We start from the raw sequence: 54518 nt of genomic DNA, 5'->3' as shown, positions 1-54518 counted from the left end.
CTTTATGAATGAGATAAGCATTACTCTCTGGAATCTCTGAGACAGCCCATAAAGAACCGAGATCGGCCACCGTAAACAAGGCATCTGCTGGTTGCACAACCTGACCTTTATTAATCTTACGCTCAACAATTTCACCTGGAATGGTGGCGATTACATTATTGGTTGACTCAATCACACCGGACTTTGCCAAGCGATCAATGCTAGGTTGATCCATTCCCTGCACGCGCAATTGATCATTGGCCGCCCGATACTCCGCCTTTGAGCTGCTGGCCTCAGCCTCACGCCTTTGCAGCTCAGAAAGCGCAATCACATCTTCTTTATATAAAATTCTGGCGCGATTAGCAGCTTGATCTGCCAACTGGCTAGCACTCTTCGCCTTCAAGTAAGACAGCTGAGATTGCGTTAATTCTGTAGAAGTAATCTTCGCCAAAATGTCACCCTGCTTAACAAGCTGACCAGGAATTGCCAAGATATCAGATACGCGCCCCGTGACGTTTGCACCAATACGAGAAAGAAACAGTTCGTTGAAATCAATACGTCCAGATGCACGGAGCTCCTCAACAAAAGAACCCGTGTAGATACGCCCATCCGTAGTCATGCTACGTAGATCATCATTGACAATCACCACATTGGGGTCTTGAACGGACTTAATCGTTGGGCTGCGATCAAATACATTGAAGTAATTGAGGATGATCAGAAATAAGCAAAACCAAGGGAGATAAAAAAGCCCTTTCTGCGCCCATTGAGGACTATGGTCGTATTGTGTTGCCACACGAGGCAGGTGTGAGCTAAACCACTGATGAGTATGGGCATACAAATCATTTTGGGTTTTGATGACGGTGGCTATCCACTCCTGCGTATAGGCTTTTGCAACTGCCATATAGCGAGAGTAGAACTCCTTGAATTTACCAACTGCTGCCATGAACTCTTGCTTCATTGCTTTCCACTCTCAATTTTTGCAATCCACTCTGGAGTTGCCCTTAAACGTTGTATCTCAGTTACGACTGAAGCCAAATCAAAGCGAGCCTTAATCAAATCGTTACGAGCCACTCTAAATGTTCTTTGTGCATCCAAATATTCAAGCATTCCCCGCTCGCCATAGCGGTAAGAGACCTCTGCAATGCGCCGTGCACTGGATGCCAACTGCACAACATCTTGATCTAGAATTTTTACCTGATAACTTGTCATCTGGTAGAGCTTATACGCTGTCTCTAACTGCTGCTCTAGGCTTTGACTTTGAGCACTGAGTTGATTCTTAGCTCTAGATGCATTGGCCTCCGCCTCCGCTATCTGGCCACCCTTAAAGTCCCAAATAGGGATGCTCACCACTAGGCCATAAAGACGATCAGTAAAGTTGGGGTCGTTATATTGCTGAGCCTTGATAGAGAGTCGCGGTAAACGAGAATTCTGCTCAAAGCTCAATCTGGATTCGGTAGCCTCAACTTCTGCCTTTGCTTTTTGTAGCTCAGGACTTTGTGCATGCAACTCACTGAGCAAGGTCGGCAAAGGGGGCAATGGTTCTATCTTGAGGGGCTGAGATACCACCTCAAAGTCTGCAGGCAAGTTATGCCCAACCACTTGCCTTAGCTGGCCCTTGGCCTGATCGACTCTGAGCTTGCTCGATTCAGCATTGATTTGTGCATTCAAAAATTCAGTCTGCGCACGAATGAGTTCAAAACGCGCAGTTTCCCCAACGTCATAACGAATTTGCATGCGATCACGAATTTGCTTTGTCAGACCCAAATCTTCTTCGGCAGCTTTTAATTCCGCATCACGACGCATCAATTCATAAAAGCGTTGCTGCACTCTAGAAATCATCTCTATTTCAAAGGCGATACGAGTAGCTTCCGCAGCACGCACATTGGCTTCAGCAGCATTCACGCGCGGAAACCGGGTGTAAGGCATATCTAGCGGCTGAGTTACGGACCATGATGAGACGTTACCGGTCGTCAAAGGTCCAGTTGCTGATTTTTGCTGGCCAGTATTTAATTCAAACTCAGGATTTGGAATGGCACGAGCTGAAGATAGCTGCCCTTTAATTGCCTTAGATTGATCTCTTGCAGCCAAGACCTGAGGACTAGATTCAAGGGCAATTGCAATCAGCTCATTGACCGTCAGCGGTTTTTGCCCTTGTGCACTCACGCCGCCTGCCAACAGCATGCAAACGATGATGATTAAAGCGGGCATTAAGCGATTCATTACAGCAATTTTAGAGAATAAATAGGAATTCCCATTATCTCGCCATCTGGACATTGAGGGCCGAGAAATTCCCCAAATAAGGGATGCAAAAGCGGATTTTGGGAAGTATTTCGAGAGTTGGGGCAATAAATTCACTTATATAACCATTTATAAAAATTTAAATGGTCTTGCCTTGATATCAACTCACCCATACACCGGACCCGAAGGTCGAATTGACGGCATAAGAGACTCTGAAAACTGAGCAGGCTACTCCCCATATGTATGAAAGTAATTAGATCATACTTATGGGAAATAAATTGAATGAGAGGTGAATTTCTCATACGTAGACATGTTTTGAAAAACGCCCATATTGTTGACTTTTATGAAACGCCTTCTGAACCAGCTTATAGATTTTCTTAAGACACATTTCCAGAGCCATTCGCTTATCTCTCGCCGTCATACTCACCTCGATTTGGTGATGGTCAAATGTCTCCAAGCTAATCATACAATGTTGATTGCAATTCGTCGTCGACGATGTAACTGCAGTGTATTGAATCTTGATTTTTCGCACCATCCAAAAAAGCCGCTTCAAAGAAAACTTCACTCGATTCTCTGTGAAGACCTTTAATTCTGACTCGACCTCTTCCCTAGCATCTAAGATCACATTCATTGACATCTCTCCTCTGTTAAACATAGGCTCAGAATAGGGCATTCTTTAGTCCTAATAAAGCAGACTTTTATTGACTTTATTTCAGTATTTAACTGAATATATACAGTTAAAAAAAATGCCCTCAAGACGAGGGCATAAAAGAGAACAGCAGGATTAAAACTAATCGATCACTACAGCCATCAGCGCGGTTGCCGCACCAGCACCTAGAGCCGGAATGCCCCAACGCTCAAGTGCAGGCAAGGAGCTGCCGGTTACTACCTCTACCGGAATATCGCTAATTTCCAATAGCTTGGCAGTAGTGGAGTTCTCGAACAATCTGCTCAGAGAGTTTTTCTTTGAAGTGCCAATCACAATACGATTACATTCAAGTCGCATTGCTTCATCGCGAATAGCACTACCTTTATCGCCGCATACATAGGCAAAGGAAAAGTTCAAGCCATGCTTTTCGAGGTAAGCAGATGCTGAGGCTGCACCCTGAGCCGCACGCTCAGCATGCCATTCATTAATGTTTTGCTTACTCAAAAATTTGCCGATATGACGATATAAAGTAGGCTGCACATTGCACAGATAAAAATAGGCGTTTGGATCTTGCCCGTAAGTCCTTACAGCGTGCCTTACTGCCATATCGGAATTTTTTGAACAGTCTACTGGAATCAGAATTTTATTCATTTTGCTTTCTCCAAAATTAGGGGACTGCTCTAGTGAAACGAACTTTGCAGACTCCGGAACAACAACCGAAGAAGCAATCACATCTTCAAGTGCGCGCCTACTTCTAATAAAGCCACTTGTTAATACACCCAATACAACCACCACTTGAATCACGTACTCCAAAGCTGAGTTCTGAGATGCAAGCCACTCTTGAGAAATAGGCTCAGAGGTCATCATTTTTACAGCTGTCCATGCCAGCACGCCAGCACCCAAATAGGTCACAGAAGGGAAGCGCTCGACCAGTTTGAGTATTTGCGTAGAGCCCCAGATAACCACTGGAATGCTAATTAACAATCCAAGGACAACAAGCACGTAACTGCCGTGGGATGCACCCGCTACCGCAAGAACATTGTCTAGACCCATGATGGCATCTGCAACCACAATAGTTTTCATTGCCCCAAAAAAGGTAGTGGATGCTTGCCCATGCTCATTACCATCTTGCGTAGGGTTGAGTAGGCGGTAAGCAATCCAAACCAAAAGCAATCCACCTATCAGCATCAAACCAGGAATCTTCAGCAAATAGACAACCAATAAAGTCATAGCACTACGTACCGCGATCGCTCCAACAGCGCCCCATACAATCGCTTTTTTCTGCAAATGTGCCGGCAGGTTTCTGGCAGCCAGCGCAATAACAATAGCGTTATCACCTGCGAGCACCAAGTCAATCACAATAATTGCCAGCAAAGCCGAAAAAAATTCCGGGCTAAATAGTTCCAATGTCATCTCCTCATTTAATTACCCATGAATTCCATGGATTTACATAGGGTTAATTTAGGCTGATTTGCACTTATATAAAAGCAGAGATATATTGATAGTAATTTCGTAAAAACCTGACAATTAAAATGCTCTATAACTACCGTCACCTTTACTACTTCTGGGTAGTAGCCAAGGAAGCCAGCATGTCTAAGGCTGCTGAACGCCTCAATATCGCGATCCAGACGATTAGCGCCCAAGTGCATGAATTAGAGAAATCATTGGGGTATCTACTATTTAAACCGGCTGGTCGGGGTATTGCCCTAACCGAATCTGGGTTTGCTGCCCTCGAAATTGCCGACCAAATCTTTCTCTTAGGCGAGCGCCTGCCTGAAGCAGTAAGGGAGGCTGCAAGCTCTCCTAAAACCAAAATTACGGTTGGCGTATCGGATGGTTTGCCCAAGCTGGTAACTAAGCAATTACTGGAACCCATCCTAGAAAAAAATGATGTGCAACTGATTGCGCATGAAGGTGAATTTGAGGATCTCTTGGCAGATCTAGCCTTACATAGGTTAGATATTGTGCTTGCCGATAGACCTGCTCCAATCAACAAAAATCTTCATGTCTACAGCGAAGAATTAATCAAGTCATCAATTGCTTGGTTTGGCTCCAAGAAGCTACTCAAGCAGTCCAAGAAAGCCTTTCCTGCGTGCCTGAATGAGTTGCCTATTCTGCTGCCAACCTCTCACTCAAAGGTTCGTCACTTGATAGATCAATGGTTTGCTGAAAACGGTATCAACCCGAATATTGCCGGCGAGTTCGAGGATAGCGCCCTACTGAAAACCTTTGCAGCCAGCGGTCTTGGGGTTTTTCCAGCCGGGGAAAGCATCAAGAAAGATTTACAAGAAACGTATCACATCGAAATGATTGGCAAGTGTGAGAACATCTACGAATATTTTTACGCTATTCGCTCAGAGAAGAAAATTCAGCACCCACTAGTAGAAGCAATTATCAGGCGTTAGGTTATGGCAAATTTTTTAGATCCAGCAATCCTGTTTTTTATATTTGGCGCATTTGCTGGTGCCGTGAAGTCGAACCTGGAAATTCCGCAACCAATTGCTCGTTTTCTATCGCTCTACTTATTAATGGCGCTGGGCCTCAAGGGTGGATTTGCGCTACATAAATCAGGCTTTACAACAGAAATCGCCCTCTCACTTGGTCTCGCAATATTTTTAGCGGTTCTGATTCCCATCATTGGCTATCAAATTCTCAGAACCAAACTAAATGCATTTGATGCGGCGGCTGTTGCTGCTACCTATGGCTCTGTCAGTGCCGTGACATTCATCACGGCTACTCAATATTTGGATCAATTCAATATCAGCTATGGCGGCCATATGGCAGCGGCGATGGCGCTGATGGAGTCCCCAGCGATCATCTTGGCAATTGTTTTAGCAAACAAAGCAAGGGTTGCGCATGCGACCCAAATTCAAACCAGCATTCAGCAAACTGGTATCTCAAAAATTCTGCATGAGTCCTTCACCGACGGAGCACAACTCTTGCTGCTTGGGTCGATGGTGGTTGGCCTAGTAAGCGGAGATGCAGGTCAAAAACTGATGGCGCCGTTTTCTATTGATCTTTTCAAGGGAATGCTCGCATTTTTTCTATTGGACATGGGGCTAATGGCAGCCAGAAATATTAAAGGCCTACGTGGCAAGCCACCCATCACCCTGCTCTATGCAGTTGCCTCCCCGCTCTCACATGCTCTCATCGCATTGGCACTCTGCAAGCTGATTGGCCTGCCACTTGGCAATACTATTTTGCTGATGGTTCTTGCTTCAAGCGCCTCCTACATTGCCGTGCCAGCTGTTTTACGACATGCGTTGCCGGAGGTGAATCCAGCCCTATATATGGGTATGTCCCTGGGCATCACCTTCCCGTTCAATATTATTTTAGGCATTCCTCTATATGCCATGATTGCCAAGTTAGTAATATAAAAAACACTATTTCTTTTTTGGCTTTGGTGCAGTGGTATTGTTTTGTGCTGTGGAAAACTGACTCATGTTTTCCACACTCTTCTCAAAGTTTACAAATGAGTCTGCCATTGCCGCGCGAATCAATTCAAAATTCTGGAGCGCATTACTAAAGGAAGTTTTGAATACTGAGGTGTAGGGTTCTGTTCCAGCGGGCGCATTTTGAGTGGCTTCATTTACAAAATGAATCAAGTCATGTTGTGATTCTTTAATCATGGCCTCCGCAATCTTCGCTAGCTCTTTATTGCCACTGGCCAAAGCTTGAAAAAGCTGGGCCTGATAGTCGGCAACTTCTTTCGCCGCATCTTGCAGCACCTCAGCATGCACATAATCAAATGCCGCCTTTGGGTCTTGGGTTTTCATGAGCTGAGCAACTTTAGTTTGCAGGCGAGAAGCAAGCTCTTGTGCGGCCCGTTGATTTAACTGAGCAATCGCCTGAGCACTCGTCAATGCCACTTGGCCAACCGCCTTAGCCGCCTCGACTCCTTTGGTCTGATTTGCAACTGCACTTAAATCAAATGGATTCTTGCTCATTTTCGCCCCTTGTTCAATCAGTTATTGTTTAAATCTACTCCCGAATGAACAACATTCAGATAGAGAAAAACCGCTAGAGACTTACCTAGAATGCAAAAGAGCGCCCTTGGGCGCCCTTTTTAATAATTAGCGAATAGCTTAGCGCACGACAATATTGGCGCCCTGACGCAATTGTGACAAGAATTCAAATTGCTTTTTCTGTGTCAAGCCATTGCGAACAGCTGCCTTAGCCTGTTCAAAAGTAGGCGGTTTGCTAGATTTTTTATCTTCCAGCTTAATTAAATACCAGCCTTGTGGCATTTGAATAGGCGCCGGGGACACCTGACCCTTAGACAGTGTAATCAGGACGCTAGCAATCTGCGGTAAGGTCTGCCCTGCTTGAACCCAACCCACGGCCCCGCCCTGAACTTTATTTGGCGCCAATGAAACGCTCTTGGCCACCTTATCAAAAGACTCGCCCTTTTTAATTCTGGCTAAGGCAGCTTGCGCATCAGCTTCAGTGGCTACAGCAATATCACTTACTTTATATTCCACGATCATGCCCTGCGAACCTAAAGAGGCAATCTCACGATTGTATTCAGCTTGTACATCAGCATCAGTCACGGGATTTTTTGACATAAAAGTCGATAGCTCTAAATCTGCCAAATAGTTTTGACGAATCAAGGCTAACTGACGATTCGCTTTATCAGAATTCGCGAGCCCGTCTTTATCTGCTTGTTGCGACAAGAGGGAGATTTCAATCATCTTCCCTAAGACTGCTTTGCGAAGCTCTGGTGAATCTTTTTGACCTTGGGACAATGCCGCCTGAATGCCTTGCTCAACGGTGTCATTAGAGATAATCACACCGTTGACTGAGGCTGCTGCATTAATAGGTAATTCGTCTTGAGCATGGGCAACAGTCACCAAGGTTAAAGATAGGACTACCGTCACAAGACTGCGGATGAAGGATGATTTCATGAATAACTCTTTTCTAAAATGTATAAGTAATAGTAACAGTTGACCTTAAACTACGGCTTAAAAAGTAATGGTGGCAGGTATTGGCTCAAATGGTGCAGCAGACTCTGCACCCTGGGCTTCAGCCTGCTCCTCCCCATCTGGATTCTTAATATACCGAGAATCAAATGATGGCCTAGGCTGTTGCTGAGCTGGCGCAGGGCTTAAGTAAACGGGGCCCATTGGGGTCTCTGCCGGCGAAATCGGCTGCTGATTAAACTCTTGTATCTGGGCAGGTGTGTAGGGCGAATATGTTTGCCCACCCACGAGCATTGGAAATCCCAATCCCAAGGTAACTAACAGCACTGAAATCACACGAGGTTTAGTTTGATTTTGAATTTGCATTTGAGTACTCATCACACTTTCTAGACTTGGCTTAGGCAAGTAAGCCATCAGCAATTAATTTAATACTCGCCACCAATAAGAAGAATTGAACAATGATGTAGTACCACTTTGCTGAAATCTTCTTAGCCAAATAGAACCCGAGATAAACACCCACTGGCACCAAAGGCAGCAAAAGTATTGAAGTGGCTAGTTGATTAAAGTTCAGTAGATCAAGGTACGCATAAGGAGCAAGCTTGCCAAAATTAATCACGGTAAAAAATATACCTAAAGTTGAGGTGTACACCATGGGAGAGACTTTTTCTCTCAACATATAGATCGTAATTGGGGGGCCACCTATATGCGCAACAAAAGAAGTGAAGCCAGACACACAGCCCATTAATCTACCAAGCCATGGGAATGGTTTTGCATCCTTGAGATCCAGATGAGACATCACAAGACTCTGAATTAAAAATAACAAAGCAAAGAGGCCAATCGATAGGGATAGGATTTTTGGAGTAATTACAGAGAAGAAGAGATAGCCCAAAAGCATCCCGAATGCTGCAGGCAACAAAACCAGCTTGAGTATTCTCCAGTCGGCATTTCTAAGAAATCGCTTCAATCCAACCAAGTCAATCGCAATCAGAAGTGGCAATAAGATGGCTAAGGCCTCATTAATGCTTGACTGACTTGCCATGAGCGGCAGGGATAGCACCCCCAAACCGGCACCAAAGCCGCTTTTAGAAATGCCGACAATCAAGACGCTAACAGCCGCCATCACAAAGAAGGTGGTGGAGTGGTCGTTAAATGCCTGAACCAATGAAATCATGAAGGGCATGCTAAATACAGAATGAATGGGGATTCATATTTTAGGACCAAAGCCCCTTACCCATCTCACAATCACCACTCCCATCACTTGCGATTCAACATGAGCGGGATAAATCCAATCAAGAGACCGCCCAAACCCAGGAGATTGGTCAGTAAATCAAAAGTGGGGATGCTGTAGAGGGCAATAAACACCATGAAAAGCGCCGACATCAGCGGCCAAAGCACGCATCCCAAGGCGCTTCCTAATCCAGTACGCAACTTGTGACGATAGTGCCAAGCGCAAGCAAACCCCGCAAGACTCATATAGAAGCAAATCTGAAATCCGATCGCCAAAATAGAGCTCGACAAAATCACTTTCACCGAAGGCATATACGAAGAGGTGAAGAGCAACAACATCCCCATAGCCCAAATCACTACTGTTGCAGCCCAAGGAGTTTGCCATTGCGGATGTATCTTGGCATATCGAGAATGTAGCATCCCATCGCGCGCCATTGAAAAAAGACTGCGGCTAAATTGCAGAATCTGTGTCTCTATAGTTCCTACCGTACTTAAGATCGTGCAAAAGACTGCAAGATAGTTCCAGGGCTCCGGAAACAGTTTAGTAGCTACAGCAAATAAGACATTGGTATCGGCACTGGCAATTTCCGCATCAGTCAGCACAATCAAAATAACAACGATCATGATCGTAAAAAATAACATCATGTTTAATACCGACCAAAATGCCCCTGTACTCGCGGCCCCAGAAATTCGTTTCGCACTGGACTTACTTTCTTCGCTTAAGTTCATCGTGACATCCCAGCCCCAGAAAAAGAAAATGGCTGTTAATGCTCCGGTAGCAAACAGCTGAGGCGAGAATGAGAACGGCGAGAACCAAATGACCGAAGGTGGGTGTGCTGGAGAACCCCAGTAGCGAATAAACCCACCAATGATGAGAGCAAGCAAAATGGCTGTTTCAAAAACAGTAAAGGTGATTTGTACGTAACTCGAATGCTTGATGCCACGCGTGACAACAGCTGTAATTAGGGTCAGCCAAAGCGCTGCAATCCCAGCAACTGCTTCGGTGCTATCTATATAAGAAGGCGCTAGCAAAAGCAGAGTCGAGGTAGCCGCCGGAATAGTCGCGGAGACCATAAAAAATATTGAGGCAATTAAAAGCCCCCATCCTGCGAAATACCCCCAAATCGGGCCAAACACATGGCCCACCCATGCATAGGCAGCTCCCGCATTTGGCGTGATTTTGCTCAAGTGAATAAAGGCCAAGGTAATGCCAAACATGATGAAGCCGCAGTACAGTACGCTACCAACCGATAAAACGCCAACTGAAGATACGATGGTTGCCGTTGTAACCGCCACACTGAAGGCCGGTGCAGTGCCTGCAATACCCATCACAAAGGATTCAAATCCACCGAGCGTATTTTTTGCTAATTGAGGATTCTCAGACATAGGACGCCGGGCTTTATACAAGTAGGTAATAAAGGTATCCTAAACCATCGGGCTATATTGAGTGAGTACCCATGAATCCATCGGCGACACATCCAGAAAAATGACTACAGATAGAACAAACCAAATTGCTTCGCAAACCTCAGTCCTCATCTTGATTGATTTACAAGGGCGCCTCATGCCCGCAATTGATCACGGTGAAGAAGTGCTGAATCATTGCATCCGCACCGCTAAAATCGCCCACCTACTAGAGATTCCCATCATTGGCACCGAGCAAAGCCCTGGCAGCCTTGGTAGCAACCTGGAGTCCATTAAGACCTATTGCAGTAAGACGATTAGCAAAGAGCATTTCAATGCCTGCGCCGATGGCCTCATTGAGGCACTACCGCAAAAACGCAAGCAATGCATTCTGATGGGGTGTGAGACCCATGTCTGCTTAATGCAAACAGCGCTCAAGCTCATAGATGAGGGATACGATGTCTCTGTGGTGGTTGATGGCGTCGGCTCACGCCACGCACTCGATAAACACATTGCACTCGATCGACTCCAGAGTGCGGGGGCTCGACTCATTAGCAGTGAGATGCTTGCCTTTGAATGGCTAAAAACCGCCAAAAATCCAGTCTTTAAAGAAGTTCTTGCCCTTGTGAAGTAATGGGTCTGTGCTTGCGAGACATTATTTGCTATTCTGCAGTATCACTTAAAGGATTTATATGACGAACGACACTCAAACCCAAAACGACGAAGATTTTGACTACGGGTGCGAATGTGCCATGACGCTGTTGAATGAGCCCACAGAAGATTGCTTGAATGATCTGATTGATGAGCTTGATGAAGACGGCATGATCGCCACTGAAGTTGTTTATGGTCTCTTAGCAACCATCCTCATGAGCATTACCTCTGAAGATGAAGAGGATGAGGAAATTCAGTAAGGTATATTTACTGCCCCAAGACCCGAAGCGCAAATTGATCCATGGCGTATGCCATGGTGATATCTAGCTCAGTCAAGGCTTTCATTGAGTGAGTACTCAAGCGAACAGATACCGTATTCCAAGAGTTTGACCAATCAGGATGATGATCTAATTCTTCTGCATAGTTTGCACAAAGCGTCATGAATTGAAAGGCGCTTTTAAAGTCTTTAAATATAAATACCCGCGTCAACTCTGGGTTGCTCAAATTCACTTGCCAATCAGGTAGCGCTTTTGCAAAATCAAAATCCTTTGCCAGAAGATTTGGCTTAGACAATGGGTGCATCCACACTCTTAGATAACTTCTTAAGATCCCCTGGATAAAGCCAGCGCCACTCACCCTCAGCCAAATCAGTAGGCATCACGTATTGCCCAATATCGGTTCGGTGTAGCTTGGCAACATGATTCCCAACAGCAGCCATCATCCGCTTTACTTGATGGTAGCGCCCCTCAACAATCGTCATTGCCAAAGTATGCTCACCAAGCTGTTGGCAGGCTGTTGCAAAACAGGGTTTTGGATCATCATCTAGCACCACACCCTTGAGTAAATGATCCATCTGCTTTTGAGTGATTGGCTCCGGTGTCGTGATCTCATACACCTTACCAATATTTTTCTTTGGCGTAGTCATCTTATGGATAAATTGACCATCATCAGAAATTAAAATTAAGCCGGTCGTATCAAAGTCCAAACGACCCACACATTGCAGACCCCGCTCTACAAAAGGCTTGGGCAATAAACTATAAACACTGGGATGATGGGTGGTCTTATGGGAGCACTCATAGTTTGGTGGCTTGTTGAAGGCGATATAGGCTTTTTCATGAAATTCCCAATCCTGTCCTTCTACATTGAGCATCAAACCCTCAGTAGCAATTCGCTCTTCTGGGTCCACCGCCAAAACACCATTGACTTTGACTAGTTCAGCGTAGACCAAATCGCTGCAATAGCGCCTAGTACCAAAGCCTTGGCTAAATAATATTTTTTCGAGTGAGATCGGTTTGGCCATATATGCTGCCGAGAATACTACAAAGCCGCCATACTGAGCGACTCCGAAATGAAGCCGTTATTATTCATCTTTACACCTATTAGCTACTTATTTATCGCCATCATGCTTTCAAGCCCAGAATCCAGAAGCCCTCTACACACGCGTGAAATTACTTTTCAAGGTTATGCCCGTGAGGATGGCTTATGGGATATTGAAGCCCATTTACGAGACTTCAAATTCCAGCCTTTTACTACCGGTCAAAAAACTTGGGAACCGGGAGAAGCGTTTCACGATATGTGGGTTCGGATTACCGTCGATACTGAATTAGTCATTCAAGCGATCGAGGTGGCAATGGATAGCCACCCTCACCCAGAATGCCCACAAGTGATACCGCCGATGGATGCACTCATTGGGGCACGACTAGGAAAAGGTTGGCGCAAGACGATCAATGAGCACCTGGGAGGTATTAAGGGCTGCACGCACCTGCGAGAACTACTCAGCAATATTGCTACTGCGGCTTTTCAATCTATTCCTGGAGCGCTCTTCGATCCAGATGACAACAAACCACCACTCTACTTGGGAACCTGTAAATCTTGGGATTTTGACGGGCCTGTAGTGTTGCGCGTCTATCCCAAGTTTTACAAATGGAAACCGGCGATATAGGCCTCTTTAAAACTCACCACGGTGAACATTAAAACCATTAAAGGCCTGTTGCACAGGCATGAGCTCTACTACATTGATATTCATATGACTCGGTAAATTGGCGGACCAGTAAATGGCCTCCGCCACATCATCTGCACTCAAGGCCTTAACACCGCTGTAGACTTTGCCGGCCTTATCGTCATCACCCTTAAAGCGCACATTTGAAAACTCTGTACCCGAGCACATCCCTGGCTCAACGCAAGTGACACGCACGGGCGTGCCAATTAAATCTGCCCTGAGGTTCAAGCTAAATTGCTGCACGAATGCCTTAGTTCCGCCGTAGACGTTACCGCCTGGATAAGGGTAGTTTGCTGCTACAGAACCCAGATTAATCACGTGACCACACTTACGCTCAACCATTCCCGGCAAGAAAGCCCGCGTCATATGCACTAGGCCTTTGATATTGGTATCAATCATGCGATCCCAGTCCGTGAGATATGCTTGATATGCCGGCTCAAGACCCAAAGCTAAACCCGCGTTATTCACAAGCACAGTCACGCTAGAAAATTCCACAGGAAGAGTGGCGGCAAGACCATCTACCTTCGCGCTATCACATACATCAACAGCCAGAGTCAGTAATTTTTTCTGCTGCTCTGCGGGAAGAGATGCTTTCAAAGCTTCTAGGCGCTCCACCCTTCTTCCAAGGGCAATTACCTTGTGGCCATGCGCCAGAAAACGACGGGCAGTAGCCTCACCAAACCCAGCGGTTGCGCCGGTTACTAAAACGGTATGTTCCATATTCTCTCTGCTTATTTTTTCTAATTGACTCAGTCATTTATATTAATGCCTATATGACATTGCTGCGGATTATTCCTCACCTCCTGATTCCACTGGCCCTCCTGGGGTTCATGGGAAAGACCATGGCCGATGAAAGCAAATTCTCGGGGGGATTTTTAAACCTCGAGAAAGCAGCTGATCAGTATTCGAGTCAACGGGTTCTGGAATTTTGGGGCTATCACAATACCTTTGGAGAACAAACCCAAAGCGATACTCTGAAATTACGCTACTACCAACCCCTGCAGTTCGATCAATGGCGCGGCACTATGAGGTTGGACACCTCCTATGTATCAACTTATGGGCCCGCCCTCCCAGAACAATCGTCCGGCACATATAACGCCGGCAACACCATGCTCACCGTCTGGGGAAACCACCCTAGCATTCTCAAAAATTGGGAAGGTACATTGGGAGGTCGAATAGTCTTTCCATTTGGCAATTACGGGCAATGGGCAGCCGGGCCTCAGATAGGTACCGTGTATGTGCCCAATAAAGGAAGTGACTCACGGCTCTCCGACTTTTCACCGCTCTTGCGATACATGTATGGATTTGATACCAAGGGAAACTCGTTTGCCAATAACCCAAGTCAACCACCCTTAGTACGCAATCTCAATATTTTCCCAACACTGGGATTGAATATCCTGCCAGATACGCAAATTCGATTTTGGGATGAAAACGGTATCGTCTGGAATACAGGCGGTGGTGGAGGCTGGTTTGTTCCCCTTGATGCCATGGTGACCCATCGCCTCAATAAGCATTTCTTATTTGCGGTAGGTGCTAGCAAGCAAGTGGTACAAAGCTACCCCGTTTACGACTGGTCTTTTTACGGCAAGCTATCGTTCAATTTCTAATTGAACACTTTAATTAAGATTGATGAGTCGCCCTCGTTCAAGAGTCGCAGCCCTCGACTTCACCAATGCTTGTGGTAACCACTCCTGCAATTCCTCAATAGTCATATTGAGTTGCTTGCGAATATTTTCCAGTACCGGAGTTCTCGTAATCCATTCCTGCACAGCGTTCAAGTCCTGACTTCGCCATTCCAATAGCTTGTACTTGAGAAGCACTTTAGCACCATGACGCGCATTGCGATCAGCATCGCTTGAGAGGTAATCGAGGCGCGATTTTGCAATCTCAATCGACTTTTTTACATCCGTAAAAGGCTTTCCATGCCCCGGAATGACTAAGGCAACTGGAAGTCCTTCAATGAGTTCCAATGTCTGCGCCACCTCCTCGAACCCTCCCTCACCCCAGAGCTCGGGGAAGATCACACCAAAACCCTCTTCCCATAGCGCATCAGCCGAGATCAGGATTTGATGTTGCTCTTGGTACAGCATGATTGAATGGTTATCGTGGCCAGGTCCTGAAAGAATTTGCCAGCGATAGCGGCCCAACAGAATTTCTTCACCAGGTACAAGTAGGCCTTGATGACTAAAGCGTGGGCAGTCTTGCCCCAATTGCTCAAAGCTGAGTAAATTGTTATCCCAACCCTGCACCGCAATTGCCTCAGCTTCGGGTATCCAGATCTCACAATCCAATTTCTTTGATAAGGCCGCGTTGCCACCACAATGATCTGAATGCAAATGGGTATTCACTACTTTGCTAAGGCTTTTTAAGCCGTTCTGCTTGAGCGCATTTGACACCAAGTCAACGGTAAGCTCTTGATGCGAGCAATAACCAGAATCTACGAGCGAGACATCTGCATCACCATAGAGAAAAATATTATTCGCCGATAACCAACCACGTTCGAAAATGTCAATTCCGGGAGGCAGCAAATAGCTGCCAATCTGTTTAACCGTCATCCTAATTCTTTTGAGCAGTCAGCTCAAGTTTTTGAATATCGAATTGCTGCTGCTTTAGGCGCTGTAAGAGGTCTTCATAGGCTTTGGGGTCTAACTGTGGGGTTCTTGATAAGACCCAGAGATATTCTCTTTTAGGATCACTCACCGCTGCCACCTGGTACTGCGGATCTAAATCAATCACCCAATAGTCACCCCAGACCAAAGGTAGGAATGAAAGCCACTCCGGTGCAAAGCGGACTTCCAGTTTGGGCGAATCTTTACCCCCAATCTGGCGGGCCAAACCCTCTGCCTCAGAAATCTCTCCACTAGAAGTTTTGCAACTATTGAGCACTCGCAGATTACCATCAGCTTTGGCGGTATAAACCGCTTTGGTATTGCCAACACATTTTTTCTGAAACCAGTTTGGAAACTTAGCAATCTCATACCAAGTGCCTAGATAACGAGAAACATCTAAAGTGGCAATGGTCTTCACAGCCTGATCGCCTTGCTGCGCAATGGCTTGGGAAGACCCAAGACAAATCAGCAGCAAGCCCAATATGGAAATGAATAAAGTGCGAGGATATAAAAGCAGAGTCATAGGAATGGTGACATTAGAGTAGTGACATTACATAGTAGATCGCTTGCTCAAAAGCTTGCGAATATAGGGAATCCTACAAGATAACAATAACAGCAAAACGACTGCATAGATTGTCACAGTATCAAGATCATTCTTGCCTGCCTTGTGCCACCAATAGTGCAGGATCACAGTACAGGCGATGAGGTAAATAAGTCGATGCAATAAAGCCCAACGTCGACCCAGCTTTCTTTGTGCCCAATGGGTAGAGGTAAGGGCCAGTGGAATCAGCAATACAAAACTAATAAAGCCCATAGTAATAAATGGCCGCTTCACGACATCTTTGATCATTTCCATCAGATCAAAATCTTGATCTAGCCAAAGCCATATTCCAAAATGAATGCAGGCATAGAAAAAACTGAATAAGCCCAACATTCTGCGATACCGAATCCATGATGTTGAATTTGTCAGCAAACGTAATGGGGTCATTGCCAGCGTTAAGCACAAAAAGACCAGCGCCCATGTTCCTGTTGATCGTGTAATGAACTCAATCGGATTAGCACTTAAATCATCCGTCAGACCAAGCCAAATTAATCGATCCAGCGGTAAGAGCGCTAGAGAAAAAATAATTATTTTCATGAACGCTTTATTTCATCGCCCTCAATAGAGCTTCTTGAGATCCATTCCCGCATACATACTCGCTACTTGATCGCCATAGCCATTAAACATTTCTGTTTTGATCTTAGGAGCGAAAACCCCTTTAGAGTCACCAATTCGGCGCTCGCTAGCCTGACTCCAACGCGGATGATCTACCAAAGGATTTACGTTGGAATAAAAACCGTATTCACGAGGAGCAATCCTCCCCCAACTGGTTTTAGGCATCTCTTCTGTCAAACGAATTTTGATAATCGACTTAGCGCTCTTAAAACCATACTTCCAGGGAACCACAATGCGTACTGGGGCGCCATTTTGCTTTGGCAACATTTCGCCATACAGACCAAAGGTCAGCAGCGTCAGTGGGTTCATTGCCTCATCTAAACGCAGACCTTCACGGTAAGGCCAGTCAATAATATTATCCCCAAGTCCCGGCATCTGTTTTTTATCTGCCAAGGAAATAAATTCCACATACTTTGCTGAACCGAGTGGCTGAACATAATTTAAGAGCTTTGATAAAGAGTAGCCATCCCAAGGAATCACCATCGACCAACCCTCAACACAACGCATGCGGTAGATGCGCTCTTCCATCGGGGCTAACTTTAATAATGCGTCGATATCCAGGGTGACCGGCTTTTTTACCAAGCCTTCAATGCTCACCATCCAAGGCCGCGTTTGGAGAGTATGGGCATAAGCAGCTGGATCAGATTTATCGGTTCCAAATTCATAGAAGTTGTTATAGGTAGTCACGTACTTATAGCTAGTGAGCTCATCTTTTGTCATAAAAGCAGGGTTTGGAGTGGCGGGCAACTTCTGCGGATTTGCTGCCATAGCTTCACGAGCAAACCAAGGGGCTAAAGCACACCCAAATGCCCCCGCTGCTGCAGACTTAATTAATTCACGGCGATTCTCAAAAACGATTTTAGGGGTGATTTCTTGAGAAAGTCGCTTTGGGTCACTTGTAAACATTTCAATATCTCTTTGATGGACGTCAAACTACATAATGGATATGAGTCATTCTCCTACGCCTCAGGATTTATTGCTGAACTACGCTCCGGGCAATAGGGTTAAATCCGATACCCAAAGGCTACATTACGCAGTTAAATATTGCTTTTAGCCCCTTGAGAGATGAATATGGCTTGGATTTTCTTGGCATGCGCCATTTTCTTACTAGGCATCTTTAAAAGTCGGGACGGCGTCCTTTTACAACCCCGACTGCGGAATCTTTTTATTTCCTGCATCCTCCTATTGGCCATTGCTTGGAATATTCGTGCCCACATGCCCAATAGCAATCTCCAGAACTTTATTGATTTATCGTTCCACTTTTTTGGCGCCTCTCTTCTAGTGGCTCTTTTTGGATTCTGGAGTGCCATCACCCTGCTCTTTATCGTTGCTTTAGCGGGTATTTTTACTTTCAGCGGAGATTTGGTAGAGGCCACTAGTCACTACATCATGGTAAGTGTGATTCCAGCAATCTTTGCCTATCTAGTCATTCGAGCGGTAAATCGATTTTTACCAAGGCATTTATTCGTTCTTATTTTAGGTAACGGCTACCTTGCAGGATTTATCAGCACATTCGCAACCGGCATACTGATTTATGGATTACAGCAAATTTTTCAAATTAACTCATTCGGAACCAGCGATCCTTTGGGCTGGTTTTTGGGCTTGATCGTCCTCTCCTTTATGGAGGGCTCACTCTCAGGCATGTTGCTAGCGATTCTTTTGGTGTACAGACCGCAATGGGTCAGCACTTATCAGGAAGAGCGTTATATGAATGCTTAAGCATTTCAGTTATGTATAAGAAAAAAGGCAAACCGTTTGGTTTGCCTTTTTTGTGAATCTAACTCAACTTAAGCTATTGCTGATTTAAGCTACCGCTGTTTTCAAGATGTCATTGAGCGTAGTACTTGGACACATCACTGCCTTGAACTTTGCTTGATCAGGCATAAAGTAGCCGCCGATATCAGCCGGCTTACCTTGTACTGCTTTGAACTCAGCAACAATCTTTTGCTCGTTATCAGTCAAGGCTTTTGCAATCGGAGCAAAGTGAGCCTGCAATTCCTTATCTTCGGTTTGCGCAGCCAAAGCTTGAGCCCAATACATCGCCAAGTAGAACTGGCTTCCGCGGTTATCTAACTCGCCAGTACGTGGTGAAGGTGACTTATTGTTATCCAATAATGTACCAGTAGCTTCATCCAAAGTGCGAGCCAATATTTTTACTTTTGGATTATTGGTTTTATCACCGATGTCCTCCAAGGAAACGGCCAAGGCCAAGAACTCACCCAAGGAATCCCAACGCAAATGATTCTCTTCGACCAATTGCTGAACGTGCTTAGGAGCAGAGCCGCCTGCACCAGTTTCAAAGAGGCCGCCGCCTGCCATCAAAGGCACGATAGACAACATCTTTGCGCTGGTACCGAGTTCCATAATTGGGAACAAGTCCGTGAGGTAGTCACGCAAAATATTACCTGTCACAGAGATCGTGTCTTTGCCGCGGATGATGCGCTCTAATGTAAAGCGCATTGCACGAGTCTGAGACATGATTTGAATATCTACACCCGTTAAGTCGTAATCTTTCAAATAGGTTTGAACCTTCTTGATCAACTCAGCTTCATGTGGACGGTACTCATCTAACCAGAACACTGCTGGGGTGCCAGATAAACGGGCACGATTTACTGCCAATTTGACCCAGTCACGAATCGGCGCATCTTTAACCTGACACATACGCCAGATATCACCCTCTTCAACATTTTGCTCAAGCAAGACTGTGCCATCATCCGCAACAATGCGGGCTACACCAGCTTCTGGAATCTCAAAAGTCTTGTCATGTGAACCATACTCTTCAGCCTGCTGAGCCATCAAGCCCACGTTTGGCACAGTGCCCATCGTGGTTGGATCAAAGTTACCGTGAGTCTTGCAAAAGTTAATCATCTCTTGGTAAATACGAGCAAACGTACTTTCTGGAATTACTGCCTTAGTGTCATGCAAGCGGCCATCAGCACCCCACATCTTGCCGCCTACACGAATCATCGCTGGCATAGATGCATCCACAATCACATCGCTTGGTGAGTGAAGATTGGTAATACCTTTAGCAGAGTCAACCATCGCCAATGCTGGGCGATGCTCATGGCAAGCGTGTAAGTCTTGAATGATTTCTTCGCGCTTAGACTCTGGCAAAGTTTTGATCTTGTCGTACAAGCTGCTCATACCGTTGTTGGCATTTACGCCCAACTCTTCAAACAACTTGGCATGCTTTTCAAATGCGTCTTTGTAGAAAATCTTCACAGCATGGCCAAACACGATTGGGTGTGAGACCTTCATCATGGTAGCCTTCACATGCAAGGACAACATCATTCCAGACTTGTAAGCATCTTCGATTTCTTTTTCGTAAAATTCGCAGAGCGCTTTTTTGCTCATGTACATGCTGTCGATAATTTCACCGGCAAGTAAAGAGACTTTTGGCTTCAACACAATGGTCTTGCCACTCTTAGTCACTAGGTCCATCTTGACATCACATGCTTTGGTCAAAGTCATTGACTTCTCACCTGCATAGAAGTCGCCACCATGCATATGGGATACGTGTGTGCGGGAAGCCTGGCTCCACTCACCCATCGAGTGTGGGTTTTTGCGGGCGTAACGCTTCACTGCGTTTGGCGCGCGGCGATCAGAGTTACCTTCGCGCAAAACCGGGTTTACTGCACTACCCAAGCATTTGGAGTAACGCGTACGAATTGCTTTTTCAGCATCATTTTTCGGATCATCTGGAAAATCCGGAATCTGGTAACCCTTGGCTTGCAATTCTTTAATTGCAGCAAGTAACTGAGGTACTGAAGCGCTGATGTTTGGTAATTTAATGATGTTGGTGTCTGGCAACAAAGTCATACGACCAAGCTCAGCTAAATTATCGGGAACTTTCTGCTCTGCAGTCAGACAATCGGAGAACTCTGACAAGATACGTGCCGCAACAGAAATGTCGCTCTCTACAACCTGTACTCCAGCTGGTGCTGTAAAAGTACGGATAATTGGCAAAAATGCACAGGTGGCCAATAAAGGCGCTTCATCTGTGAGCGTGTAAATGATCTTTGATTTCTCTGAAGCCATTAATGTTTCCTCAATATTGATAAATTTTAGGTTCCGGCTAATACCGAAACGCTCTTGCATTCCGCTCGTCACACTGAAGGCGCTTTTGACTGCCTTTTGCGTACATTCTCACTTCGGACCAAGAAGACTATTTTAAATCATCGACCCTCAATAATTAAGGGGAATTAGGCTCAAAAACGGTTCTAGCCAGCCAATTTAAGGGAATCCACCAAGACAATCCCCGTTCCACTAACACCGTAAACTGCGATACATGACCAACAAGCACCCCCTGCTCAACAAGAACCTCGTACTGCTGATCCTTTGTCAGGGCCTATTTTTGACCAATAACGTGACTTTTATCGCAATTAACGGTCTGGTTGGTCTCAGCCTCAGCCCAGTTGCCTGGATGGCTACTTTGCCCGTTATGGGCTACGTCGTTGGTGCCGCCTTCTCCACTTCGATTGTGGCCAAAACCCAAAATTACTTTGGCCGAAAGATTTCTTTTCAGCTTGGCCTCTTAGTAGCAGTCTTTTCAGTCCTTCTCTGCGCCTATGCCGCCATTTCCAAAAACTTCTGGCTCCTAGTCCTGGGGACTTTCATAGCCGGCTATTACAGCGCGAATGGACAGCTCTATCGATTTGCTGCCGCCGAGCTGACTGGTGCCAGCCAAAGAGATAAAGCCGTTTCCTGGGTATTGGCAGGCGGAATCCTTGGGGCCGTCATTGGACCTAACCTCGCCTCTTGGACTAGGGATTTCTTTGATACCGCCTTTTTGGGGGCTTACCTCACCCTCTCGATCGCTGGCTTGCTTGGCATCATCGTGATGCAGTTCATCCACTTCCCTGAAGAATTCAAAACCCAGCATTCGCTTTCTGACGGCAGGGATCTCAAAACCATTCTTCGGCAGCCCGTCTTCATGGTTGCTGTGATCGGCGCCTCCCTGGGCTATGGCGTCATGAACCTGCTCATGGCTGCAACGCCGCTCGCTATGCAAATATGTGGCCTGCCATTTTCTGACACTGCACTGGTTCTAGAGTGGCATGTGATTGGCATGTTCGCGCCCGGATTTTTTACAGGCTCATTAATTCAGCGCTTTGGCGCCCTCAAGATCATGGGTGTCGGCGTTATTCTGAATCTCCTCTGCATTGCAATTGCACTGACCGGTGTCGACTTTCATCAATTCCTCATTGCGCTATTTTTATTAGGCGTTGGTTGGAATTTTTTATTTACCGGATCCACTTCATTGGCAATGACCGCGTATCGACCAGAAGAGCGTGATAAAGCACAAGCAGCAATTAACTTCTTTGTCTTTGGCACGATGGCCTTTACTTCCTTTGGGTCAGGTGCTCTCATCACCTCACAGGGATGGGGCATTCTGAATCTGGGATCCCTACTGCCGGTTGCAATTACAGCAGGCGCCCTGATTTGGCTCAGTACCAATCACAAGAAATCCAGTCCCGCTCGGTAGCTTAGGATGCTTTAGCCAGGGGTAAATTGAACAAGAGGTTTTGCGGCTTAAGTTTTAATTGCTTTTCTTCATTCATCGCAATCCCCATATAGACTGGCTTGCCAACTTGGGATTGAGTAACAGCGGCCTCATCAATAAAGTCTAGACGAAACAAGCAAATCACTTTTTCCAGCTCGTCAGCATCTACCGACTCCTGGTTGTAAAGCTTGTTCAAAATATCTGTAGCTACTGCATCAAGACCAACATGCCAAGACCATTTTGGATCGGTAATTTGCTGCATCGGAGTAATACGAACCTGCACACCTAAAAAATGCTGCACCCACTTTTCCAGCACACGACAAAAATGATTAATGAGGGGCTGTCCGAAATTAAGTTGGACTGCAAAATCATGATCCTCATCCTTGCCCCAATACAGATCGGCATTCTCTTCATGCAAAACATCTAAATCAATTGAGCGCATCGACATGGAGTTGCCTTTGAGCAGATCCATGATGTTGCCAGTCTCCCCTGCCTGCGCATTGCGAGTCACTACCTCATCATCCGCACCCATCACCACACTATCTTCTAACACGGTGATCTTCTGAACCCGAAAGAAGAGCTCGCCCATCCGCGCATCTAAAGGATGACAATCTTCACCCAAAATATGTCTGATGAAAATTTGTGCCAACTGCGAGATAAATAAAGGGGGCACGTCAACACCATCACCTTTAAACAAGCTCATGTAAAAGTTTTCTAAAGAGCTAGCAGCCAATAACTTGGCTCGATACCTCAGCCAAACTTGATAGTTCACCTGAATATCCGGATCTGCCATTGCGGCGATTTCTTCATCGGAGATAGCTGCGCGAGGGTTCTCGCTTAAGCGCTGATGCAAGGCACGTTCAACAGCGCAGGATTCGGGGACGAGGCTTAATTCAGGACGCAGTAAATAGGTGCGCAGAAATTCGTCGGTTACCAGTAGTTGATTATCTGAACCCACCGCAAGGGTTTTATAAGCAGAATGGGGCCAGAAGTTTGTCATATCGGTGTGCTCGAACAAAAAGATAAAGCTCAGAATATACTAGCCCTTCAATTTCAGCCAAAGAGGAAGATAAACGTGAGCGAACTCAAAAAAATAGATACCGTTGTTGGTGATGGCAAAGAAGCTGCTGCCGGCAATCATGTTGACGTGCATTACACGGGATGGCTGTTTGACGAGAATGCCCCCGAAAATAAGGGTCAGAAATTCGATAGCTCCCTAGATCGCGGACAGCTGTTTAGCTTTCCTTTGGGCGCCGGCCATGTCATCAAGGGCTGGGATCAAGGCGTGCAAGGCATGAAGATTGGCGGCAAACGCACTCTCATCATCCCATCTGAAATGGGCTACGGTGCGCGTGGTGCTGGTGGTGTAATCCCTCCAAATGCAACCCTCGTATTTGATGTGGAGTTGCACGGAGTCAATTAATTCCGTAGATAGCAATACCCTAAAGTACGAAGGCCACTCAATTGAGTGGCCTTTATTTTTCTGCAAACAAACTCAGAAAATTAAGAGCGCAAATCTTTGCCGTTTAAAGTGAGTTTGCTCGGAGTTGTCGGCTGACACAAACTAATCAAACGATTTCTTTCGGCCATGACCTTATCGGTATAACCGCCATCGTTCTCTGCATTGGCAGCACCAACATAGTATTTCAAACCATTGCGCAATGAACCGCTAGTCGCAATCAAATACTTCAAGATGTAAGCGCCAACCCGAATATTGACCTCAGGCTTAATCGCATCATTCGCGCCACCATACAGAGCATATTTATCTTGATGAATCGCGGTCATCACTTGCATGAGGCCTTCTGCACCAGCATGACTTTTCGTCAGCGGGTTAAAGTTGGACTCCACTGAAATCACAGCGAGCAATAACACCGGGTCAATATTGACTTCTTTTGCGATCAGCACAGTATTGGAAACGTACTCTTCAATCTTGGCACGATCCAGTTTGTACTTCTTCTCAAAGAAGTCAGCGACTGCACGTTGATTTTTAATTGACACCATCAAATTTGAATCAAGCGCCTGAGGATCGATTTTTGAGGTTGGGATGCGATCGGATAAGTGCGAAATCGGCTTTACCTGCGCCTGAGCAACTGAAGGCATCAAGAGAGCAACGGTTTGCTGTTTGGCACCCATCAAGCCACTAGCAGGGGTAGTAGAAGCTTTCCCGTAGATCACATTAGCAATCTCTTTATCTGCAAGCGCCTTCGGAGCCTCCTCTTGATACTGGTCCAGCATTCCAAAGCCGTTTTGCCAAACCATATGGCGAGCTTCATCCGGAACCAAGATGCGAGCCAAATCAAAAGCGCCTGCTTGTGTACCATTACCGGAGAGCCAGAGTCCCACGATCATGAACACAGTCACGATCAACAAACCATTCATCACCCGATACACAGGCGAAAGTGCGTGAGCTAACAACTCTTTAGCGCTAGCCATTGCTGGCTGTGCTAGTTGCATGTCACTCGAATTGGTAGAAAAACATTTAATCATTCTTGGTCTTGCATCACTCCAAAAACCAAACTGCTGATTTATGTTGCAACGCAATAAGTAAAAAACATGAGCCATCCTAAGAAGGTTCTTATATCAAGTCAAGAATAAAGAAAGCTATTTCCATAACTTATAGGTCTTGAAATAAGTAAGATCCCTAGGTTGGCATCTAATTTTTAGATTAAATCCTTTAATTTCAATAACTTAAAGAAGTTAGTAAGGACTTATTTCATATAATAAAAAAGGCCTAAAAATCGGACTTTTTTACTATATCCCAACTTCAAATAGGGCATTTGAACCATACATCTAGTGCTGAGAGGGCCTTCTGTTTCTACTGCTAGTGTTCGCAAGCTCATCTTACATATTTAATTTTTTTGAGCCCAAGAGTTCAATTCTTTAAAAAAACAAATTCTTAAAAGGCTCTAAAACCCTGATAAATACTAGCTCTAGAGCTAACTTGAGCCAACAAAAAAACTAAACCTTCAGCCTTTCACAGCGGCACTCATTACACTGATGTGCAATGCAATGGCTGGCCAAACTCCTACTATTTAGCGTCCTCTGTTTGCCGCTGAGCGCTTTTGCCCTCTTTGAGCAATGCAAAGACTTATTCCCTGCCCAGCAAATTCCCAGCACGGCTCAAGCTGGGCGTGACCTTTGCTTTGATGATTTCGCGATCTACTACTCGCCCATAGATAAAAAACCGATCTACGCGGTTGAGCGATTAAATGGGGAGCAACTGCAGGCACCCCATCCGCGTCGCACCAATCAGTTTTATGAGGAGGCTAGGCTCCCCTTTCAAGAGCGCGCCCTACTGGCAGACTATCGAGGTAGTGGTTATGACCGCGGTCATAACGTCCCTGCTGGCGATATGACGCATGAACGAGGCATGGCCCAGTCTTTCTCCTTAGCAAACATGATGCCGCAAGCCAGACAGAATAATCAGGGCATCTGGTCAAAACGGGTTGAAGAGCCAACCAGGATGTATATCAAGCGCGCACAAGCCGACGTTTATGTCTTTACTGGATCAGTTGGTCAAGCGGGCTCGATCGGCAAAGGTAAGGTCACCATTCCCACGCATATATATAAGCTAGTTTACGATCCCACTAAAAAGACAGCCTGGGGCTACTGGGTAGAAAATACAGATGAGACGCAAATGAGTCCGCCGATCTCTTATGCAGAACTCGTTCAAAAAACAGGTATCGACTTTCATCTACCTATCGACATTGGCGACAGGAATCCTAAAGAGCCTAGTACACCTAATTCACCGAATGCGCAGCCTAAAAAGCTTCCAACGGATTCAAAGCAGTTTGTAGGTGGCTGGTACCCCATCTTCTTTGACCAGTACTCGCCAGAGAAAGTAGCGGCGCTGATTTCTAATATCAAAGCGGGAAAGGTTGCCAGCGTACAAATTCAATATGACCGCAATCTGGAGCTAGCTCAACAGTTGGCGCAAGAGATTCAAACGCAAGGTCTGATGCAAGCCACTCTCTCGCAAAGCAGTCCACCAGATTCCCCTACTGTCAGCTATGAACGAAACCGCGTCACAGCAATAGTACGCTCAAAGTAGAGCTCTAATGCTCGCGAGTGCGAGCAGAAATTCCATGGGCGCGCTGAATGGGCGCCAACAATCCTCGTAAACCATTGTGATCTAGGGTATGCATCAACTCTAGTAGTTGACCAAGCTCGCCCTTTGGAAAGCCTTCGCGAGCAAACCACGCCAAATAATTTCCAGGCAAATCAGCAAGCGCACGGCCAGCATGCTTACCAAAGGGCATCTTCATTGTGACGAGCTTCTCAAGGGCCTGTGAATCCATAGGCATCCATCTTACAAGCTCAGTAGAAGGTCATAGCAAATCTCAACAACAAACGAAAAGTGGTTTTTTCTCAATTGATAATTATTCTCATTTACTGTATATTGCGAATGGTTCTCATTTAGAAAAAAGATTGTTTCCACCTCATTTCCCACTTTCACAACCACCCCTCTAATAACACTATGAAATTGACTATCAAAAGACTGATTGCATTTAGCATCGTATTAGCCACTGCACTACATTTCTCATTCGCCAATGCGGGTGAAGGTGCTTTTGGCTGGATCTACACCCTAGATCTCCAGCCCAAAGGAAAACTCGAGTTTGAACAGCGCTTACAGCTCAACAAACAACAAGCCGCTGGTACCTACGATGCATGGACTGCCAGAACAGAGCTTGAATATGGCCTGACAAATGATTTACAAATTGCCGGATACATCAACTCCTACTACACCAGCGCAAATCAGAATTACACCAATCCTGAGGCTTGTGGTGATAGCCCAACTTGCACCGGAGGCTATGGTGTGCCATCTAGTCATGACCCCGCTACCCCATACAGAAAGAGCGGTATTGAAGGTGGATCACTAGAAGCAATTTATCGACTCACCAACCCAGTTACATCACCTGTTGGCGTAGGACTCTATCTGGAGCCAACCATCGGAAGAAATAAGAATGAAATTGAAGCGCGTCTCTTATTGCAATCCAATTTCATTGATGATCGTTTAGTTCTAGCAGGGAACGTAGTTGTAGCAAATGAACGTTTGAAGTTTATTGAAAATGGCAACGTGCCTGAATCCATGCTCGACTTTCTCGTAGGTGCTAGCTATCGATTCGCGCCCAAATGGTCTGCTGGTGTAGAGGCGCGTTTTCATAATGATTACTCAGAGCTCAATTTACGCAACCAAGTACAACGTGCAACCTTTGTAGGGCCCAATATGCACTACGCGGCAAAAGACTGGTGGGTCACTGGCGCCTGGCGTTATCAATTGAAGGGTGGCAACTGCATGGGCGGAGGCGAAGCAGAGTGCTCTAATGCCCGAGTTTGGGATAGTCACTCTGTCAATGAATTCATTGTCAAAGTTGGATTCCCTTTGAACTAAAGATCCGAATATGAACTGGAAACCCAACGCCCTTCTCATCATCGGCCTAGCTGCAGCAGCACCAATAGTTGCGCATGCCAAGATTTATGTCTCAGTAGAGCAGGCGCAAAAAATACTTATGCCCAATCAGTCACTCACCAAGAATCCCATCATCATTACCGATGGGCTTCAAGACAAAATGCGCGCAGCCTCCAGCATTCGTCACCCCTTCCAAGGGGATCGCATTTGGAAGGCAGTTGATGGCAGTTGGTTCATCGTTGATGAGGTGGTTGGTAAGCATGAAATGATTACCTATGCAGTAGCACTCAGCCCATCCGGTGCAGTTACCGGGATTGAGATCTTAGACTATGTTGAATCTTATGGTTATGAAGTAGCTGAAGCCCAATGGCGCAAACAGTTCATTGGAAAAACAGCGACAGATCCCATTAAGCTTAATCAAGATATTCAGAATATCGGCGGCGCAACTCTCTCTTGCAAGCATCTCACTGATGGAGTGAAACGGGTCGCGGTCTTATACGACTTGGCACTCAAAAACCAAACCCAGGTACTCAACACAAAATGATGCGATGTAAGCCGCTCTTGGGCACTTTCGTTGAAATCAAGATTGAGGATGGGCCACAATTATCTCAAGCGCTAAAAGAGGCTTTTTTAGCCATTGAACAAGTTCAATCCTTAATGGGTTTTCACAATCCTGAAAGTGAGCTCTCCAAAATCAATGCGCACGTTCATCTAGAGCAGATCCGTATTCACCCATGGACCGCAGAGGTACTTGCCATCGCTCAGGAGATTTATCGCCATTCCAATGGCATCTTCAACTGCGGGGTTGGGCATCACCTAGTAGAAGCCGGTCTACTCCCAAAGCATTTCCAGCTCAACATGGATTCTGTTGGGGGCATTCAAGACATCCTATTCATTGAGCGAACCTTAGTTCAATCTCACCTACCGCTTTGCCTTGATCTGGGCGGCATTGCCAAAGGATATGCAGTAGATAAGGCCGTTGATATTCTGCAGGCCTACGACATCACATCAGGATCAGTCAATGCCGGTGGAGATATGCGGATCTTTGGAGATCAGGCTCAAGATATTCACATTAGAAATCCCGCTAATCCACATGAGCTCCTTCAGATTGGTAGTATGAAGACAGGTGCGATTGCGACGAGTAGTCTCTACTTTGCAAAACGTGATGCTAATGCCAAAAGCTATATGGTCAATCCTCTCAATCAAGAGCATATTGAGTTTTCAGAGTCTTACTCAGTAGTCGCTAGCGAATGTGTATATGCAGACGCACTAACAAAGGTAGTGAGCATTTCTGGAAACATCAACCATCCCTGCTTAGAGCGATTTTCCGCCCAAGCAATCAAAATTCCCAATACCCATACAGCATGAACAGCGCCAGCCGCCTAGGACAAATGCCCTCATGGCAAAGGCATTTCGTCCTCCTTGCTATGTTGAGCTGCTCCCTCACTGGCATAGCTTACCTACTAGGCCATGAATTTCAGATTGAACGCACTTTACTGGGTACCCACTCCGTATTGGCATGGCATGGGATCGCGGCAATACTAGCCACAATGGCATTAGGCTCGATCCTACCCTTTCATCTCAAGGCCGGGATCAAGTCGAAAAGAAAATTATTAAGCGGCCTAAGTCAGTTGGCATTTTTGGCTACGCTGATCATTTCTGGCGCATTGCTGTATTACGGACCGGAAGAGATTCGGGATGCAGTAATCACAACGCATTGGATTATTGGCATCGGGTTCTTTCTGATCTTTTTATTCCATGGGGTATTCATCAGAAAACATCTCGTTTCAAATGGAAAAAAGGTGCATTGAGCTTGGTTTTCTCAATACACCCTCACGCATTACTTACACTCCCTAAAAACTGTTACTTGCAGCAAGAATCCTTGTCACCAGATGTTCCGCAGGAATTAATTCCTAAGAGTGGATAAGCTGGGCAGAAACGGAAAATGCCAGTAGCCATCGGGATTAGCCCGAGCCAGCCCCACCAGCCTACGATGCCGTTAGCAGCAAGCACTACCAACACAATACCAACTGAGATTCTTAAAATACGATCGATACCACCGACGTTACATTTCATTTTGAACTCCCTTTAAAAACGATTAAATAATTTTCGACTATTACTTTTTGCAGTAATGCTTGTATAGCAAACTCATCACCGATACCGCGACTTGACTTGATAGGGAGTAATAAATTTGCTTTCCCTCTCTACGTGTTTTAACCAACTTCTCTTTACGTAACACCGTAAGTTGTTGCGAGAGAGTTGGCTGGTGGAGATCTAGCGCAGCCTCTAACTCACCAACACATTTTTCCGCCTGACCGATTTCACATAAGAGCATCATGCGATCTCGATTGGATAAGACTTTCATCAGCTTGCAGGCATCATCCGCTGAAGACTGCATCTTCTTTAGCTCCGCTTTAGAAATAGGCATATTCATGGTCGTCTTTGTTGTCACAGTGCATTTAACGGAATTTTTAAGTAGGCAATACCATTGGCATCCGGCTCAGGAAAGTGCCCAGCTCGAATATTCACCTGAATAGACGGCAAAATAAGTACGGGCATTTCCAAAGTCTGATCACGTGCAGTACGCATTGCTACAAACTGCTCTTCGCTGATGCCATCATGCACATGAATATTGCTTGTCTTCTCATCTGCAACCGTTGTCATGCATGCTGGGGGGCGATCGTTTGGCGGGTAATCGTGGCACATATACAACTTGGTCTGCGCCGGATACGATAAGATCTGTTGAATGGAGCGATAGAGAGTCTTGGCATCACCGCCTGGAAAGTCGCAACGCGCACTTCCTACATCTGGCATGAATAAAGTATCGCCCACAAAGATAGCGTCGCCGATTTCATAAGCCATGCACGCAGGGGTGTGCCCTGGCACAAAGAGCGCTTTTAATGAAAGGTTTCCGAAAGCGAGTGATTCCCCCTCTTTTAGCAAATGGTCAAATTGGGTGCCATCAGCCTGGAAACGATCATCTAGATTGAAGACACCTTTAAATACTTTCTGCACATTGGTAATGTGATCTCCAATCACTAGCTTGCCGCCCAAGTGGGTTTGCAAGTAGGGGGCTGCTGTCAAATGATCGGCATGGGCATGAGTCTCCAGAATCCAAGACACCTGTAGTTGGTGCGCCCGAACAAAAGCAATAAGTTCATCTGCAGATTTGGTGCTGGTTCTGCCAGATTTAGGGTCGTAGTTCAGCACTGAATCAATGATGACGCAAGGACTGCCATCTCCTTCATAGACAACGTAGGTATAGGTCCAAGTTTCTGGATCAAAAAAGTCTTTAATTAGCGCGTTTTGCTTTGGGCTCAAAATATTCTTTCAGTTGAACAAATATTATATATATTTATATACTATATTAATCTAAAATAAATTGCAATGGACTATTCAAATCTCATCACCCCAGCACTAGGCATTCTCGTGGGCTTGCTCATGGGCCTCACGGGCGCTGGGGGTGGCATTTTGTCCGTACCGCTTCTGGTCTTCTTCTTAGGGCTACCTATTGCAGAAGCAGCTCCGATTGCGCTTTGTGCGGTTGCCCTGGCCTCTAGCATTGGCGCCATCCTGGGTTTAAGAAATAAGATCTTGCGCTACAAAGCAGCTGGTTTCATGGCGATCTTTGGTTTAGCGCTATCGCCAATTGGACTTTGGCTTGCTCCCCAGATCCCAAATGCCCCACTGCAGGTTCTGTTTAGCCTGATATTGCTATACGTGGGCTTCCACCTGCTGAAACAAGCAAATAATCAGATCAAAGGTGTCCCAGATGAAAAGAGGCAGTCTCCACCCTGCCTCATAAATCCTTCCCTTGGAAAGCTGCAATGGACACTGCCTTGTGCTCGGGCACTGATGCTCGCCGGTGGCCTAGCAGGTTTTTTATCTGGCTTATTGGGCGTTGGTGGTGGTTTCATCATCGTGCCAGCACTAAAGCGCTACACCGACCTACCAGTGAAATCCATTGTCGCTACCTCGCTCGGAGTTCTTGCAATCATCACTGGTGGTGGCGCGATTTTCTCAGCAGCCACAGGAAGCTTAAATATCATTGTTGCCGCACCATTTGCAGTCGCTGCCTTAGGCGGCCTATTAATGGGCCTTCTCTTGGGAAAAAAATTGAGTGGGCCACATACTCAGCTGATTTTCTCCATCTTCACTCTGATCATTGCTATTAGCCTACTGATTAAAGGTGTGCTAATTTTGAATGCATGAAGCGCCCATTACCTTCCTTTCTTCTGATCATTTCCCTCACGCTATTGGGAGCCCTGCTCATGTCTCTTAAACCCAGTACTTTTTTAAGCAGTTCCGTCAGCACTATTTCTGGAACGGTCAGCAATCTCAATAATGAGCTCCTAGAATACGTAAACCCAGAAAAACCCACTCATGACCACGCTTCGGTTTACTACCAACGCTTCTTTATCTCTAAATTCAATTTAGATAATCGCGCTATCGAGGCAAAGTTTTCCACCCCCATGGTGGTTGGCAATGGGGATGTTGTAACAGTATCTGGCTACCCCAAAGGCAACAGCTTTCAGGTACTTGCCTATAGCAATAAGACTCAGCATGTGAGCAACCATGAAAATTGGATTGTCTTGGGCTTGGGAGCCCTATTCTTCTTGGCTGTTGCAGTTGGTCTTCTCAACTCAGAGCTCGTGGCAGAAGGCGCCCTAGCACCAAAGGTCTTTCTGATTGGTTTTGTGGGCGTCGCTATTTACATGGGCTACCGCACCCTACTCATTCGAGAGGCAATCGCCCTGCTGCAATAAAAAAGCCCTCGTCAGAGGGCTTTTTAACAAATACGACTTTAATGCGATGTTGATACAGATTAGTGACTGCTAGCGCCACCTAAGTAAGCAGCCTTCACGGCGGGATCGTGCATCAACTTATCTGCTGGGCCATGAGTCGCAATCTTGCCGTTCTCAAGCACATAGCCATAGTCTGCAACCTGCAAGGCAGCTGCAGCAAACTGCTCCACCAATAACATCGTTACGCCTTGTGATTTGAGATTGGAGATGATCTTAAATACTTCCTCAACCAAGATTGGCGCCAGACCCATGGATGGTTCATCCAAGAGAATGATCTCTGGATTAAGCATCACAGCACGAGCCATTGCCAGCATCTGCTGCTCACCGCCCGACAATGTTCCAGCCAACTGATTGCGACGCTCTTTTAGGCGCGGAAACATTTCGAGAGCGCGCTCTAGATCGTTCTTAATATCGCCTTTAGGACGGCTACCTATAAAGCGTGGGAATGCGCCTAACAAGAGGTTGTCGTTGACAGACATCGTCGTAAAGACTCGACGACCTTCTGGACTGTGAGCCAAACCGAGGCGGGCGATTTTATGAGAGTCGTAACCATCAATTTTTTCGCCGCTCAAAGTGACTTCGCCACCGGTAGGCTTAATCATGCCAGTAATGGCGCGCATGGTCGTTGTTTTACCGGCGCCGTTAGACCCGATCAAAGTAATGACCTGTCCTTTAGGAACATCAATATTGATGCCGTGGAGGACTTTGACTTTGCCGTAGCCTGCTTCAAGATTCTTAATAGATAACATGGTATTTACCGATTCAATAGGTTCGAGTGATTAAGTACCCAAGTAGGCATGAATCACCTTCTCGTCTGCCTGAACTTCAGCGGGTTTACCTTCTGCAATCTTCTGACCGAAGTCCAAGACAGAAACGGTATCGCACACTGACATGACCACATCCATGTGATGCTCAATCAGGATGAAAGTAATGCCGCTATCGCGGATCTTACGAATAATGCGCAAGAGTTCTTTAATGTCAGGAGCTGTCAAGCCAGCAGCCGGCTCATCGAGCAAGAGCAACTCTGGATCCAAGGCCAAGGCACGAGCAATCTCTAAGAGGCGTTGCTTACCGTAGGGCAAGTTACGCGCTTCTTCATTTGCCAAGTCATCCAAGCCAACGAACTTCAAGAGGGCCATTGCACGAGCATGCGCCTCAGCCTCTTCCTTCTTGTAACGCGGCAGATGCAATGCAATCTCTACCATGTTGGACTTAAAGGTGTGATGCAAGCCAACCAAAATATTTTGGATAGCCGTCATTTCACCGAAGAGCTGAACGTTCTGGAAGGTACGGGCAATACCAGACAATGCAATGTCAGAAGAAGTGCGGCCAACAACGCTTTGACCTGCAAATAAAACGTTACCGGCAGTCGGCACATAAATACCGGTCAACACGTTCATCATGGTGCTCTTACCGGAACCGTTAGGGCCGATCAAGCCATGAATAGTACCGCGCTTAATGCTGAGGTCAACATTGTTCAAGGCTTTCAAGCCGCCGAACTGCATCAATACGGAGTCTACTTTTAGGAGTTCAGCGCCGGTATTTTGATCGCTGATCTTGCTGATAAAGCTAATGGAATCATCCACCGCTTCAGCATCACCACCGCGAGTAGTTTTAGCTTTGCCAACAATAGACTGGTAGAAGCTCTTCGCAAAACCAACAATACCGTTTTGCAAGTAGTACACCACGAGCAAAATCATGAAGCCAAAAATACTCAAGCGCCAATCGGAGATGCTATCGAGCCAGAATGAGAATGCTGCTAAACCCACTACACCGGCGATTGGAACAGCAACACGGCGTAGGGTTGTGACTTTCTTAGACAGGGCCATAGCAGCCCCCGCTACCACTACGATTGCAATAACTGAAGCAACGATACGGAATAAGTGAATGTCGTCCAATAGCTTTGGCAACAACACGATGATGGCAGCACCAATCACCGCGCCAAGGCGTGACTTACGTCCACCCATAATGATGCCGAGCAAGAAGAGCACAGCCAATTCATTGTTATAGGTATTTGGAGAGATGTATTGCTCAGAGTAAGCATATAAGCAACCAGCCAAGCCAGCAAAGCCAGCGCTAATCACAAATGCAATCACCTTAAAGCGATATACGGACACACCCATACAGTCACAAGCGATTGGGCTATCACGCAATGCCTCAAAAGCGCGACCCATTTGTGACTTCACAAAGCGATCGACCACGATCATAGCCAGAATCAGAACAATTGAGACCAACCAGAAGTACTCTGCCTTGGTCATCGGAACACCCATGAGCTCTGGCTTTGGAATCTTGATGCCCAATGGGCCTTCAGTCAACCAGGTCATCTCATTAATCAAGATTTGAGCGATTGTTCCAAATGCCAAGGTCACCATCGCCAAATAAGGCCCGATTACTTTTAGGGCAGGTAAAGCCAAAAGCCCGCCAAAGATGGCAGTCACCACGATGGATGCCGGCAAAGTTCCCCAGATCGTCCAGCCAAAGTGAAAATACAAAACACCTGCCGTGTAAGATCCAATTCCAAATAAGGCAGCATGTCCCAAAGAAACTTGTCCAACATATCCAACCACGATATCCAAACCATATAACAAGATGGTGTAGATCAGAATCGTTTCAACTAAGTGAATGTAATACGGGTTATGAATAAAGAGAGGCAAACAAAAGAGCCCCGCCATTGCAATTAATAGAGGTATTAGAGACTTCTTCATCATTAAACTTTCTTAATTGCAGATTTGCCAAAGAGACCAGACGGTTTATATGCAAGCACTAGCAAGAGCAAGATCAAACCTGGTACATCTTTATAGCCGGTAGAAATATAAAAGCCAGTTGCCGTTTCTACAATTCCGAGAATCAATCCACCCACAATGATTCCCATACCGCTTGAAAGGCCACCAATAATCGCCACCGCGAAAGCTTTTAATCCCAAGGCGCCACCCATACTTGCGCCAGTCAAGGTCAATGGAGCAATCAACACGCCCGCAAAGGCAGCCGTCAGAGAGGACAAGGCGTAAGAGAATGTGATGACTAGGCTGGTATTAATACCCATGAGGCCAGCAGCATCGCGATCGTTTGCTGTTGCAACCACCGCTTTGCCGTAAATTGTTTTACGGTTAAAAAATTCCACCAATAACATCATTACAAGCGCGCCAACCACCACCAAAATTTCCATTGGCAAAATATTTGCGCCCAGGAACTCCATTGGCTCCATCGGCAACGGGGAAGGAAATGGCAATGCATCGCGACCCCAAATATTTTCTGCAACGTTCTTGAAAATAATGCCGAGAGCGATAGTAGACATAATCCAACCGAACTCAGACTTAATCTTGATTGCGGGTCGAACACCAATCAATTCAACAAAGCCGCCTTGAACCATTCCGAATAAGCAAACTATTGGAATCATGACCCAGTAGTTCATACCGAAAGTCTCTACGCAGGTTAAACCTACTAGAGCGCCTAACATCAGCGCTTCGCCTTGACCGAAGTTCAAGGTGCCTGAGGTGGCAAACGTGAGCTGGAAACCGAAGGCGATCACCGCATAGATCATCCCCACCGCGATACCGCTTGAGAGGATTTGTGCAAACATGTCCATTTTTATTGGCCTAAAAGAAAATACTTAAAACTGTTTTATTAACGAATTCGACATTGTAAGCAAAACGCCGCTTTTTGGGCGGCGCTTTGTTTTTACTAATGTTGCAGTGCAAAATAAATGATCATCTTGCCTGCCGCTTTGAACTGAAATTACTTCTTCTTAGGAGTTGCGTCCTCAGCATTCAAGAACTCAACGCGACCATTTTCAACTACACCCATCACTACATCTTTCATCTTGATAGCGTCGTGATCAGTTGCGGAGAATGGTTTGTTGTAAGTAATGACAACACCGTCAACTGGAGTCTTCAGATCTTGCAATGCTGCAACAATCTTTGGTCCTTCTGTGCTGTTTGCTTGCTTGATCGCTGCAGCCAAGAGGTAAACAGAGTCATATCCTTGTGCTGCAGAAACTGGGGAAGCAATGTTGTTATTTTTTGGCTTGAACTCGGCCAAGTAAGCTGCTTGGAAAGCCTTACGCTTAGCTGTTGTAGATGGAGATTGAATGTAGGTTTGTGGCATTGTTGCGCCGTTACCGTTCTTACCAGCTGTATCAATAAAGCTAGCCATAGACAATGTCCAAGAGCCAATCATTGGTTTTTTCCAACCCAATTTCGCCATACCGTTAGCAATTTGTGCCAACTCAGGCCCAATTGCGTAAGTCAAAATCACTTCAGCACCAGCGTTCTTTGCCTTCAGGATTTGTGAAGTCATATCAACGTCACCAATGTTGAATTTCTCAACCGCTACTGGAGTAACGCCATAAGTCTTCAAAGCCTTTTCTAAGTCTTCACGACCTAGCTGACCGTAGTTTGTAGAGTCAGCCAAAATCGCCACCTTCTTCAGGCCACGCTTCTCAACCGCTTCTTTAGCAATCAATGGCGCTTGGATATTGTCAGGCGCAGCATTACGGAAAATATAGTTTTCTGCTGCATTCGGGAATTGCTTAGTCAAAATAGAGCCAGTAGCAACGTTGTTCATTACTGGAATCTTGGCGTCTTGATAGAAGCGTTGTGAGGCCAATGCCACACCAGTGTTGATGTAACCCAAAGTAGCAACTACTTTTTCGTTGTTAATCAATTCTTGTGCAATTTGAACGCCACGCTCATTTTTTGCTTCATCATCGCGTTCAATCAAAACGATTTTATTGCCGTTAATGCCACCAGCAGCATTGATTTCTTTCGCAGCTAAGCGCACACCATCACGCATACTCACACCCATGGAGGCAGAGCCACCAGTGAATGGGCCTGAAAGACCAAGTTTGATATCGGCAGCGTAAGCGCCAGTTGTAAACATTGCAGCAGCAGCTACTGCAAAAATGTGATGACGAATATTCATAAAGTCTCCATGACTAGAAATGTAAATAAATTCTTTTTATAGGTACTACTTAAAACGAATATCCATCTTACAGTCAATGTAGAGGCAAAAAAAGAGCTTTGCATTAGGGTTTTACATTACCCCCTAGAGATAAAAGTTGTTTTAAAAAAACTTACGACTTTGCTCTCGCAATGTAGGCCAGAAAAGATTGATTACTAGACCGGCAATTACCAAGCCAGCCGCCATGACTTTCCAGAGCGGCAGAGACTCACTTAAGAAGTAAGCGGATGCCCCCATTCCAAAAATTGGTACTAATAAGGGAGCTGGTGCGACTACTGCCGCTGGATGCTTAGAGAGAAGCCAACCCCAAGCTGCATACCCAAACAAAGTGTTCCCCCAAGACTGCCATAGGACGCCAAGCCAGGCCCCTATTGAGGCAGAGGCAATTGAAGTCGTCATACTTTCCCAGCCACCCTCGAAGATGAGCGACACAATCAACAAGGGTGGAATTGAAAAAGTACTCGCCCAAACAACATAAGAAAACATATTGATTGCACCGGCGCGCCGACTCACCGTATTGGCAATGCCCCAAGAGAGCCCAGCAAATACCACCAAAGCGAGACCTAAGACTGTCGTAGTCGCATCAGTGTGCGCTGCAATAATTCCCAGGCCAGTCATGGCAACCGCCACTGCAACTACTTGATAAGGTCGAAGTCCTTCTTTGGCAAAGAACATCGCAAAGCCAATGGTAAAAAATACTTGCGTCTGAATCACCAGAGAAGCCAAGCCCGGAGAAATGCGACCATCAATGGCGTAATACATCACGCCGAACTGCCCCACTCCGGTTGCTAAGCCATACACACAAAGGTTTCCCCAAGATACTTTTGGCCTGGGAATAAAAAAGACAATGGGCAATAAGGCGAAAATATATCGCAGTGCAGCAAATAAAAATGGCGGGAAAGCCTCTAGCGAAATCTTAATGACTACAAAATTAGTGCCCCACACTGCCACAATCGCCAAAGCCAGCAATAAATGACTTGCTGGGAGCTGTTGAGGTGGCTGGCTACTGCGGTGCGTTGCCGGACTATTCACCAGTGAGCAACTCGGCAGCACGCTGCGCAATCATCATGGTGGGTGCTGCGGTATTGCCAGAGGTAATGGTGGGCATAGCCGAAGCATCCACCACTCTCAGATGATGAATACCCCTCACCCGCAATTGAGAATCGAGCACCGCCATTGGATCATCAGTACGCCCCATCTTGCAAGTGCCTACCGGATGAAAGATCGTAGTGCCAATATCGCCAGCCGCCTTGATCAGCTCTTCATCACTTTGATATTGCTTGCCAGGTTTGTACTCATCAGGCGTATACGGCTTGAGCGCAGGGCTTTCCACAATCTTGCGCGTGAGGCGCAATGCATCTGCGGCTACCTTGCGATCTTCATCGGTTGATAAGTAGTTTGGCGCAATCACTGGAGGTGCTTCTGGATCGATTGAACTGATATGCACACTACCGCGAGATGTTGGGCGCAAATTACATACGCTCGCAGTAATCGCATTAAAGGAATGCAAGTCTTCACCAAACTTTTCTAGGGATAAGGGTTGTACGTGGTACTCCACATTCGCTGAAGTTTGATCTGGCGAGCTATACGCAAAGGCGCCTAACTGCGATGGTGCCATCGACATCGGGCCAGAGCGCTTAAAGACGTATTCCATGCCGATCATTATCTTACCCAGCAAAGAATTGGCTTTGGTATTTAAAGTCTTAATGCCGCTCACTTTGTAAATCATCCGCAATTGCAAATGGTCTTGCAGGTTCTCTCCTACGCCTGGCAAATCCGCTACCACTGGGATGCCTAGATTATTCAGGTGAGCTGCAGAGCCAATACCAGAGCGCTCCAAGACCTGTACGCTACCGATTGCACCCGCACTCAGAATGACTTCACCTCGCTTTGCAATATTGCAAAGCGCCTCAACAACTTGGCCATCTTTAATGTATTGCACGCCGTAGCAATCTTTAGTGCTCGTATCGATCAAAAGCGTATTCACTACTGCCTCAGTAATGACTGTGAGATTGGGTCGCTTTGCAGCATCGCGCAAAAATGCTTTGGAGGTATTGAGTCGCCAACCTTTACGCTGACTGACATCAAAGTAGCCCACACCAAAGTTATCGCCTTGATTAAAGTCATCCGATGCTGGAATGCCCGCCTCTACCGCAGCTTCTTTGAAGACATCCATGATGGGCCAGCGCAAACGCTGCTTTGATACCGTCCACTCACCACCCTTGCCATGCCATTGATTAGCAGCACTGTGATAGTCCTCGAATTCTTTATAGCGCTTGAGGGCATTTTCCCAAGACCAAGAGTCGTCACCGGTCGCATTAACCCAAGATGCGTAATCACCTGCTTGGCCACGCATGTAAATCATGCCGTTAATAGAAGAACAGCCACCAAGTACTCGACCACGGGGATAGAGTAATGAACGTCCGTTTAAGCCTTTTTCCGCAGCAGTCTTAAAGCGCCAATCTGCTCTAGGGTTATCGATGCAATACAAATAACCCACCGGTACATGAATCCAGATGTAGTTGTCATTCTTACCAGCCTCTATTAACAGAACCCGTTTAGCGGGATTCTCGGTCAAGCGTTTAGCCAACATGCAGCCCGCACTGCCGGCGCCGATGATGATGTAGTCGTAGGTGTTTTGATGACTTGCTGTACTCATGTCTCTACTTTTATAGATGCTAACTTTTAATCTCTATTATTTACCAAATCTTGCAATAGGGAGAAATTGGGCAATTAATCTAGAAACGACAAATACCCGTCTAAAATAGCCCCATGCATGTCAATGAAAAGAACCGCACCCCCAAGAAAGAAGATCTTAATGAGGGGCCAAGCAAATCCGAGCTAAAGCGGTTGATGACCGAGCGCCAAAAGCTGGCCGAGGTTCTGGCAGCACTCAGTAGCGATGCTTTAAAGTCCATCCCGATGGATGAGGCGATTAAAGCCGCCATTGCGGAAACGAACAAAATCAAAAGTTTTGAAGCGATTCGTCGCCACAAACAGTATCTTGGCAAACTCATGCGTTTTTTGGATGAAGAAGAGTTAGATGCCATTCAAAAGCGCTTAGATGCAATTCAGGGCATCAGCAAAGCAGAGACTGCCAAACTCCACCATCTCGAGTCCTATCGCGATCGATTGATTGCTAATGATGAAACCTTCACCAAGATGATTGAGCAATATCCCGATATGGATATTCAGAATATGCGCACCCTCATCCGTAATGCCCGCAAAGAGAAAGAAACCAATAAACCTCCCAAGGCTTACCGAGAAATCTTCCGCGTCTTAAAGGATATGGGAATCTAGCTGCCCAATTACCAAGAATCAGGCTTTTGAATTTTTGAGTTCGGGATCTTGACTGGAAGCTGCGCAGCAGCAACATGTGAAACATTAAGAATCTTTCTCCAATCAGAGTGCTTTATTAAATCACCTGAAATATGTCGATGATTTTTACTTTTAATTGGTGCTACCACGCCAATGCGCAAGTGGGGTTGATGCCTCTTCACCGCCGCTAAAGCACCCTCAAGATCAGAATCATTGCTACAAACTACTGCCTGCTCATATATGCCAGTCCAAGCGCCAGTAATCAAGTCTGATGCCAAATTCACATCCGTCTTTTTTTCATTAAAGTCATAAACCTGAACTATTTTCAATTCAGGGGATTCAATAATCGGTCTCACCAACCTTTGGTATGGTGTTGTCGCCAAAATTTTTCCTTGGATTATTTCCAAAGAATTGGGATACATTTTTCTTAAGGCCTGAAGATATAACCGTTGTCGCTGGGTTGACATCGGGTCATCCGACATCCTTCCTAGGACAGGCGCTGTGTAATAGCGCACTTGAGTTAATTCTGCATTTTTATCTAAGATGTACTCAGAAAATAACCTAACAATATCAAGCCACTTCAATTTTGAATTTCTTAGCAAGCCGTAATAGAGGTTGTAACCATCAATATAAATAGTAGTTTTGATAATTTTTCCATTCCAGAAAAGACAAAACCACCCGAAGGTGGTTTGTCGCCCAAAAAGCATTCGGATAAACCGAACGGTTAATGGGTGAGTCGTGAGCAAATTATACGCCTTTTGAGTGCTGGTGAATTCACCTAATCATTAAATGGTTTTCAAGACTGTAAGATAAAAAATAACCTTCTAAATCTTTAACTTGGTCGAGGGAATTTCTACCCAGCGATACATGTAGTTAGCGGCAATAGCACTACACACCACAACCACCAGCATTAAGCTAATTGCAATCAGTCCACTCTCGTGAGCATGCATTCCAGAGGAAATATAAAACGTATTTGCCAGCAAGATAAAGGCAAAGTGAATCAAGAAAGCACAATAGGATCGCGGGCTTGCCCAAGCAATTGCTCGCAGTGCTGATGCTTTCAATCCATGAATCATAGAGTCTGTACCAGGGTAAGCAGTATTGCCCCATATCAATAACGCAATAGCCACAAACCAAGCTAAGAAGTTTCGCAGCCAAACTTGTTGCAATGTAGAAACCGCAATAATCAGGCCAATCACAATCAGTGCAAGCTTGGCTAAGGCCTGGATCTTCTGATCAGCAAAGTTCTTGGCAAGATAAGCTAGTACGCCAAGGCTATAAGAGCCAATGAAATAAATAAAGTAAGCCTCGTATTGGGCTGAGCGATTGAAGTACAGCAAAGAGCTCACTGCAACAATACTGATCAGCCAAATCAAGGCTTGATAAGAAGAAAAAGAAATCAGCAATATAGCTAGCACTGAATACAGCTGCCAATCAATCGCTACATACCAAGCGCCAGCTGAAATCGAATCAAGCCCTAGAATGCCTTGCAGGAAAAATAGGTGCGCCAAAAATTGACTAAGCGTTTCCTGTTCGCCAATAAATTCATCATTCACCCAAAAGCGTGCAATCCAAGCGCAGAGAATCGTGAAAATCAAGGCAGCAATGTAGGGGGCAAACAAACGCAAATAGCGATTGATGATGACTCGCAGTAAATTCTGGCTGCTGAATTTCGCATTAGCAAATCGCGTAAGGGATTGGGTTGCTAAGTACCCCGCCATCACCAAAAAGATTTGCACGGCATAACGACCGTACTCAAAGAGCCATGTCATCAAGCCCGGCAATACGGTTTGTGCATCCACCGCCAGCTGACCGTAGCTAGACAGGTGATGCAGAATAATCAGCAGCGCTGCAAAGACCTTGAGAAGGTCAATTAAGAAAAGGGGTTGGGCTTGCTTCAAAACAGAAATAGGCCGGCACTCAAATTAATAAAGAGTGATTATTTGGATTCCTTGGACTTTGCCTTGCCCATTAAAGAAGCGAGCATAGGATTGCTGCTGGCAAGCTCTTTTTTAGTTTTCGCAATACCCTCTGCGGTACCTGGCTTTGGCGTCTTAGCCGCATTTTTCATACGCTGCGCAGTTGTCAGCGCTAGGCTTTTATAGAGATCCGTTTTTTTCATTGACATAGTAATTAAATATCTAAATAGATCTCCGCGATTACTTAGTCAATGAACGTGCAGCCAAGCCCAAGAACAGCAATGACCAGCCCTGCAAAAGCAATTCAATAGCGATGAGCAAGCCAGGCAACCACAAGCTACTTTCTGGATAGCCATTCATGATGAGCACACCCATCAAGATCGAAATTACCGAAGACAATACCAACCAGAACCATTCACGGAAATGACGATGCTGAAATGCGGAGATCAAACGTAAAAAGCCCGTAACAAAGAAGATTGCGGCAAGCCACAATGTAATCGCTTCTAAAGCGGGAACTGGAAAGGCCCAAGTGTAGATGCCAGCAGCGATATAGAGGATCGCTAAAACCACCTGAATCCCCACACTCTTCCAACCAGTGGATTTGAGGGCATGGGCAAATTGCACTGCACCACCAAAGATCAAGAAAGCGCCGAGCACATTCACTGTGACAAACGAAAACAAGGTTTGGCCAGCAACACCAATCATTCCCAAGGCAATAAACAGAATGCCCATGCCAATCAATGCGCCGGGCACTTTAGCCGCAGCGCCGAGAACGGATGCGCGGATTTCTTTAATTTGAGCAAGGGATAATTCAGTCATTTACGGGCTTTCGAAGAAATATGCAGCAATAAAAGCTCTACTGTATCAATAAACTCAGGGTTTTAGAGCATAAATCAGGCCAAGCAAGCCCCCAAGCGTAATAGGTGCGTAGGAAAAACGGGTATTCTTACTTCTTTTAGAAAGCTAGGCAACTGGCTACCCGCATAAGAAAGCATTGAATTTAGATGGATACCACTTTTACCGTTGTTCTCGGCATTGTTGCCATGCTCCTACCTTTGGTTGTAGGGCGTCTAGTATGGAAACGCTTTGACCAATACTTTGGCCGTAATGATGAGGCCTACATGGATAGCCTGGAATATTTTCTTAAGAAAATTGGCTTCACTATTTTGATCGCCTTCATCCTGCTATGGATCGGCATTAGCCTGGTTTTCAGCGGCAGCCCGATCTACTAAGAAGAGTGCCTAGTCTTCATGAACGATCAACTTCTCACGATTCTCAAGAAAGCAAAGCTGAACTTTGCGGTACTGGGTAGCATTCTGGTGCTCGCGGTTGTCGGCAAGCTCACGAACCCAGAGTTCACCAACGGGATCTTTTTGCTGGCGGATCAACTGGTTTCTGAACTCATTCTGCTGTTTGTTGCCATTACCCTAGGTGCATTTATCCCCAACTTCAAGTTAGTGGTGCTGGGTGCAATAGCCGCCTTTATTGCGGCCGCAGTGGCAATTCAGGCGGGTATCTTCACCTACCTAACCATCGACTACTTGTTTGCCGTTCTGATCGTAGTCTTAGGCTTTGCGTCAATTGCCAACCTATATAGGCATTACAGAGAATTTCAGCTTTAAACCCCCAATTCGAGCTGTTTTCACTAATTTCTTGATTTTTCATGAAATTTCAAGAAAAATAATGAAAACTACCGGAGTAATTCTATGGGCACCCTTCATTTAAGCAAATTTTCATCTCAGGCTAATCCAGAGATTCTTAATACCTTGCGCCAAATTGCCGAGGTAGAGGGGAAAAAGTTTCATGCAGTTCTAGATGAAGCCTTCCGCGATTTCTTAAATAAAAAGGGTGCAACCACTCCAAATCGCCAAGTGATGACTAGCTTTGCTCAAAGTCTCCATGAGTTTGAAGATCTATACAAAGAGCTTGCTAAGTAATGCTCTTTCTCAATACGCAAGACATCATGCTCATGCACGATGTCTTGATCAATAAATTTGGTGGGGCTGCCGGCCTAAGAGATAAAGCGGGATTGGAATCTGCACTGATGCGACCTCAATCGGGATACTATGCCGATGTAATTGCACAAGCAGCCGCACTCTTTGAAAGCCTCATCGTCAACCACCCCTTTATTGACGGAAATAAAAGAATCGCTTTTGCGGCGATGGATACTTTTTTGCGTATTAACAATATGAGGCTCAATACAGATTCGATAGAAGCCTACCGTCAAATAATGCACATGTTCAAAGCGCAAGAGCTTAAGTTCCACCAAGTTGATGCATGGCTCCGAACTATCTGCAAATAAACGAATTATTAGAGCAACTGCTCCATTCCACACTCATCAATGAGTCGCTGCATTAATAACCTCTCGTGCGCTTGAATCTCGTGAATCTCCAAAAAGCGCTTGTTCCGCCCATAAATTCCTATTGCTTCTTCATCGGTTAAAAGTACATCGTGATTAAGCTGCCATGACAAGCTTCTTAACTGCGGATAGTCACGAATCCTAATATGCGCCCCATCAATATTGAATTCAACCGCATTTTTTTCAATTTTAGGCATTGGCAGACCCAGCGGCTTCAAGATATCTAAGTCCAGACCCAATGCTTTACAAAGCTTAATATAAGCATCTATGCAAATCGAATTGGCGCCTCTTTCAATACGGATTAAAGTGATTCGAGATATCCCTGATGCTCTTGCAGCAGAGGTAATCCGAACACCCAAAACCTTTCTTTGAGCACGAATTTTTTGACCCAGGACTAACCGATACATAACAAGCCCTCTCAATTATCAAGGTCTAAGTTTGAGCTGGGGACTTAAAAAGCTCCCAGCCACTCTTGTTCACCACCAACTGTAATTTGCATTATGCCGATGGGATGTCTCAAAAACCGGGTCAAATTCTGGATCCTCAAGACACTTTCTCATCTGCCTATTATTGTGGGTGCGCAGTCGATGGTCGTATACCCTGCGATACCAACGTGGTGCTGTACTCCTCATCGTCATCTGACTGTCAGAGTGATAGTGTGCGATCGCTTTTCGACCCAATACAGATCGTGGATCATGACGTGGATATTGCACCCCTAGAATACGAGATTCCCAGTCAATTAAGACCCACCCATAGTCATGCTGCTGATTTTTTCTTCTATAAGTACGTGACATAACAAACTCCTTGTAGATAGTTACGTCATGTCGATCTCCTTAATAAAATTAGTCGCTCGGACTCAAGCGAAGTGAATAAATGCAAATGAATTACTACAATTCATAATGAGACGAAATGCAGCCTTTATGCCTTGAAGCAAATTGTTTCGAATTGAAATTTTAATAGGCGAGAAAAACCTTCTTATGCAGATGGTTTGATTTAAGCAAAGCAGAAGATTTATTACATCTACTATTTAGACTATTAATTACTTTAGTTAAATTTGTAGCTATAAGACTCTTGCTGGCTTTTCAGCAGAACCGAGTTTTGGGTAACTGATAAAAACCAAGCCCGCTCATCTATTTTTGGCTTAATATCCTCAAAAACAACGGGGTTCAATATGGCAACACACCAAGCTGGATTCTCATCTCGCACAGACTCGTAGATGATTGCTTGAACATTAGTCTTACGCACTACTCGAGCAATCTCCTGGGTCTCAAGATAACGATCCGATGTAGTCCAGGCCACCCCATCCTGGGCAAAAGGTGAGCGCCTTAGATCCACAGCTTGGCAAGATGGTTCAGAACAAAAAACAGTGTGCGCAACCGGTCCTAGGCAATCCAGATCCACTGAATCTCTCAAAAAACGCCAGCGCCAATATCCCAATTCCGCACCAGCAGTTCGAATAGATTCTGCCCCATAAAAAACTCCTGGATCTATTTCAGATCGAAATCTTGAGCCCCCTCTTTTGGGGTGATAGCGAAACGGGGTTGCAAGCAAATAATCTAGATTTGATGTGCCAGGCCTCATCATGGGCTTGCTACTCTCAAGCAATACCTCTAAGGTATGCTGCTCATCTATATCGTCGACCAACTTCATTGTTGATGCGACATGCTGTGCCTCAACAATTCGCCAAACTCTTTCCCGCCAGGGAAAAACTTCAGACGATACCGCGTGAGGAGTCCAAGTATTGAACGACACGTACCAATCCCTCCGTTGTTTGTATTAGGGTGATGGGCTTTGAATGAAGGCTGAGATTTTCACTGATGAGCCATTGATGGGCAATCCGATCATCACTCACGATAGAGTCAAGTGATCGATATAAACGAACGAATAAGAGTGAAAAATCCCATTCTTTTCCCCCCTCCTTTAATTGATACGCCCCCTGATATAGACGCGTAATCGTAGGGGGGCTCAGACCAAGGACTTTTGACAACAAAGCATGAGAAATCTGCAATCTATCTGCAGCTCGAATGACTGCCTTCCCCAATACGCTGGCGGAACTTGGAATTGGCCTAATTTGATGCGCTGATGTCATTATTTAAGATCAATGAATTTCATATGAAATATTATTATACAAAAGTTTCTAAAGAAACAACTAGACTCTCTGTGTGGGTAAACATGTGAGATTTTCTTTGTGAAAGCAATGTTATAATTCAAACAAATTAAGTTTTATATAAAACATACACACTACAACATGCACGTACACGCTGAAACACCCCAAATCATTGATCGCGGAGCATTAGCCAAAATGATCATGCAACTAATGGATCACTGGGATCTGCCTACCGAAGATCAACTTGCATTGCTCGGCTTGGCTTCTAGCAACCGCTCTGCCCTTGGTCGCTATCGTCAAGGCGAACCTATCAGCCAAAACGTTGATCAATATGCGCGTGTTGGCCACCTATTAGGAATTCATAAAAACCTTCGCCTTCTATTTCCTCGCAATAAAGAGTATTTATATAGCTGGATGAAAACTAGGAATAAGGCCTTTGAAAATAGAACCCCCGTTGAGGTGGTTAAAGAACTTGGGTTTATGGGCCTGCTGATGGTGCGGTCCTATTTAGATAGAGCAAGAGGCATCTAATGGATAGTCTATTTGATGGTTTAACTCTGGTTGACACCCATCAAGACTTGGCTCGAAACATCATTTCCCTTATTGAGAGTGAAAATCTTTTCGATGATTTAAGTGATTCTCCCAAAGACTGGGAAACAGCTCAAATGGTTGAGCTTGACCACAAGCCATCTCCATTTGAATCCCCTGTGCCCGCAATACATCGCCCATTCGAGGATGCTGTATGGGACAACGCTATTACGTATCCATTTAAGCATTGGATGCGTAGCCGTTTTTCAGATGGCTCTTTTGGGGTTTGGTACGGTGCAGATTCACTAGAAACCAGCATTTATGAATCAGCGCATCATTGGTATGCTGGACTCCTAAGTGATGCCGGATTTAATCGACCAGGCGCATATGTTGAACGCAAGGTCTATTGGGTTAGATGTGACGCTGCATTAATTAATCTCAAAGAAAAAGTTCTGTCTCACCCCCAATTAATGGACCCAAATGACTATAGCTACTCGCAAACTATTGGGGCTAGATTGCATCATGAGGGGCATCCAGGACTTTTGACAAGGTCCACTAGAAATTTAAGTGGTGATACTTTTGCAATACTAAAGGCCCAAGTACTTTCAGCCCCCCGTCACGCAGCCTATTACTCTTATGAAATAGCTGATGACTCCATTCTGGTGAAGTTGAATGGAAGATCTCTGGTTTTGAAAATTCCTAAGTATTAATTTTTGAGCCCATCGCTATATACCCGCCCCAAATACACGTGAAAACCAAAAGATGTCGCTCACACAGCAGTACCAAAAAGTAAAAGATAGTGTGGTTCAAGTTCTAGCCCTTAATGGTAATAACATCATAAGCTCTGGATCTGGCTCGGTAATAGGTAAAGGTCGCCATGTCCTTACCTGCGCACACTGCGTAATTAATGGCACACAAATGGCCATTGCTGATCCCAGAAACCCCGGCGTAGCGCTGCACGGAAAGACTATTTTTATAGACCAGTCAAATGATATTGCCCTTCTTGAGTTTCCTCACTTTATTGGCTCACCGGTGATTTTTGCGAACAGCAAAACATGCTCAATAGGAAATAGTGTTTTTATCGTAGGATTTCCAATGAATATCATGGAGCCAGTTTTATTCTCCGCTCATATAGCTAGCTTAACCCTTAACCACCTAAGAGTTGATGCTTCCGTAAATCACGGCAACAGTGGAGGGCCACTCTTTAATTCTTCCGCAGAGCAAATAGGGGTTGTAAATGCTAAGCATGGGTCGCTATCGGCATACTTATCCCAACTTATGAATGCTCGTCCGGGGGCATCCATAAGCATTTCAGGGATAGACCCAGTGCAAACTATTCAAATTTTGATCAGTGAAATGCAGAAGAACCTAAACCTGGGAATAGGTTACGCAGTCCCAACATCGGCAATCAAGCCGCTGCACGGAATACTAAGCGCAGCCATCCCTTAGTTAAGCCACTAGCTTTAAAAAATCGACCTATAAAAAACCTGCATAACTAAGGAAACTGACCAACTTGAAGGTTATGCGGTAAAAACTTGCAGGTTATGGGTATCCACACATTTCTTTTGACCTGCGGCATGCAAATTCTAAAAGGCCTTAGGCCCTATATACATATTTAGATATATAGACTCAATATTTAATTAGTTGTCGAAATAAGAAAGCCCCTAGACAATACGGCTCTATGTATAAATACGACCATATTGACCAAACCCTGGTAGATCAACGGGTTACCCAATTCAGAGACCAGGTAGAAAGGCGCCTCAACGGTACCTTAGCCGAAGAGGAGTTCCGCCCCTTACGTCTGCAGAACGGCCTTTATCACCAGCGCCACGCTTATATGCTGCGCGTTGCTATCCCTTACGGCTTATTAAGCGCTAAGCAATTACGTACTTTGGCCCTCATTGCTGATAAGTACGATCGCGGCTACGGCCACTTCACTACCCGTCAGAATATTCAATTCAACTGGGTTGAGTTAGAGCAGACGCCTGACATCTTGGCCGAACTAGCCAAGGTAGAGATGCATGCCATTCAGACTTCAGGAAACTGCATTCGGAATATCACGAGTGATGCCTTTGCGGGAGTGGCTGCCGATGAATACATCGACCCTCGCCCAGTTTGCGAACTACTACGTCAATGGTCAACCTTGCATCCTGAGTTTGCTCATTTGCCACGCAAATTTAAGTTTGCGATTAATGGCGCCAAAGAAGACCGCACTGTATTGCTTTGCCATGATGTTGGTATTGAGCTCAAGAAAAACATCGTAGGCGAATTAACTGCCGACATTTATGCAGGTGGCGGCATGGGTCGCACCCCTATTCTGGGCTCATTAATTAAACAAGATTTGCCATGGCAAGTTCTGCCAAGTTACTTAACGGCCCTCTTGCGTGTGTATAACCGTTTTGGCCGTCGGGACAATCTTTACAAAGCGCGCATCAAGATTTTAGTTAAGGCCTTAGGTCCGGAAGAATTCGCACGCCAGGTTGAGGGGGAGTGGTTACATCTTCACAATGCAGAAAAAAATAGTGATGCCAATTTCACTCAAGCTGAGTGGGAGCGTGTAGCTCAACACTTCACTAAACCAGCCTATCAGCAGTTAAACGCATTAAGCAATGAAGATATCCATACTGCAGCACCCGAGGATGAGAGAGCGGCTTTTGCTCGTTGGCTGGAGCGCAACGTCAAACCACATCAAGTGCCGGGCTATGCCTCTGTCATTTTGTCGCTCAAGCCTCATGGCACCGTTGCCCCAGGGGATGCCACTACTGCTCAGATGAATGCCATTGCCGATCTAGCTGATCAATACAGCTTTGGTGAATTACGCGTAACGCATGAGCAAAATTTAGTATTAGCCGATGTAGAACAATCAAAACTATTAGAACTCTGGCAAGCTGCAAAACAGCAACATGTTGCCCTACCCAATATTGGATTACTCACTGACATCATTGCATGCCCTGGGGGCGACTTTTGCTCGCTGGCAAATGCTAAGTCACTCCCCATTGCTAAAGCAATTCAAGAACGTTTTGATGATCTGGATTACTTATTTGATTTAGGTGATATCAGTTTAAATATTTCTGGGTGCATTAATTCTTGTGGTCATCACCACGTTGGCAATATTGGCGTCTTGGGCGTAGATAAAGATGGTGAAGAGTGGTATCAAATTACTTTAGGTGGAGAGCAAGGCAATGATGCTTCTATTGGCAAAGTCATTGGCCCCTCTTTCTACGCTAATGAAATCCCTGATGTCATGACTAGCCTCATCAATACCTATGTTAATCAACGCGCGACTGACGAACCCTTTATTGAGACTTACCGTCGCTTGGGTGTAGCTCCATTCAAAGAGGCGGCCTATAAGAACAATGGTAAGCACTCCAAAGGGGCGCTAGCTTAATCATAGAAAAACGATGAACAAACAAATTATTCACTTTCCAAAAGACGGTAAGCCCACAGTAGCTGTCAATGAATGGCAAACATGGGATGGCGAGCGCGATGAAGGCGGTATCCCTGACTTAGAGCATGGATTACATAAAGTATTGGTACCGTTTCATTGGTGGATCACCCATCACAAGAATGCTGACCTTATCACTCGTGCGAACAAGGGTGAGATTGGTGTGTGGTTTGCTGCCGATGATGACATTCTGAAGCATGCAGGGATCATTGAGGAAGGTAAAGACCTTTGGCCAGTGGTTGGCGCGCATTTCCCGATCTTTAGAGATGGCAGGAGCTTTAGCACTGCAGCCCTCCTCAGGGATCGCTTTCAATGGCAAGGTGAGGTTCGGGCGATTGGGGATGTCTTAATTGATCAACTCTTGCAAGGAGCACGCGTAGGTTTTGATGCTTTTGAATTACGCCCCGATCAAAGCTTGGAGGTCGGACTCAAACAGTTTGACCTCTTTAGCGTGACTACCCAAAATAGCTGGCGCGATATCCGCAGTACACAAGCGGCTATCTAAGTCAGAGACAACACAGATACATCATGAGCAATCCCAATAAACTCGGTAAAGTGTATTTAGTTGGCGCCGGTCCTGGCGCAGCTGATCTCATTACTGTGCGCGGCGCTAAGCTCTTAGCCAAAGCAGATATTGTGTTTCATGATGCATTGGTAGACCCAGAAATGCTAGAACTCTGTCCGCAAGCCATTAAAGAGCCTGTTGGTAAACGTTGTGGCAAGCTGTCTTCCGCGCAGCATTTTATTAATAAGCGCTTAATTGATGCGGCCCAAAAATATCAAATCATTGTTCGCCTTAAAGGTGGCGACCCCATGATGTTTGGTCGTGCCGATGAAGAAATCCAGGCTCTCAAAAATCACCATATTGAAGTAGAGGTGGTGCCTGGCATCACGGCTGCTTTAGCAGGTGCTGCAGCTATTCAACAATCACTGACTCTGCGTGGTGTAAGCAGAAGTGTTGCTTTTGTTACCTTGGCGCAAGGTGCCGAAAACACCTCGGATAATAAGAACCAACAGCAGCCCATTCAAAACCCGCAAGCTGATACCTTGGTGTATTACATGGGGCGCAAAGAAGCGGCAAATATTGCAAAGCAATTGATTGAAAATAGTTCAAACCACACCAGTGAAACACCGGTGCATATTTTGGAAGCAGTCAGTACCCAGAATGAACGTCATTGGTCTAGCACCCTAGGAGAACTAGCTAGCGGCAAAGCTAATGATTGGTTTGATAGTGCTTCGCCTGCATTAATTATGGTTGGTGAGGCCTTGCGCAAGATGGCCGTAGTAAATGAAGTCAAGAATATAAAATTTGCTTAAGCTTGCTTTATAAGTTTTGATTTTTTCTCTTGTGGGCTGAATTAAGTTTCTTACCAATAATGACTCATAGCCCATTTTTAGGCCTTTCTGGAGCGATATCGGACTTTAATTTTTTGTAATTTGCTAATTCTATATAATAAAGATGCATCTTAGTGTTAAGATGCATCTTTAGTCTATATCAACATCTGGAGATTGCGATGCAAAAAAAGGGGTCTTCCGATCTTGTCTGGCAAAACTGGCATGTCTGCGTCAAATCGGGGATTTTCACAGTTCGTGATTTGCGGTCGATTCTGGTCAGCTTCGCATATGAGCTCAAAGTTGCGCCAGAAAATCGTTACCTTTGTATTTTGGTGGATAGTAAATTTACGTCAGCACGTCTGGAGTCTGAGCTACACGCGTTTAAAAGCATTATTTCTCCTCAGATGGCTGAACAAATTGATCTCACCTTATTTAATCAAGATGAAGGGTTTATCCATTTTCCAGATCGGTGCAATGTTCCTCAAGATCTATTAAGAGAATTTATATATGAGCAACTTGCCTTAACTGGCAAACACTCCCCAGGCGCAACACGTAGTGCAGTACTTAATTTAATGGCCCTTCAATGGCTTACTCGAGGAGCCCCACAGACTACTGAGGCATTGTGCCGAGCAAGTGGAGCTAGCTATCCGACCGTTTTTAATACGATAAAGCGGCTGGAGTCTGAGAATTTGATTATTCGACAATCAGATCGTCGCGTGAGCTTAAAACGATTTCCTGAGAATTTATGGAGACGTTGGGTAGTTGATGGTGAGACACGAAAATCAATTCGCTTTAAGGATCTATCGGGGCAAGCTCGTACGCCAGAAGATTTAGCCGAAAGATTGAAAAACCTCAATTTGACAAATGTGGCAATTGGCGGGGTCATTGGCGCCAAACACTACTACCCCAAGCTCGACATCACCGGAAGTCCACGCCTGGACTTAGTTGTGCATGGTGGCATTAAGAGTAATCTGGAATTTATTAAAAAGATGGATCCCGCCCTAGGGGAACTCAATGGCCTGGTAGAGCCAGCGAATGTAGTAGTGCACTTTTTACCTCGTGCAGACTCCCTGTTTATTAGCGATTCAAAAGGTTTTTTATTGGCTGACCCTATTGAGTGCTTAGCCAATCTATATCAGGGCGGGTTAGATCATCAGGCCAATGATATGCTTTCTGCCCTCACAATCGATCATGAACGGATGTAATGACATGTCTGAAAATCTATCACCAGAAAATATTCTTGCAAGAGTCTCCAGCGCATTACCGATAGAGGCAAGAAAGAACATCATCGTGATTGGCAGCTTGGCTGCGGGGCATTATTTTTCGAGCATACTCAGTAATGGTGGAATTAGAACCAAAGATGTGGATTGCATGCTTTGGCCGCACGCCAATGTAAAGGTCTTGGCTAAAGATGTTGCAGAAGGATTAATCGAGCATGGATGGCAATTAAAGATCGCCGATGGCTACTCACTCTCCTGCGATGAAAACACTAATATTGAAAATTTGCCGATAGTCCGCTTACACCCAGAAGGTGAGGACAATTGGTTTTTGGAGATGCTCAATTCACCCAATGAGGAGCTAACGCAAAGTGGGATGCGCTCCGCTGAAAAGTTGAAAACTAAATACGGATACTTTGCTTTGTGCGGCTTTAAATACCTTAGCTTGATTGAGGTCGAGCCTATAAAAACCGAATATGAAATACCTATCGCTAGTCCGCAAATGATGGCATTAGCCAATTTGCTTCACCACCCAAACATTGGAGCCGAGAAGATTGGTACCAGTAATATTAAGCGCTCCAATAAAGACCTTGGTAGAGTGGTAATCCCCCCATTTTTAACTTAAGCTAAAAGTAGAAGCTGGTACTGCAAGTGCTAGTTTTTGCTTTGGTGTAATTCCACCTAAGCCCATGTTCGGTCTTTCATGATTGTATGTCCACATCCAA

65 protein-coding genes and 1 pseudogene (1 of these 66 running past the window's edge) are annotated in these 54518 nt (G+C 45.5%); 30 read left to right on the top strand and 36 right to left on the bottom strand.

The window, feature by feature from the left end; genetic code table 11:
* The 4 genes and pseudogenes from ICN12_RS09185 to ICN12_RS10925 form a co-directional block, all read right to left on the bottom strand.
* Positions 1-937, bottom strand: partial view of an efflux RND transporter periplasmic adaptor subunit gene (locus tag ICN12_RS09185; RefSeq protein WP_216272202.1) — the 5' portion only. It extends 410 nt beyond the left edge of the window; the window shows 937 of its 1347 coding nt (coding positions 1-937); it begins with the start codon at positions 935-937; its stop codon lies beyond the left edge, outside the window.
* Positions 934-2199, bottom strand: a complete 1266-nt coding sequence (locus ICN12_RS09180) for a TolC family protein (protein WP_216272201.1) — start codon at positions 2197-2199, stop codon at positions 934-936. The genes ICN12_RS09185 and ICN12_RS09180 overlap by 4 nt, the downstream gene beginning before the upstream one ends.
* Before the next feature lie 808 nt (positions 2200-3007).
* Positions 3008-3517 carry a universal stress protein gene (locus ICN12_RS10930; RefSeq protein ID WP_255537784.1) on the bottom strand — a complete coding sequence of 170 codons (510 nt, stop codon included), beginning with the start codon at positions 3515-3517 and terminating at the stop codon, positions 3008-3010.
* A 93-nt stretch (positions 3518-3610) separates the two neighbouring features.
* Positions 3611-4279: pseudogene (locus ICN12_RS10925) on the bottom strand (TerC family protein); the annotation flags it as partial.
* Between the two features lie 119 nt (positions 4280-4398).
* Between ICN12_RS10925 and ICN12_RS09170 the strand changes: the two are divergent.
* Together ICN12_RS09170 and ICN12_RS09165 are read left to right on the top strand one after the other, a co-directional pair.
* Positions 4399-5271, top strand: a complete 873-nt coding sequence (locus ICN12_RS09170) for a LysR family transcriptional regulator (RefSeq protein ID WP_216862178.1) — start codon at positions 4399-4401, stop codon at positions 5269-5271.
* Positions 5272-5274: 3 nt separating this feature from the next.
* Positions 5275-6243, top strand: coding sequence for a sodium-dependent bicarbonate transport family permease (locus ICN12_RS09165; protein WP_216272199.1), 969 nt, complete (start codon positions 5275-5277; stop codon positions 6241-6243).
* Between the two features lie 6 nt (positions 6244-6249).
* On the opposite strand, the gene ICN12_RS09160 is transcribed toward ICN12_RS09165, so the two are convergent.
* The 5 genes from ICN12_RS09160 to ICN12_RS09140 form a co-directional block, all read right to left on the bottom strand.
* Positions 6250-6813 carry a phasin family protein gene (locus ICN12_RS09160; RefSeq protein ID WP_216272198.1) on the bottom strand — a complete coding sequence of 188 codons (564 nt, stop codon included), beginning with the start codon at positions 6811-6813 and terminating at the stop codon, positions 6250-6252.
* Positions 6814-6951: 138 nt separating this feature from the next.
* On the bottom strand, positions 6952-7770 hold the full coding sequence (locus ICN12_RS09155; RefSeq protein WP_216272197.1) for a peptidylprolyl isomerase: 819 nt from the start codon (positions 7768-7770) through the stop codon (positions 6952-6954).
* A gap of 57 nt (positions 7771-7827) precedes the next feature.
* Positions 7828-8163: a hypothetical protein gene (locus ICN12_RS09150; RefSeq protein WP_216272196.1), complete on the bottom strand. Its 336-nt coding sequence runs from the start codon at positions 8161-8163 to the stop codon at positions 7828-7830.
* A 19-nt stretch (positions 8164-8182) separates the two neighbouring features.
* The gene (locus tag ICN12_RS09145; protein ID WP_255537782.1) at positions 8183-8956 is read right to left on the bottom strand and encodes a sulfite exporter TauE/SafE family protein; all 774 of its coding nucleotides are present in this window, start codon (positions 8954-8956) and stop codon (positions 8183-8185) included.
* An 83-nt stretch (positions 8957-9039) separates the two neighbouring features.
* A complete protein-coding gene (locus ICN12_RS09140) occupies positions 9040-10398 on the bottom strand; it encodes an APC family permease (RefSeq protein WP_216272194.1) in 1359 nt (452 codons plus the stop codon).
* Positions 10399-10498: 100 nt separating this feature from the next.
* On the opposite strand from ICN12_RS09140, the gene ICN12_RS09135 reads away from it, so the two are divergent.
* On the top strand, positions 10499-11047 hold the full coding sequence (locus tag ICN12_RS09135; protein ID WP_216272193.1) for an isochorismatase family protein: 549 nt from the start codon (positions 10499-10501) through the stop codon (positions 11045-11047).
* A 58-nt stretch (positions 11048-11105) separates the two neighbouring features.
* Positions 11106-11324 (top strand): hypothetical protein, encoded by a 219-nt coding sequence (locus tag ICN12_RS09130; protein ID WP_216272192.1) that lies wholly within the window; start codon positions 11106-11108, stop codon positions 11322-11324.
* Positions 11325-11331: 7 nt separating this feature from the next.
* On the opposite strand, the gene ICN12_RS09125 is transcribed toward ICN12_RS09130, so the two are convergent.
* Complete coding sequence (locus ICN12_RS09125; RefSeq protein WP_216272191.1) at positions 11332-11646, bottom strand: 4a-hydroxytetrahydrobiopterin dehydratase; 315 nt, start codon at positions 11644-11646, stop codon at positions 11332-11334.
* Positions 11630-12364 (bottom strand): pseudouridine synthase, encoded by a 735-nt coding sequence (locus ICN12_RS09120; protein WP_216272190.1) that lies wholly within the window; start codon positions 12362-12364, stop codon positions 11630-11632. The genes ICN12_RS09125 and ICN12_RS09120 overlap by 17 nt, the downstream gene beginning before the upstream one ends.
* Positions 12365-12412: 48 nt before the next feature.
* On the opposite strand from ICN12_RS09120, the gene ICN12_RS09115 reads away from it, so the two are divergent.
* Positions 12413-13006: a DUF2889 domain-containing protein gene (locus ICN12_RS09115; protein WP_255537779.1), complete on the top strand. Its 594-nt coding sequence runs from the start codon at positions 12413-12415 to the stop codon at positions 13004-13006.
* Between the two features lie 6 nt (positions 13007-13012).
* Here ICN12_RS09115 and ICN12_RS09110 read toward each other — a convergent pair whose 3' ends face one another.
* Positions 13013-13783, bottom strand: coding sequence for an SDR family oxidoreductase (locus tag ICN12_RS09110; protein ID WP_216272189.1), 771 nt, complete (start codon positions 13781-13783; stop codon positions 13013-13015).
* A gap of 110 nt (positions 13784-13893) precedes the next feature.
* Between ICN12_RS09110 and ICN12_RS09105 the strand changes: the two genes are divergently transcribed.
* The gene (locus tag ICN12_RS09105; protein WP_255537777.1) at positions 13894-14670 is read left to right on the top strand and encodes a hypothetical protein; all 777 of its coding nucleotides are present in this window, start codon (positions 13894-13896) and stop codon (positions 14668-14670) included.
* A gap of 9 nt (positions 14671-14679) precedes the next feature.
* On the opposite strand, the gene ICN12_RS09100 is transcribed toward ICN12_RS09105, so the two are convergent.
* Genes ICN12_RS09100 through msrP form a run of 4 tightly spaced genes read right to left on the bottom strand, consistent with a single transcriptional unit; the run spans position 14680 to position 17794 of the window.
* Positions 14680-15618, bottom strand: a complete 939-nt coding sequence (locus ICN12_RS09100) for an MBL fold metallo-hydrolase (protein WP_216272188.1) — start codon at positions 15616-15618, stop codon at positions 14680-14682.
* Between the two features lies 1 nt (position 15619).
* On the bottom strand, positions 15620-16195 hold the full coding sequence (locus tag ICN12_RS09095) for a lipocalin family protein (protein ID WP_216272187.1): 576 nt from the start codon (positions 16193-16195) through the stop codon (positions 15620-15622).
* Between the two features lie 27 nt (positions 16196-16222).
* Positions 16223-16810, bottom strand: coding sequence for a protein-methionine-sulfoxide reductase heme-binding subunit MsrQ (msrQ, locus tag ICN12_RS09090; RefSeq protein WP_216272186.1), 588 nt, complete (start codon positions 16808-16810; stop codon positions 16223-16225).
* Positions 16811-16831: 21 nt separating this feature from the next.
* Positions 16832-17794: a protein-methionine-sulfoxide reductase catalytic subunit MsrP gene (msrP, locus tag ICN12_RS09085; protein WP_216272185.1), complete on the bottom strand. Its 963-nt coding sequence runs from the start codon at positions 17792-17794 to the stop codon at positions 16832-16834.
* A gap of 165 nt (positions 17795-17959) precedes the next feature.
* Between msrP and ICN12_RS09080 the strand changes: the two genes are divergently transcribed.
* A complete protein-coding gene (locus ICN12_RS09080) occupies positions 17960-18607 on the top strand; it encodes an energy-coupling factor ABC transporter permease (RefSeq protein ID WP_216272184.1) in 648 nt (215 codons plus the stop codon).
* Between the two features lie 84 nt (positions 18608-18691).
* Here ICN12_RS09080 and ICN12_RS09075 read toward each other — a convergent pair whose 3' ends face one another.
* Positions 18692-20926, bottom strand: a complete 2235-nt coding sequence (locus ICN12_RS09075) for an NADP-dependent isocitrate dehydrogenase (RefSeq protein WP_216272183.1) — start codon at positions 20924-20926, stop codon at positions 18692-18694.
* 250 nt (positions 20927-21176) lie between these two features.
* On the opposite strand from ICN12_RS09075, the gene ICN12_RS09070 reads away from it, so the two are divergent.
* A complete protein-coding gene (locus tag ICN12_RS09070; RefSeq protein WP_216272182.1) occupies positions 21177-22373 on the top strand; it encodes an MFS transporter in 1197 nt (398 codons plus the stop codon).
* Between the two features lies 1 nt (position 22374).
* Here the strand turns inward: ICN12_RS09070 and ICN12_RS09065 are convergent, their stop codons facing one another.
* Positions 22375-23391 (bottom strand): DUF6352 family protein, encoded by a 1017-nt coding sequence (locus tag ICN12_RS09065; RefSeq protein WP_216272181.1) that lies wholly within the window; start codon positions 23389-23391, stop codon positions 22375-22377.
* Positions 23392-23466: 75 nt separating this feature from the next.
* On the opposite strand from ICN12_RS09065, the gene ICN12_RS09060 reads away from it, so the two are divergent.
* Entirely contained in the window at positions 23467-23814 is a 348-nt protein-coding gene (locus ICN12_RS09060) for an FKBP-type peptidyl-prolyl cis-trans isomerase (protein WP_216272180.1), read from the top strand.
* Between the two features lie 80 nt (positions 23815-23894).
* Here ICN12_RS09060 and ICN12_RS09055 read toward each other — a convergent pair whose 3' ends face one another.
* Positions 23895-24845 carry a transglycosylase SLT domain-containing protein gene (locus tag ICN12_RS09055; protein ID WP_255537775.1) on the bottom strand — a complete coding sequence of 317 codons (951 nt, stop codon included), beginning with the start codon at positions 24843-24845 and terminating at the stop codon, positions 23895-23897.
* Positions 24846-25395: 550 nt separating this feature from the next.
* Between ICN12_RS09055 and ICN12_RS09050 the strand changes: the two genes are divergently transcribed.
* Positions 25396-26442, top strand: coding sequence for a DNA/RNA non-specific endonuclease (locus ICN12_RS09050; RefSeq protein WP_216272178.1), 1047 nt, complete (start codon positions 25396-25398; stop codon positions 26440-26442).
* 4 nt (positions 26443-26446) lie between these two features.
* Here ICN12_RS09050 and ICN12_RS09045 read toward each other — a convergent pair whose 3' ends face one another.
* Positions 26447-26689 carry a DUF3820 family protein gene (locus tag ICN12_RS09045; RefSeq protein WP_216272177.1) on the bottom strand — a complete coding sequence of 81 codons (243 nt, stop codon included), beginning with the start codon at positions 26687-26689 and terminating at the stop codon, positions 26447-26449.
* Positions 26690-26868: 179 nt separating this feature from the next.
* Here ICN12_RS09045 and ICN12_RS09040 point away from each other — a divergent pair, with 179 nt between their 5' ends.
* Genes ICN12_RS09040 through ICN12_RS09025 form a run of 4 tightly spaced genes read left to right on the top strand, consistent with a single transcriptional unit; the run spans position 26869 to position 29612 of the window.
* A complete protein-coding gene (locus tag ICN12_RS09040; RefSeq protein ID WP_216272176.1) occupies positions 26869-27783 on the top strand; it encodes a DUF6662 family protein in 915 nt (304 codons plus the stop codon).
* A 10-nt stretch (positions 27784-27793) separates the two neighbouring features.
* The gene (locus ICN12_RS09035; protein WP_216272175.1) at positions 27794-28345 is read left to right on the top strand and encodes an FMN-binding protein; all 552 of its coding nucleotides are present in this window, start codon (positions 27794-27796) and stop codon (positions 28343-28345) included.
* A complete protein-coding gene (locus tag ICN12_RS09030; RefSeq protein WP_216272174.1) occupies positions 28342-29169 on the top strand; it encodes an FAD:protein FMN transferase in 828 nt (275 codons plus the stop codon). Before ICN12_RS09035 ends, ICN12_RS09030 begins: the two co-directional genes overlap by 4 nt.
* A complete protein-coding gene (locus ICN12_RS09025) occupies positions 29166-29612 on the top strand; it encodes a hypothetical protein (RefSeq protein ID WP_216272173.1) in 447 nt (148 codons plus the stop codon). Before ICN12_RS09030 ends, ICN12_RS09025 begins: the two co-directional genes overlap by 4 nt.
* Positions 29613-29664: 52 nt before the next feature.
* Here ICN12_RS09025 and ICN12_RS09020 read toward each other — a convergent pair whose 3' ends face one another.
* The 3 genes from ICN12_RS09020 to ICN12_RS09010 are packed head-to-tail and all read right to left on the bottom strand — an operon-like array spanning position 29665 to position 31122.
* Positions 29665-29877 (bottom strand): YgaP family membrane protein, encoded by a 213-nt coding sequence (locus ICN12_RS09020; protein WP_216272172.1) that lies wholly within the window; start codon positions 29875-29877, stop codon positions 29665-29667.
* A 40-nt stretch (positions 29878-29917) separates the two neighbouring features.
* Complete coding sequence (locus ICN12_RS09015) at positions 29918-30235, bottom strand: metalloregulator ArsR/SmtB family transcription factor (protein ID WP_370625009.1); 318 nt, start codon at positions 30233-30235, stop codon at positions 29918-29920.
* A 14-nt stretch (positions 30236-30249) separates the two neighbouring features.
* The gene (locus tag ICN12_RS09010) at positions 30250-31122 is read right to left on the bottom strand and encodes an MBL fold metallo-hydrolase (RefSeq protein ID WP_216272171.1); all 873 of its coding nucleotides are present in this window, start codon (positions 31120-31122) and stop codon (positions 30250-30252) included.
* Between the two features lie 66 nt (positions 31123-31188).
* On the opposite strand from ICN12_RS09010, the gene ICN12_RS09005 reads away from it, so the two are divergent.
* Together ICN12_RS09005 and ICN12_RS09000 are read left to right on the top strand one after the other, a co-directional pair.
* On the top strand, positions 31189-32013 hold the full coding sequence (locus tag ICN12_RS09005; protein WP_216272170.1) for a sulfite exporter TauE/SafE family protein: 825 nt from the start codon (positions 31189-31191) through the stop codon (positions 32011-32013).
* 59 nt (positions 32014-32072) lie between these two features.
* Positions 32073-32567: a hypothetical protein gene (locus tag ICN12_RS09000; protein ID WP_216272169.1), complete on the top strand. Its 495-nt coding sequence runs from the start codon at positions 32073-32075 to the stop codon at positions 32565-32567.
* A gap of 59 nt (positions 32568-32626) precedes the next feature.
* Here the strand turns inward: ICN12_RS09000 and ICN12_RS08995 are convergent, their stop codons facing one another.
* The 6 genes from ICN12_RS08995 to ICN12_RS08970 form a co-directional block, all read right to left on the bottom strand.
* Complete coding sequence (locus ICN12_RS08995; protein ID WP_088526950.1) at positions 32627-33355, bottom strand: ABC transporter ATP-binding protein; 729 nt, start codon at positions 33353-33355, stop codon at positions 32627-32629.
* Between the two features lie 30 nt (positions 33356-33385).
* Positions 33386-35314: a branched-chain amino acid ABC transporter ATP-binding protein/permease gene (locus tag ICN12_RS08990; protein WP_216272168.1), complete on the bottom strand. Its 1929-nt coding sequence runs from the start codon at positions 35312-35314 to the stop codon at positions 33386-33388.
* Positions 35314-36192: a branched-chain amino acid ABC transporter permease gene (locus ICN12_RS08985; RefSeq protein ID WP_216272167.1), complete on the bottom strand. Its 879-nt coding sequence runs from the start codon at positions 36190-36192 to the stop codon at positions 35314-35316. The genes ICN12_RS08990 and ICN12_RS08985 overlap by 1 nt, the downstream gene beginning before the upstream one ends.
* A 149-nt stretch (positions 36193-36341) precedes the next feature.
* A complete protein-coding gene (locus ICN12_RS08980; RefSeq protein WP_216272166.1) occupies positions 36342-37526 on the bottom strand; it encodes an ABC transporter substrate-binding protein in 1185 nt (394 codons plus the stop codon).
* 141 nt (positions 37527-37667) lie between these two features.
* Positions 37668-38597 (bottom strand): EamA family transporter, encoded by a 930-nt coding sequence (locus tag ICN12_RS08975; RefSeq protein WP_216272165.1) that lies wholly within the window; start codon positions 38595-38597, stop codon positions 37668-37670.
* Positions 38590-40224 (bottom strand): GMC family oxidoreductase, encoded by a 1635-nt coding sequence (locus ICN12_RS08970; protein ID WP_216272164.1) that lies wholly within the window; start codon positions 40222-40224, stop codon positions 38590-38592. The genes ICN12_RS08975 and ICN12_RS08970 overlap by 8 nt, the downstream gene beginning before the upstream one ends.
* Before the next feature lie 113 nt (positions 40225-40337).
* Here ICN12_RS08970 and yjgA point away from each other — a divergent pair, with 113 nt between their 5' ends.
* Positions 40338-40865, top strand: coding sequence for a ribosome biogenesis factor YjgA (gene yjgA, locus ICN12_RS08965; protein WP_216272163.1), 528 nt, complete (start codon positions 40338-40340; stop codon positions 40863-40865).
* 8 nt (positions 40866-40873) lie between these two features.
* On the opposite strand, the gene ICN12_RS08960 is transcribed toward yjgA, so the two are convergent.
* From ICN12_RS08960 to ICN12_RS08945, 4 genes are all read right to left on the bottom strand, one after another.
* Positions 40874-41629, bottom strand: coding sequence for an NYN domain-containing protein (locus tag ICN12_RS08960; RefSeq protein WP_216272162.1), 756 nt, complete (start codon positions 41627-41629; stop codon positions 40874-40876).
* A gap of 78 nt (positions 41630-41707) precedes the next feature.
* Positions 41708-42784, bottom strand: a complete 1077-nt coding sequence (locus ICN12_RS08955; RefSeq protein WP_216272161.1) for an acyltransferase family protein — start codon at positions 42782-42784, stop codon at positions 41708-41710.
* Positions 42785-42822: 38 nt separating this feature from the next.
* The gene (locus ICN12_RS08950; RefSeq protein WP_216272160.1) at positions 42823-43011 is read right to left on the bottom strand and encodes a hypothetical protein; all 189 of its coding nucleotides are present in this window, start codon (positions 43009-43011) and stop codon (positions 42823-42825) included.
* A gap of 31 nt (positions 43012-43042) precedes the next feature.
* A complete protein-coding gene (locus ICN12_RS08945; protein WP_216272159.1) occupies positions 43043-43621 on the bottom strand; it encodes an HdeD family acid-resistance protein in 579 nt (192 codons plus the stop codon).
* Between the two features lie 185 nt (positions 43622-43806).
* Here ICN12_RS08945 and ICN12_RS08940 point away from each other — a divergent pair, with 185 nt between their 5' ends.
* The 4 genes from ICN12_RS08940 to ICN12_RS08925 all read left to right on the top strand — a co-directional run bounded on the left by ICN12_RS08940 (position 43807) and on the right by ICN12_RS08925 (position 45104).
* Positions 43807-44034, top strand: a complete 228-nt coding sequence (locus ICN12_RS08940) for a hypothetical protein (protein WP_216272158.1) — start codon at positions 43807-43809, stop codon at positions 44032-44034.
* Between the two features lie 18 nt (positions 44035-44052).
* Entirely contained in the window at positions 44053-44424 is a 372-nt protein-coding gene (locus tag ICN12_RS08935; protein ID WP_216272157.1) for a hypothetical protein, read from the top strand.
* An 84-nt stretch (positions 44425-44508) separates the two neighbouring features.
* A complete protein-coding gene (locus ICN12_RS08930; RefSeq protein WP_216272156.1) occupies positions 44509-44739 on the top strand; it encodes a hypothetical protein in 231 nt (76 codons plus the stop codon).
* Positions 44739-45104, top strand: coding sequence for a type II toxin-antitoxin system death-on-curing family toxin (locus ICN12_RS08925; protein ID WP_216272155.1), 366 nt, complete (start codon positions 44739-44741; stop codon positions 45102-45104). Before ICN12_RS08930 ends, ICN12_RS08925 begins: the two co-directional genes overlap by 1 nt.
* An 8-nt stretch (positions 45105-45112) precedes the next feature.
* Here ICN12_RS08925 and ICN12_RS08920 read toward each other — a convergent pair whose 3' ends face one another.
* Complete coding sequence (locus ICN12_RS08920) at positions 45113-45568, bottom strand: helix-turn-helix domain-containing protein (RefSeq protein ID WP_216272154.1); 456 nt, start codon at positions 45566-45568, stop codon at positions 45113-45115.
* A gap of 104 nt (positions 45569-45672) precedes the next feature.
* Here ICN12_RS08920 and ICN12_RS08915 point away from each other — a divergent pair, with 104 nt between their 5' ends.
* The gene (locus ICN12_RS08915; protein WP_216272153.1) at positions 45673-45957 is read left to right on the top strand and encodes a hypothetical protein; all 285 of its coding nucleotides are present in this window, start codon (positions 45673-45675) and stop codon (positions 45955-45957) included.
* A gap of 248 nt (positions 45958-46205) precedes the next feature.
* Here the strand turns inward: ICN12_RS08915 and ICN12_RS08910 are convergent, their stop codons facing one another.
* Positions 46206-46913, bottom strand: coding sequence for an RES family NAD+ phosphorylase (locus tag ICN12_RS08910; RefSeq protein WP_370625008.1), 708 nt, complete (start codon positions 46911-46913; stop codon positions 46206-46208).
* A complete protein-coding gene (locus ICN12_RS08905; protein WP_216272152.1) occupies positions 46873-47250 on the bottom strand; it encodes an MbcA/ParS/Xre antitoxin family protein in 378 nt (125 codons plus the stop codon). The genes ICN12_RS08910 and ICN12_RS08905 overlap by 41 nt, the downstream gene beginning before the upstream one ends.
* Positions 47251-47409: 159 nt before the next feature.
* Here ICN12_RS08905 and ICN12_RS08900 point away from each other — a divergent pair, with 159 nt between their 5' ends.
* From ICN12_RS08900 to ICN12_RS08865, 8 genes are all read left to right on the top strand, one after another.
* Positions 47410-47799: an MbcA/ParS/Xre antitoxin family protein gene (locus tag ICN12_RS08900; RefSeq protein WP_216272151.1), complete on the top strand. Its 390-nt coding sequence runs from the start codon at positions 47410-47412 to the stop codon at positions 47797-47799.
* Positions 47799-48506 (top strand): RES family NAD+ phosphorylase, encoded by a 708-nt coding sequence (locus tag ICN12_RS08895; RefSeq protein ID WP_216272150.1) that lies wholly within the window; start codon positions 47799-47801, stop codon positions 48504-48506. Before ICN12_RS08900 ends, ICN12_RS08895 begins: the two co-directional genes overlap by 1 nt.
* 52 nt (positions 48507-48558) lie before the next feature.
* Positions 48559-49245 (top strand): S1 family peptidase, encoded by a 687-nt coding sequence (locus ICN12_RS08890; RefSeq protein WP_216272149.1) that lies wholly within the window; start codon positions 48559-48561, stop codon positions 49243-49245.
* A gap of 232 nt (positions 49246-49477) precedes the next feature.
* Positions 49478-51184, top strand: coding sequence for a nitrite/sulfite reductase (locus tag ICN12_RS08885; protein WP_216272148.1), 1707 nt, complete (start codon positions 49478-49480; stop codon positions 51182-51184).
* A gap of 13 nt (positions 51185-51197) precedes the next feature.
* Positions 51198-51746, top strand: a complete 549-nt coding sequence (locus ICN12_RS08880; protein ID WP_216272147.1) for a DUF934 domain-containing protein — start codon at positions 51198-51200, stop codon at positions 51744-51746.
* Between the two features lie 23 nt (positions 51747-51769).
* Positions 51770-52558, top strand: a complete 789-nt coding sequence (cobA, locus tag ICN12_RS08875) for a uroporphyrinogen-III C-methyltransferase (RefSeq protein ID WP_216272146.1) — start codon at positions 51770-51772, stop codon at positions 52556-52558.
* A 197-nt stretch (positions 52559-52755) separates the two neighbouring features.
* Positions 52756-53781: a MarR family transcriptional regulator gene (locus ICN12_RS08870; RefSeq protein ID WP_216272145.1), complete on the top strand. Its 1026-nt coding sequence runs from the start codon at positions 52756-52758 to the stop codon at positions 53779-53781.
* A 4-nt stretch (positions 53782-53785) separates the two neighbouring features.
* Entirely contained in the window at positions 53786-54418 is a 633-nt protein-coding gene (locus tag ICN12_RS08865; RefSeq protein ID WP_216272144.1) for a hypothetical protein, read from the top strand.
* Positions 54419-54518 lie beyond the last annotated feature (100 nt).

The sequence above is a fragment of the Polynucleobacter sp. AM-25C3 genome, assembly GCF_018882335.1.
Lineage (GTDB): Bacteria > Pseudomonadota > Gammaproteobacteria > Burkholderiales > Burkholderiaceae > Polynucleobacter.
The sequence above is the reverse complement of the archived record's forward strand: the minus strand, read 5'-3'. Positions and strand labels throughout refer to the sequence as shown.

What these genes read in the sequence shown, in the direction of transcription:
- ICN12_RS09180 (WP_216272201.1), bottom strand. Translation starts at nt 2,199, where the DNA reads ATGAATCGCTTAATGCCCGCTTTAATCATCATCGTTTGCATGCTGTTG.
- ICN12_RS10930 (WP_255537784.1), bottom strand. Translation starts at nt 3,517, where the DNA reads ATGAATAAAATTCTGATTCCAGTAGACTGTTCAAAAAATTCCGATATG.
- ICN12_RS09170 (WP_216862178.1), top strand. Translation starts at nt 4,399, where the DNA reads ATGCTCTATAACTACCGTCACCTTTACTACTTCTGGGTAGTAGCCAAG.
- ICN12_RS09165 (WP_216272199.1), top strand. Translation starts at nt 5,275, where the DNA reads ATGGCAAATTTTTTAGATCCAGCAATCCTGTTTTTTATATTTGGCGCA.
- ICN12_RS09160 (WP_216272198.1), bottom strand. Translation starts at nt 6,813, where the DNA reads ATGAGCAAGAATCCATTTGATTTAAGTGCAGTTGCAAATCAGACCAAA.
- ICN12_RS09155 (WP_216272197.1), bottom strand. Translation starts at nt 7,770, where the DNA reads ATGAAATCATCCTTCATCCGCAGTCTTGTGACGGTAGTCCTATCTTTA.
- ICN12_RS09150 (WP_216272196.1), bottom strand. Translation starts at nt 8,163, where the DNA reads ATGAGTACTCAAATGCAAATTCAAAATCAAACTAAACCTCGTGTGATT.
- ICN12_RS09145 (WP_255537782.1), bottom strand. Translation starts at nt 8,956, where the DNA reads ATGATTTCATTGGTTCAGGCATTTAACGACCACTCCACCACCTTCTTT.
- ICN12_RS09140 (WP_216272194.1), bottom strand. Translation starts at nt 10,398, where the DNA reads ATGTCTGAGAATCCTCAATTAGCAAAAAATACGCTCGGTGGATTTGAA.
- ICN12_RS09135 (WP_216272193.1), top strand. Translation starts at nt 10,499, where the DNA reads ATGACTACAGATAGAACAAACCAAATTGCTTCGCAAACCTCAGTCCTC.
- ICN12_RS09130 (WP_216272192.1), top strand. Translation starts at nt 11,106, where the DNA reads ATGACGAACGACACTCAAACCCAAAACGACGAAGATTTTGACTACGGG.
- ICN12_RS09125 (WP_216272191.1), bottom strand. Translation starts at nt 11,646, where the DNA reads ATGCACCCATTGTCTAAGCCAAATCTTCTGGCAAAGGATTTTGATTTT.
- ICN12_RS09120 (WP_216272190.1), bottom strand. Translation starts at nt 12,364, where the DNA reads ATGGCCAAACCGATCTCACTCGAAAAAATATTATTTAGCCAAGGCTTT.
- ICN12_RS09115 (WP_255537779.1), top strand. Translation starts at nt 12,413, where the DNA reads ATGAAGCCGTTATTATTCATCTTTACACCTATTAGCTACTTATTTATC.
- ICN12_RS09110 (WP_216272189.1), bottom strand. Translation starts at nt 13,783, where the DNA reads ATGGAACATACCGTTTTAGTAACCGGCGCAACCGCTGGGTTTGGTGAG.
- ICN12_RS09105 (WP_255537777.1), top strand. Translation starts at nt 13,894, where the DNA reads ATGGGAAAGACCATGGCCGATGAAAGCAAATTCTCGGGGGGATTTTTA.
- ICN12_RS09100 (WP_216272188.1), bottom strand. Translation starts at nt 15,618, where the DNA reads ATGACGGTTAAACAGATTGGCAGCTATTTGCTGCCTCCCGGAATTGAC.
- ICN12_RS09095 (WP_216272187.1), bottom strand. Translation starts at nt 16,195, where the DNA reads ATGACTCTGCTTTTATATCCTCGCACTTTATTCATTTCCATATTGGGC.
- msrQ (WP_216272186.1), bottom strand. Translation starts at nt 16,810, where the DNA reads ATGAAAATAATTATTTTTTCTCTAGCGCTCTTACCGCTGGATCGATTA.
- msrP (WP_216272185.1), bottom strand. Translation starts at nt 17,794, where the DNA reads ATGTTTACAAGTGACCCAAAGCGACTTTCTCAAGAAATCACCCCTAAA.
- ICN12_RS09080 (WP_216272184.1), top strand. Translation starts at nt 17,960, where the DNA reads ATGGCTTGGATTTTCTTGGCATGCGCCATTTTCTTACTAGGCATCTTT.
- ICN12_RS09075 (WP_216272183.1), bottom strand. Translation starts at nt 20,926, where the DNA reads ATGGCTTCAGAGAAATCAAAGATCATTTACACGCTCACAGATGAAGCG.
- ICN12_RS09070 (WP_216272182.1), top strand. Translation starts at nt 21,177, where the DNA reads ATGACCAACAAGCACCCCCTGCTCAACAAGAACCTCGTACTGCTGATC.
- ICN12_RS09065 (WP_216272181.1), bottom strand. Translation starts at nt 23,391, where the DNA reads ATGACAAACTTCTGGCCCCATTCTGCTTATAAAACCCTTGCGGTGGGT.
- ICN12_RS09055 (WP_255537775.1), bottom strand. Translation starts at nt 24,845, where the DNA reads ATGCAACTAGCACAGCCAGCAATGGCTAGCGCTAAAGAGTTGTTAGCT.
- ICN12_RS09050 (WP_216272178.1), top strand. Translation starts at nt 25,396, where the DNA reads ATGCAATGGCTGGCCAAACTCCTACTATTTAGCGTCCTCTGTTTGCCG.
- ICN12_RS09045 (WP_216272177.1), bottom strand. Translation starts at nt 26,689, where the DNA reads ATGGATTCACAGGCCCTTGAGAAGCTCGTCACAATGAAGATGCCCTTT.
- ICN12_RS09040 (WP_216272176.1), top strand. Translation starts at nt 26,869, where the DNA reads ATGAAATTGACTATCAAAAGACTGATTGCATTTAGCATCGTATTAGCC.
- ICN12_RS09035 (WP_216272175.1), top strand. Translation starts at nt 27,794, where the DNA reads ATGAACTGGAAACCCAACGCCCTTCTCATCATCGGCCTAGCTGCAGCA.
- ICN12_RS09030 (WP_216272174.1), top strand. Translation starts at nt 28,342, where the DNA reads ATGATGCGATGTAAGCCGCTCTTGGGCACTTTCGTTGAAATCAAGATT.
- ICN12_RS09025 (WP_216272173.1), top strand. Translation starts at nt 29,166, where the DNA reads ATGAACAGCGCCAGCCGCCTAGGACAAATGCCCTCATGGCAAAGGCAT.
- ICN12_RS09020 (WP_216272172.1), bottom strand. Translation starts at nt 29,877, where the DNA reads ATGAAATGTAACGTCGGTGGTATCGATCGTATTTTAAGAATCTCAGTT.
- ICN12_RS09015 (WP_370625009.1), bottom strand. Translation starts at nt 30,235, where the DNA reads ATGAATATGCCTATTTCTAAAGCGGAGCTAAAGAAGATGCAGTCTTCA.
- ICN12_RS09005 (WP_216272170.1), top strand. Translation starts at nt 31,189, where the DNA reads ATGGACTATTCAAATCTCATCACCCCAGCACTAGGCATTCTCGTGGGC.
- ICN12_RS09000 (WP_216272169.1), top strand. Translation starts at nt 32,073, where the DNA reads ATGTCTCTTAAACCCAGTACTTTTTTAAGCAGTTCCGTCAGCACTATT.
- ICN12_RS08995 (WP_088526950.1), bottom strand. Translation starts at nt 33,355, where the DNA reads ATGTTATCTATTAAGAATCTTGAAGCAGGCTACGGCAAAGTCAAAGTC.
- ICN12_RS08990 (WP_216272168.1), bottom strand. Translation starts at nt 35,314, where the DNA reads ATGATGAAGAAGTCTCTAATACCTCTATTAATTGCAATGGCGGGGCTC.
- ICN12_RS08985 (WP_216272167.1), bottom strand. Translation starts at nt 36,192, where the DNA reads ATGGACATGTTTGCACAAATCCTCTCAAGCGGTATCGCGGTGGGGATG.
- ICN12_RS08980 (WP_216272166.1), bottom strand. Translation starts at nt 37,526, where the DNA reads ATGAATATTCGTCATCACATTTTTGCAGTAGCTGCTGCTGCAATGTTT.
- ICN12_RS08970 (WP_216272164.1), bottom strand. Translation starts at nt 40,224, where the DNA reads ATGAGTACAGCAAGTCATCAAAACACCTACGACTACATCATCATCGGC.
- yjgA (WP_216272163.1), top strand. Translation starts at nt 40,338, where the DNA reads ATGCATGTCAATGAAAAGAACCGCACCCCCAAGAAAGAAGATCTTAAT.
- ICN12_RS08950 (WP_216272160.1), bottom strand. Translation starts at nt 43,011, where the DNA reads ATGTCAATGAAAAAAACGGATCTCTATAAAAGCCTAGCGCTGACAACT.
- ICN12_RS08945 (WP_216272159.1), bottom strand. Translation starts at nt 43,621, where the DNA reads ATGACTGAATTATCCCTTGCTCAAATTAAAGAAATCCGCGCATCCGTT.
- ICN12_RS08940 (WP_216272158.1), top strand. Translation starts at nt 43,807, where the DNA reads ATGGATACCACTTTTACCGTTGTTCTCGGCATTGTTGCCATGCTCCTA.
- ICN12_RS08935 (WP_216272157.1), top strand. Translation starts at nt 44,053, where the DNA reads ATGAACGATCAACTTCTCACGATTCTCAAGAAAGCAAAGCTGAACTTT.
- ICN12_RS08930 (WP_216272156.1), top strand. Translation starts at nt 44,509, where the DNA reads ATGGGCACCCTTCATTTAAGCAAATTTTCATCTCAGGCTAATCCAGAG.
- ICN12_RS08925 (WP_216272155.1), top strand. Translation starts at nt 44,739, where the DNA reads ATGCTCTTTCTCAATACGCAAGACATCATGCTCATGCACGATGTCTTG.
- ICN12_RS08920 (WP_216272154.1), bottom strand. Translation starts at nt 45,568, where the DNA reads ATGTATCGGTTAGTCCTGGGTCAAAAAATTCGTGCTCAAAGAAAGGTT.
- ICN12_RS08915 (WP_216272153.1), top strand. Translation starts at nt 45,673, where the DNA reads ATGTCTCAAAAACCGGGTCAAATTCTGGATCCTCAAGACACTTTCTCA.
- ICN12_RS08905 (WP_216272152.1), bottom strand. Translation starts at nt 47,250, where the DNA reads ATGACATCAGCGCATCAAATTAGGCCAATTCCAAGTTCCGCCAGCGTA.
- ICN12_RS08900 (WP_216272151.1), top strand. Translation starts at nt 47,410, where the DNA reads ATGCACGTACACGCTGAAACACCCCAAATCATTGATCGCGGAGCATTA.
- ICN12_RS08895 (WP_216272150.1), top strand. Translation starts at nt 47,799, where the DNA reads ATGGATAGTCTATTTGATGGTTTAACTCTGGTTGACACCCATCAAGAC.
- ICN12_RS08890 (WP_216272149.1), top strand. Translation starts at nt 48,559, where the DNA reads ATGTCGCTCACACAGCAGTACCAAAAAGTAAAAGATAGTGTGGTTCAA.
- ICN12_RS08885 (WP_216272148.1), top strand. Translation starts at nt 49,478, where the DNA reads ATGTATAAATACGACCATATTGACCAAACCCTGGTAGATCAACGGGTT.
- ICN12_RS08880 (WP_216272147.1), top strand. Translation starts at nt 51,198, where the DNA reads ATGAACAAACAAATTATTCACTTTCCAAAAGACGGTAAGCCCACAGTA.
- cobA (WP_216272146.1), top strand. Translation starts at nt 51,770, where the DNA reads ATGAGCAATCCCAATAAACTCGGTAAAGTGTATTTAGTTGGCGCCGGT.
- ICN12_RS08870 (WP_216272145.1), top strand. Translation starts at nt 52,756, where the DNA reads ATGCAAAAAAAGGGGTCTTCCGATCTTGTCTGGCAAAACTGGCATGTC.
- ICN12_RS08865 (WP_216272144.1), top strand. Translation starts at nt 53,786, where the DNA reads ATGTCTGAAAATCTATCACCAGAAAATATTCTTGCAAGAGTCTCCAGC.